Raw genomic sequence first — 57,671 nt, 5'->3', positions numbered from 1 at the left:
GATGATATCGTAATTCATCATATCCGGCAGTTCTTTGACTGACGTGTGCCAAGTTTGCGTCAGCCGTCCGCCGGGATTTTCATCTCCAAAAAGAATGCCCGCCAATGCGCTTCCCGCCTCCTGGCCTCCGTGAGCGGAGTATATGATCGCAGGAATGTGCGCTTTAGCCCAGGTGAGAGCGAACGGATAGCTTTGAGAGCGGCCCCTCATAATACCGGTCAGCCTGCCCCCATTGCTCGACTTTCTCCGTCAAATCTTCGAGCACGCCCATGGCGGCGAATGAGGCATTGTCGACATTGTCAAGGAAAACGGCGTCAGGCATGGCATTGCCGGCTGCTCCGACAGACAATTGCTTTTTCACTTCATTAAAAGAAATGTACTCTGTTACAACTTTGTACCGGTCCTGAGACCGATTGTACTGTTCGACAAGTTCATGATAAAGCTCCTGCTGCTTACCGGTGAAGTAATCCCAGACTTTGATTTTTTCCGTATGCTTTGCGCCAGCATCGGTGCCGCTTTTGCAGCCTGCGGAAAAAACGAGAAGAAAGGCGAGACAGAGGACCATCAGACACGATTTTTTCAAAAACGTTCACTCCTTATGAAAAAAAGCTTGTTAGTTTAATAGCTAAACTAAGTATATTTTGGCATCGCTTCTAATATGCCAGCAGAGTTTCACAGGCGCGAAAGCAGGGTAAACGCGGAAACAGTCCGGTGCGTATGATAACAAAGATCGATTGACACATTTTTCGGATGAAGCATATAATAAGGGTAAATAATATATGCGTATATGCTCATATATAAAATAAAGCCCGGCGCTGAAAAAGAAAGGTGAGAGAGATGGAAAAGGTGAAGCAGGAATACATGTTAAACGGTCTCGACTGCGGCAATTGCGCACAAAAAATTGAGCATGAGATAGCCGGTATGAAAGGGATTGAAGCGTGTTCAGTCAATTTCGCAACAAGCACGCTGACTGTCAAAGTCGACCAAAACAGCGGTGAAGACATTCCTTCAAAAATAAAGAAAAAAGTAACCGAGATCGAACCGCACGTCAACGTCATGTTGAAGGAAGGGACAAAACAGGCTCCATCCGAAGGTGATGGCCGGTTTAAAAAAACGGTTGCAAGACTGGCTGCAGGCACCGTTCTCGGCGCGGCGGGCTTTCTGCTTCCCGGCGGTACCGCAGCTGAGTGGATTCTCTTTTTCCTTGCTTACCTCATCATCGGCGGTGATGTCGTATTAAGGGCCGTCAAAAACATCTTTCGCGGCCGGGTTTTTGATGAGCACTTTTTAATGACGATCGCCACTCTGGGTGCATTTATCATTCAGCAGTATCCCGAGGGTGTGGCGGTTATGCTGTTCTATCAAGTAGGCGAGCTGTTCCAGGGAGCCGCGGTCAGCCGCTCCAGGAAATCGATCAGCGATTTGATGGACATCCGCCCCGATTATGCCAATCTTCAAACGGAAGGCGGTACGGTCAAAGTATCTCCTGATGAGGTTAAAGCGGGCGATGTCATCATTGTCAAGCCAGGAGAGAAAGTCCCGCTTGACGGCAAAGTACGAGCGGGCAAATCGCTTGTCGATACGTCCGCATTAACCGGGGAATCCGTTCCGCGAGAAGCCGCGCCGGGCGAAGAGGTGCTGAGCGGATTTGTCAACAAAAACGGCGTGCTTGAAGTGAAAGTGGACAAAGAATACAGTGAATCAACCGTTTCAAAGATTCTTGACCTCGTCCAGAATGCCAGCAGCAGAAAAGCGAAAACAGAGAACTTTATCACCAAATTCGCCAAGTACTACACGCCTTTTGTTGTCATAGTCGCGCTTCTTCTCGCTTTTGTCCCGCCGCTGATCATTTCCGGAGCCGCGCTGTCGGATTGGGTGTACCGGGCCCTCGTCTTTTTGGTCATTTCTTGTCCGTGCGCCCTCGTCGTTTCCATTCCGCTCGGCTTTTTCGGCGGCATCGGAGCGGCGTCAAAAGCGGGTATACTTGTAAAAGGCGGCAATTATTTAGAAGCGCTCAATGATGTCAAATACGCCGTTTTTGACAAAACAGGCACTTTAACAAAAGGCAAATTTGCCGTTGTTAAGCTGTCGCCGGCAGGCCGTGTCAAAGAAGATGAACTGCTTGAATATGCGGCGCTTGCCGAACATTTCTCAGGCCATCCGATCGCCGAGTCGATCCGGGAAGCATACGGGAAGGAAGTCCAAGCGGATCGCATCAAGGATTACAGCGAGACGGCCGGCTTCGGCGTCAGAGCGGTTGTAGATGGAGCCGTCATGTTGGCCGGCAATGCCAAGCTCATGAAGAAATTCGGCATACAGTATCAAGAGGAAAGCGAAATCGGTACCGTTGTTTATGTAGCCGCCGGCGATACGTTTATCGGCTCGATTGTTATCGCAGACGAAATCAAAGAGGATGCCAAGCGTGCGATCTCTGCTTTGAAAAAAGCGGGGATTAAAAAAACGGTGATGCTGACGGGCGACGCGAAAGAAACCGGCGAGGCGGTCGGCGCGGAACTGTCCATTGATGAAGTGCATGCGGAGCTTCTTCCACAGCACAAGGTGGACCGCATTGAAGCATTTGACAAGCAAAAGCTTCCAAAAGAAAAGCTGCTTTTCGCAGGAGACGGCATCAACGATACGCCGGTCTTGGCGAGAGCGGATATCGGTGTTGCCATGGGAGGCCTCGGCTCTGATGCGGCAGTCGAAGCGGCTGATATTGTGATCATGACAGACCAGCCTTCAAAAATTGCGGAAGCCATCAGCATTGCCAAGCGGACGAGGGCGATAGTCTGGCAGAATATTATCTTTGCACTCGGCGTTAAAAGTGTTTTTCTCATCTTGGGTGCTTTTGGCATCGCGACGATGTGGGAAGCCGTCTTTTCAGACGTCGGTGTTACCCTTTTAGCGGTTTTAAATGCGATGAGGGTTTTAAAAGTGAAAGAAATGTAACTTTTTTACCACTTAATCAACTGGAAATTCCTTTTTTAGCATCTTCACGAATGCGGCTTGTCTTGTTAAAATGAAAGAGGTTATCAAACTGGCATACTAAAAAATAAAAATAATGAGGTGTCTAAGTGAAGAAGAAACAGCAGTCACCGATGAAATTTGCAGTGATTATGACAGTCGTGGTCGTTTTTCTGATCGGCGCACTTGTCGTACTCAACAATCAAACCCAAAATGCTTCGCAAACCTTTGATGACAAGCCTTCAACTGAAGGACAGCCGCTTCTTGGCAACAAAGATGCGACTGTAACGATCACAGAATTCGGGGATTACAAATGTCCAAGCTGCAAACAGTGGACTGAGACCGTCTTTCCGGATTTGAAAAAGGATTACATCGATAAAGATCAAGTTAATTTTTCATATATTAACTTCGTCAATGAACAGCACGGCAGAGGCTCTGAATTGAGCGCCCTCGCTTCCGAGCAAGTATGGAAGGAAGATCCGGCTTCATTCTGGAAATTCCATGAAGCACTGTACAAAGCGCAGCCTGACAATGACACGATGGAAAACGAGTGGGCGACACCGGCAAAATTGGCGGACATCACGGAAACGAATACGAAAATCAAACGCGATAAGCTCGTCAGCAGCTTAAATGACAAAACGTTCTCTGAGCAATTAAAAACGGACAATTCGCTCATCAGCAAATACAGTGTAGACTCGACGCCGACGATCTTTGTCAACGGCGTAAAAATCGATAAACCGTTTGATTATGACAAAATCAAAGAAACGATCGACAAAGAGCTGAAAGGCCAGTCTGATGAAAAATAAACTGCTCTTTCTGTACGGTGCCTGGATCGTCTCATTAACAGCGACGATAGGCAGCCTGTACTTCAGCGAAATCCGTAAATTCATTCCTTGCGAACTGTGCTGGTATCAGCGGATTATGATGTATCCGCTCGTGCTGATCCTTGGAATTGCAACATTCCAGGGCGATGCCCGGGTGAAAAAATACGTGCTGCCGATGGCGGTGATCGGCGCAGGCATTTCCCTGATGCATTACATGGAACAAAAAATTCCCGGATTCAACGGCATTAAACCGTGTGTCACAGGCGTGCCTTGCTCAGGGCAGTATATCAATTGGTTCGGTTTCATCACGATTCCGTTTCTCGCCCTTATCGCATTTATTTTGATTATCATTTTTATGTGCTTTCTCAAGGGGAAAGACGAGTAAAAGAGCATTGTCTGACAATGCTCTTTTTTTTACATGTTCAACAAAATGAATGCTATAATATTTGGAAATTATCAAATGGATAAGGAGGATGAGGATGGAATTTAAGATTCGTAAAATGAAAAAGAAAGACATCCGTCAAGTGCAGCAGATTGCCAAAACAAGCTGGAATCATACGTATGAAGGGATCATCCCTTTCGATATTCAAGAGAAATTCTTGCAGAAAGCGTACAATGATGAGAGAATGCAGCAGCGTTTGGAACACTCGTTAATGCTCGTTTCAGAAGCGGACGGAAAAATTGTCGGCTTTGCTAACTACTCCTTTGTCAGAGAAGGAGGAGAGGCTTATCTCGCTGCCATTTATTTAGCCCCGGAATACCAAGGAAAAGGCATCGGAACCGCATTATTGGAAGAGGGGATAAAACATTTGGATGGAGTAAAAAAGATCTTTGTAGAGGTTGAAACAGAAAACCGCACCGGAAAAAACTTTTACAAGGCGAAGGGTTTTGAGGATGTCTCCGAATATGATGAAGACTTTGAAGGGCATATCCTCAAAACGGTCCGAATGGCCTTGCGCGTATAATGCCCGCTTTCACTTCGTGAATTGGACATAGTAGTATAACAAAACCGCCATAATGAAGGCGATGGCTATTGTAAACAATTTATGTTTTGTCTTTTTCAGCATGCCGGGCCGCTCCTTTCCAAATGTTTTTCTTTCTCAATCACGGCTTTGATGAACGCCTCTTTTCCCTTTGTGTAGGAGGTGCGGTCATATGGAAAGCGCCGCGCCAAGGTTTTTTTCAATGTTTCATATTCTTGCCGCTCGGCGGAGTGCTTTCTTAAATAATTTCGGAATCTCAGCTGGTTTTTCCATTCTTCGCTTTGAAAAACGTATATGTGCAGATGGTGTGTGCCCGCCCTCCACATTCCTTTTCGAAAAAAGCGCCTGGCCGGGAAGGCTTCGTGAAATACGTGCTCATAACCGAGCTGTTCAAGCGGTTCGATCCACGCTGAAGCTTCGCTGAGACTGTTGACGCCGGCCATCAGATCGAGCACCGGTTTTGCCGCAAGGCCGGGAACAGAGGTGCTGCCGATATGTTCGATAGCGAGAACTTTTTTTCCGAGGACATCCGTGAGCCGCTGTTTTTCAGCTTCAAATTCCTGGGTCCACCCGGCTTTCGCTTTTTCGATGATGATCTCCTGTTCCATGTTTCCACCCCTTTTAAAATGTCTTTTTATATTATAAGATATTTTGATTCAGAGAGGGTTGATTTAAAGGTTGGAGAAGTTATAAAATCAAAAAGATTGAAGTTTAGTATGGAGGACACCTTAGATGGCTTGGGAAGTGTTGAGCATCATCGGCACCGTCGCTTTTGCGATCAGCGGAGCGATCGTTGCAATGGAAGAAGAGTATGATATTTTAGGAGTTTATATATTGGGGATTGTGACGGCGTTCGGCGGAGGGGCGATCAGAAACCTGCTCATCGGAGTTCCGGTGTCCGCCTTGTGGGAGCAGGGGAGCCTGTTTCTAATCGCTCTTGTTTCGATCACGATCGTTTTTTTGTTTCCGAAGCTCCTGTTAAAGCACTGGAGCATCTGGGGGAGCTTTTCAGATGCGATCGGTCTTGCCGCATTTGCGATACAGGGAGCGCTTTATGCCGTTCACATGAACCATCCGGTCAGCGCGGTGATCGTTGCGGCTGTCTTAACAGGAAGCGGCGGCGGAATGATTCGGGACCTTTTGGCCGGAAGAAAGCCGCTCGTGCTGAAAACCGAGATCTACGCCGTTTGGGCCGCTTTGGGCGGATTCATTATCGGCATGGGCTGGGCGGAGAAGCCGCTCACGCTGTATATCCTGTTTGCTATGCTGGTCGCATGCCGCGTATGTTCGTACATGTTTAACTGGAAGCTGCCGAATCGTTCGCTGCGGTCCCACAGCTGAATAGAAAAAAAGCCGATTTTTCGTTGATTGAAAAATCGGCTTTTCATATTGATTTGACCAAAGGTAATATGATAAGATGAAGTGTATTTCAACACAAAATTTAAAACATTATAGTATTATCCAATTTTATTTTATCATGAATCTTTTTTGATGTCAAATCTTTTTAGGGAGTGGTCAGCGTGCAGGAAAACGGTCAGGAATGGCTGGAAGAGGAAAAACGAATCCGGCTTGTTTTAAAGGAATTGGATCAGAAGCTTCATTCTCTAAAGGGAAAGACCGGCGGATTGAAGGAGGATATCATTGATTTACGGAAACACTTCTGGAGCGATGTCACTGTAAACTTAGCCGATGAAAATGAAGCGGTTGAAACATTTTTTAGCATTAAACAGCAGGCTGAGTTTTTGGCTGAAAGGGAAAGGAGCCATAAGCAGTTTTACAATGAGTTGAAAAACTTGTTAAAAGTGAAAGAATCGCCTTATTTCGGCCGCGTAGATTTTTTGGAGGATGGCGAAGAAAACGCTGAATCCGTCTACATCGGACTCGCCTCTTTAATGGACGAAAAAGAAGAGCGGTTTTTGATTTATGATTGGAGAGCGCCGATTTCCAGTCTGTTTTACAACTACGGTCCCGGTGCGGCTCAATACGAAGTTCCGGACGAGACAGTCAAGGGAACGATTGAGCTGAAAAGGCAATTTCTCTTCAAAAACGGCCGGCTGAAAGCGATGTTTAATACGGATATGGCAATTGGAGATGAAGTCCTTCAGGAAGTCCTGGGGCAGCAGGCAGATATTCAGATGAAAAGCATCGTCGCCACGATTCAAAAAGAACAGAATCAGATTATTCGCAACGAAAGGAGCCGCTTTTTAATTGTTCGGGGAGCGGCTGGCAGCGGAAAAACGTCGGCAGCATTGCAGCGGGCTGCGTATTTGCTGTACCGCGGCCGCGGGCAGATCGAGTCGAGCCAGATGCTGCTATTCTCTCCAAACCTGCTTTTTAACAGCTATGTCGCCCATGTTCTGCCTGAGCTCGGAGAGGAAAACATCCAGCAGACGACATTCCAGGAATTTGTGGCGCGCCGCCTTGGAAGGCAGGTTTCGTGCGAGACTCCGTTCGATCAGCTCGAATACTGTTTAACCGCTTCAGACGATGAGGAGCAGCGCATCCGGATGAAATCGATCGAATTGAAATCCAGTCTGGCCTTCAAAGGCATTATCGATGATTACGTCAAATGTTTAGCAAAAGGGCACCTGGATCTGGTGTTTAAACATATCGCCTTTCGCGGAAAAAGGATCATTACAAGCGATCAGGTGCGGGAATTTTTCGCGGCCCTTGATCATGCAGATACGCTGTCCAACCGGATTGAACAAACGGGAAAATGGCTGTTACAGCTGCTGAACAAATACGAACGCCAAGAAAGAAAAAAAGACTGGGTCATCGAGGAAAGCGAGCTGCTGGATAAAGAGGAATATTTAAAGGCCTACAAACGTCTTCAGGAAGAACAGCGCTTTACGGAGAATACGTTTGACGATTATGAAAGGGAACAAAACCTCCTTGCCGCTATCATTGCCGAAAGGGAGTTCAAGCCGCTCAAGCAAGCGGTAAAAGCGTTCGGCTTTATTGATTTTAAAGGAACGTACCTTCAGCTTTTTTCCGGGCGCTATACTCCGCAAACCCGCCCTGATGACTGGCAAAGCATTTGCACATTCACCCAGAAAAGCTTTCGTTTTGAGAAGCTGCCGTATGAAGATGCCGTCCCTTTTTTATATATGAAAAACCAGCTGACAGGCGGGAGAAAAAACACGGCAATCCGCCATTTATTCATTGATGAAGCCCAGGATTACACGCCTTTTCAGTTTGCTTTTTTGAAGAGCCTGTTTCCCGCGTGCAGCATCACAATGCTGGGAGACTTAAACCAGGCGATTCTTGCCCATGCCTATCACGATAAGACGCTCCTGTCGGGAGGCGTGTTTGAAGGCGAAAAAACGGAGATCATCACCTTGAAGCGCAGCTACAGGTCGACGAAAGAAATTGTTGAATTGACAAAACGCATCATTGAGGGAGGCGAAGAGATCGAAGCCTTTAACAGGAACGGCAAAAAACCGACTTTGACAATATCGGACGACCTTCATGCACACCATAAAAAGATGGCTTCCCTTATGAGCGCTCTTCAAAAAGAAGGACTTGAGACGATTGCAGTCATCTGTAAAACAGTCCGGGAATGCAGGGATGCGTACCGGCATCTTCTGCAGCATACAGAGCTTAAACTGATCGATAAAGAAACGAGAACGTTTCAAAAAGGCGTGATCGTCATTCCCGTCTATTTGGCGAAAGGGATCGAATTTGATGCCGTCGTCATTTATGACGCTTCTGAAAAACAATACAAAAAAGAAAGAGAGCGGACTCTGTTTTATACGGCGTGCACGAGGGCGATGCATGAGCTCCATCTCTTTTCCCTTGGAAAGGAAACGCATTTTTTAAACGGTGTTTCAAATGATATGTACACGAAAAGAGAGTGACGCTGTCACTCTCTTCAGCGTGTCGACAAACCCTCGCATTCGTTGTCAGGCCTGCGCGTCGGTGCTCACGAAAATAGGAGAAGGGTCGGCGGCTAATCGCCCAGGCGTCCTGCCTGAACGCCGCCGTCATCACCTCCTGTGAAAGTCCGCTCCGATGCTCGACCTTCCTAGACTGCAAGGGTTTTCAATCACGCTGAAGGGATGACAAAATCCCAAAACTAAGAGCCGTTTTGGGATTTTGTCAACAATCTGAAGAGAGTGACGCTGTCACTCTCTTCTTCCATCATATATATCAGTTCTGACATCCAGCACATTGTTGTTGATGGACACATGGTATTTGTCCTGCCATTCGATATTGGCATGTTCTTCTTCGTATCCCCAATAGATGTTTTTTCGTTCACCGGTGGCAACCGTTGTCAATTCCCCTCTGACGGAAGGGGAGTTCGTTCCCCCGCCTTTATTCACGCTATACAAATTCAGGTTGTATGCTTGATTCGGCGAAGCAGAAGACTGAATCCAATTTCCTTTCGGCAGATGATTCATCGAGTAAAAATGCGTATACACGATATATCCGATCGTAATGCCTGACGCAAGCAAAACAGCCAAAATGGCAAACAAGACGCTTCGGCACGGGGACTTCTTCTGCTCTTCTATTTCTCCGTCAATATAAAGCTCCAATTTGTCTCATTCCTTGATGAAAATTGTTTTTTTATAGTTTAAGGAAAAAATCGCATTCTGTCTATTTTGAAGCAGGGTTAGCCAAGAGCGCCGCCATTTCATCCATCACAAACCCGATTTCCTCCTTTGTATTGTAAAAATGCGGGGCTATTCTGATGACGTTGTTTCGCGCTGAGACGATGATATGCTTTTCACGCAAGAGAGCTTCCAGACGGCCCGCCTCTTCGGCATACACCGAGATCAGGCTTGTTCTGTTATGTACGGTCTCGGGGCCTGCAATCTTCAGGCCTTTTTCCGCCCCGTATTGCAAAGAGAATGCCGCGAGCTGCCGCAGGTAGGGCTCGATCCTGTCGGGCTCTGCTTCAAGCAGCAGCTTCAGTGCCGCGTCTGCCGCGTAAATGCTGATAAATGACGGTGTCCCCGACTCGAAGCGTGTCGCACCTTCCGCAAAGCATGAATCTAAGGCAAATGGTTTGTTCCTGCCGAACCAGCCGGCCGTCTTCGGCACAAATTGTCCGCAAAGTTCGCGTTTCATATACAAAAAAGCCGTTCCGGGAATGCCGAGCATGTACTTGCGCGTTCCCGCCGCAAGGATGTCGATATCCATGTCTTTGACATGAATCGGAATGTGTCCGGCGGTTTGATAGGCGTCGACAAATAAAAGCGACCCTTTTTGATGAACAATCTCGGCAATCTGTTTTACATCTTGTTTAAACCCGTTCCGATAGCCGGCATGGGGTACACAAGTCAAGAGCGTCTGATCGGTAACGTCTTTTTCGTATTGTTCCAAGTCAATCATCCCGTCTTCGCTTTGAATGATGATGAGGTGATCTTTGAAGCGGTCTTGCGCAAGCCAAATTTGGCCGACGGCAGGAAAATCGATATCCGTGAAGGCGATCTGCCTTCGGTGTGGTGGCTGCGGCAATGAAGCAGCGACAGCCGCCACTGCGTCAGATACTGACGGCAAAATGGCTATCTCTTCTTTTTCGGCGCCGATCAGCCGGGCAAATTTTTCCTTGGCTTCATCCATCTTGTCGAGATGCGCTTTCCAGTCTGCACCGGCTGTTAAAAGGCCGTTCTGATACTCATCAACCGCTTTGGCAACAGGCAGAGCCAACGCGCTGCCGGAGCATGCGGCAAGGTGAACATGACCAGACAATATCGGAAATAACGAACGGTAAGTGTGGAATGGATGCTTCATGATATCCCTCCTCATTAAAGCTTCGAGCGGGCCTGAAAAAATCCTCTTTTTCACAGTTGAAATTAAGCGGGCAGAAGCCTCTTTAAGCGAAAGAACAACCGCTGCAGCTGTTTGAAAACTGTCACATTTTCGGGAAGCTTTCTTCCGTCAGCATCAAAAGCTCCCATGCTCTGGTGAATCATTGTTCAGTGCGATTGCTTTCTTTCATCGTCTGATTTATGATTCAATTAAAGCAATTCAAACAGATGAAAAGGAGCCGAGAGGATGAAACATTACGGTGCAATAGAAGCAGGAGGCACAAAGTTTGTTTGTGCAGTTGGAACAGAAAAAGGAGAAATCATTGACAGGCTGACGATCCCGACGGAGACTCCTGAAGAGACTATTGGAAAACTGACTGATTTCTTCAGCAAGTATCAGCTCACATCAATGGGAGTGGGCTCTTTTGGACCTATATCCGTTGCAAAAGATAAAGAGGATTACGGATACATAACCAATACGCCGAAATTAGCCTGGAAGGGGTACCCGTTTATTCCCGAGTTGAAAAAAAGGCTCGGCATACCGGTTTCGTTTACGACTGATGTAAACGCTGCCGCGCTTGGCGAACTGACAAAAGGAGCGGCGCAAGGCTTGGAAAGCTGCTTGTATATTACAGTCGGTACAGGAATCGGAGCAGGAGCGATTGTCGGCGGCCGGCTCGTGCAGAGCACGCTCCATCCTGAAATGGGTCACCTTCTCATTAGACGGCATCCGCACGATACGTTTGAAGGAATCTGTCCGTATCACAAGGACTGCCTTGAAGGAATGGCATCGGGTCCGGCGCTTGAAAAGCGCTGGGGGAAAAAGGGCAATGATTTGGCTGAAAACGAGGAAGTTTGGGAGATTGAAGCCGACTACTTAGCGCAGGCTCTCATGCAATATATCTTGATCCTGTGCCCTGAAAAAATCATCATGGGCGGCGGTGTCATGAAGCAGCAGCAGCTGTTCCCGCTGATTCGCAAAAAGCTTGCCGAATATATGAACGGATATGTTGACCTGCCTGATCTTGAAGGATACATCGTGCCGCCGGGTCTCGGCGACGATCAGGGAATCACCGGTGCGCTCGCTTTGGCTTATGAAGCCGGTTGAGCAAGTTGTTTTGTAAAATCCACCCAGTGTGAGATAATAACAGCGGTGCGTTTAAAAGCATGAAAAAAAGAAAGGTGGTCGTTCAAAATGGTAAGCAGTTTAAAGGATACTGTGACATTACATAACGGTGTGAAAATGCCATGGTTCGGACTTGGAGTTTTCAAAGTGGAAGAAGGCAGCCAAGTTGTAGAATCTGTGAAAGCAGCCATTAAAAACGGATACCGGAGCATTGACACAGCCGCTATCTATCAAAACGAAGAAGGCGTCGGCAAAGGGATTAAAGAAGCAGGCGTTCCCCGCGAAGAGCTTTTCATCACGTCAAAGGTTTGGAACAGCGATCAGGGATATGAAAAAACATTGGCGGCTTTTGATGAAACCCTTCGAAAACTCGGCCTTGACTACCTTGATTTATATTTGATTCATTGGCCTGGAAAAGACAAATATAAAGATACGTGGCGCGCGCTTGAAAAGCTGTACAAAGACGGCAGAGTAAAAGCGATCGGCGTCAGCAACTTCAATGTGCACCATTTGGAAAGCTTATTGGAAGATGCGGAAATTAAACCGATGGTCAATCAGGTTGAGTTCCATCCGCGGCTGACTCAGGCTGAGCTCAGGGACTACTGCAAAAAGCAGGGCATTCAGGTGGAAGCATGGTCTCCGCTCATGCAGGGAAAACTCCTCGATGATCAAGTGCTGACTGACATCGCTAAAAAATACAACAAATCCGTCGCTCAAGTCATCCTGCGCTGGGATTTGCAAAATGAAGTCATTACCATTCCGAAGTCAATCAAAGAACACCGCATTATTGAAAATGCCGACATATTTGACTTTGAATTAACAGCGGAAGATATCGAAAAAATCAACGCTCTTAACAAAGATGAGCGCGTCGGTCCCGATCCTGACACAATGGTTCACGGATTCGAATAAGCATAAGAAAATCCCGGGTTCATAAAAACCCGGGATTTATTATTTTTCATGAATGGCCAAGCGGCCTTTCGCTTGTTTCCTTCTGCTGCCGTCGAGCCGTCCGCGGCGGTGCTGCTTAATAAAGAATGAGAGAATCAATCCGATTCCCGACAATGCGGCCGCGGTCATAAACGCCAGATTGACGCCGTGAATCATCGCTGTATCCGAAGACGGACCGGCAGGATCGGCCAGCGCACGCTGTGTCATGATGGTGATGAGAACAGCCGTCCCGATCGATCCGGACATCTGTCTCATCGTATTGTTCATGGCCGTTCCGTGAGGAATCAAATGGCGCGGGAGCTGGTTCAAGCCGGCTGTTGTAACAGGCATGAGCACCATCCCCATGCCGACCATCCGAATCGCATAGACGACAGACAAATACGCAAAAGGCGTCGTCTTTGTCAGATGGGTCAAGAGCAATGTGGTCACGAAGATCGCCGTCAAACCGGTGATGCTCAAGATCCGCGCGCCGATTTTGTCAAAAATTCTTCCGGTAATCGGAGACATCAGCCCCATCACGACAGCTCCCGGAAACAGCATCATTCCCGATTCCATCGCCGTGAAATGGCGCATATCCTGCATATACATCGGCACGATCGTCGCCGCTCCGATCATCGACATAAAGACGACCATCCCGATAATCGTCGCAAGTGTAAACATCGGATATTTAAATACCCTGAATTCCAAAATCGGTTCTTCCAAATGGAGCTGCCTCCAAATGAACCAAAACAGCGTAACGCTGCCGACCGCGAAGCCAGCCAGCACGTCCGCACCCGTCCAGCCCGCAACACCGGCGCTGCTGAAGGCGTACAAAATGCCGCCGAAGCCAAGTGAAGACAAGATGATGGAAGTAACATCCATCTTAGGTGACGTCTGTTCGGTGACATTTTTTAAAATAAAGTGTGCGGCAATCATGTCGATAACGGCAAACGGAAGCAACAGATAAAACAATACTTCCCAAGGGTAGCGGTCGACGATCCAGCCTGACAGGGTCGGTCCGACAGCGGGAGCGAAGGCAATCACAAGCCCGACCATTCCCATCGCTGATCCACGCTTTTCTTTTGGGAAAATCAATAAAAGCACTGTCTGCATCAATGGCATCATGATGCCCGCGCCGGCCGCCTGGACGACGCGTCCTGCAATCAGCGCCGGAAAGCTGAATGACAAGGCGCAGATCAGAGTCCCAGCCGTAAATAAAGACATTGCCGCCATGAACAGCTTTCTCGTCGTGAATTTTTCAATTAAAAAAGCCGTAACTGGAATCATGATCCCATTCACGAGCATAAAAACGGTCGTCAGCCATTGGGCAAGCCCCGGCGTAATGTTTAAGTCCCTCATGATCGGAGGCAAAGCCGTCGTCAATAGCGTCTGATTCAAAATGGCGATAAAAGTCCCCATAATCAAGACGGCAACAATCGGCAATTGATTTGTCTTATGCTGTGTTTCACTCATATTAAAACCTTCTTATTTATCATTTTTTATAACACTTTATGAAATAATCGGTACTCGAAATAACTTCTCTTTTTATTTAGGGTAACGAAGGAACTGCAAAACCGCAAGTTCATTTTTAACATTCGGTATATAATACCCAGCTGTCCCTCAATTTAAACAGCCCCTTTAAGCCGGGGGAATCCGGCTTAAAGGGGACGGATTATTTTTTATAAAATCTCAGCAAATCACCGTTAATAATCTTATCGGAAAGGGAAAGCTCTTGATTCGCCTTCTCTATGAGCGGACCGCATTTGTCCTCACTGTCGTTGATCATGTCCCCGGTTTTTTTGCTGTAGCACGTATTTTTCGTGTAGATATAATTATCTGTTATAAAGCTGCCGTTTCTTAACACAGCGAAAGGCATTCTTTCTTTCGAAAACAGGTCATTACCGAATTGAATCATGCCTTTTGTATCAATTCCGAGCAAATGGAGCAATGTCGGTTTGACATCAATCTGTCCGCCTGTTTCAGATATCGTTTTCGGGTCTTGATCCGTTACCCCCGGAATGTGGATAATCAGCGGCACACGCTGCAGCTGAACGGTATCGTAAGGGGTGATTTCGTCTTTGCCCAAAAATTGAGCCAGCGCATCGTTGTGCGCTTCTGATATGCCGTAGTGATCTCCCATGAAAACGATCACGGAATTGTCGTAAAGGCCGTTTTTCTTCAGTTTTGCAATGAAATGCTTCAATGATTCGTCTTCATAGCGTACAGTCGTGACATACCGGTTTAAAATCTCACTGTCCGAGTCGTATTCATCGATCAGCTTATCCTTATCATCAATTTGGAACGGAAAGTGGTTCGTCAATGTGATCAGGTTGCTGTAAAAGGGCTGCGGCAAGTCTTTCATCAAGTCGGCCGATTGCGTTAAAAACTCCTTATCCTTCAGTCCCCAGCCCGTTGAATTTTCAGGTGTCACATGAAAATAGGAGACGTCATAAAAGCTGTCGATGCCAAGGGCTTTGTACATGACGTCCCTGTTCCAGAATTTTTTATGGTTGGCGTGGAATACCGATGTTCTGTAATCGTGGTTCGCCAGTGTTTTATACATCGAATTATACGCATTTTCACTCTTCGTAAAAAACACGGAACCGCTCAGAGACGGATAGAGCGAATTGGCGACAATGAATTCCGAATCGGACGTTTTTCCCTGTTCGGTCTGCTGATAAAAATGGTCGAAATAATAGCTTTTTTGAATGAATTTGTTCAGGAACGGCGTGATTTCCTGGCCGTTCACCTTTTCATTGATGACAAATGTCTGAGTGGATTCAAGCGTTACAAAGATGACGTTTCGTCCTTCGGCTATCCCGAACTTATCCTGGTTCGGTTTGCTGTAGTCGGCGTTTGTGTAGTTCTCGATCGTTGCCAGGCTGTTTTCATCAGCGACCGCTTTCTGTGTCAAATTAAAGGTCTGTGAAATGCCGTCCAACAGATGAAACTGATATAAGCCGATGTTTTTTACAAGCACTTCCCTGTCGTAGGAGTAGCTTAAAAACTTCGGCTGATCCAGCTCCGACAGGGCGAGATTAAACAGCACCGTTCCGGCGGCTGCCGCGTAGTAGATCTTAACGGCTTTAGCGGAAAGCTTTTTGCCGGTTCTTGCGCGCGTTTTTGCCAGCCAGACCAAAAGAGCCAAATCCAGAAAAAGCGCGATGAAAATCGGATTGAACAGCTCCTGAAAACTGCTCCCAAGCCCCCCGAGGTTTTTTGCCTGGAACAGGACGGGAACGGTGATGAAATCGATGTAGAAACCATAGAAAATGCTGTTTGCAATCAAGATGCCCGTCAGGACGACATTAGCCCCGATTAAATAGAGGCGCTGCGTTTTTTCGCGAAAAAAGAGGCTGATGCCGAGTACAGGGATGAGAAAGCTAAGCGGGTTGATAAACAGGATCAATTCCTGAAGTGCGTTGTCGATTTGTAAATTAAAGCCCAGCTTGTAGATGAAATACGTCTTCATCCACATGAAAAATATGGATAGGCATAAAAACCACTGCTTTTTAAAAAAATGTTCTTTCATATAAATAGCTCCTCACATATAATCCCAGCAGGTAAAGAACACCAAAATAAAACGACTGAACAAAGCATAATACAGCAATCGGTCAAACCGTCCCTTTCGTCAGGCGATCAAGTTCGCAATAAAATAGCACGAAACAACGGTGAGCACAGCCAGAACGCCTTGTTCCGCCTTCCCGCCGGTTTTAATATAAAGGGGCAGCCGAACCTTAATGGCGGATGGAAAGAAAAGTTTGATGCCGTTTACAGTCCCGGCATCAAGGAGCAGATGGCTCGCCATTCCGGCCATCAATCCGACAAGTATGCTCTGATCTGTAAAATATAAATGTGCCGCAAATGCCGTGATGAGTAAAAAGAGAAGGCTGTGTGTAAACGTCCTGTGCCCGAAGACAGAACTGACCACTGCTGATAAAACCGGAAGCCTTCTGCCGATCTTGCTCTTTGTATGGCAAATATCCGGAATCAATGCTCCGATAACGCCCGAAGCTGTCATGAACACTGGATCATATCCGTAAAAATAAGCAGCAGCCGTGCAAGAAGCGACCCCTCCCATGATGTGTGTTTTTCCTGTCATATCGCTTCTCCTTTAAGACCTATAACAATTTCCTAATGAAAACTATATCAAGAGTTCTGGCGGCCTTCAAGACAGATGGTGGCAACTTGTCAGCCAAAAAAACGCATTTTCCTGAGGCAATCAGCATGTTTACATCTAGAATATGGTGTTTTCAGTTAAAAAACACATTCAAGGTTCTGCATAATTTTAAAGTGATAAGCCAAATTAAAATTGTACCACATTTTTAAAGAGGTGATTCATTTGGGTATTTTCTTCAATAAAGATAGAGGAAATAAGGAAAAGGACCAACACGCCGTTCGGGGGGCGCTTGAAGACGCAGGACAAGCGCTGAAAGGAGACCCTTTGCAAGAGGCGGTCAACAAAAAGAAAAACAACCGATAAATGCCAGATGGAAGCGCCGCCTTCCATTCTGCAGAAGGCTGCCAAAACAGGCGGCCTTTTGGCGCGGCTGTCCGTTTTTTCCATCACTTCCCTTTGACAGATTAAAATTTCTCTGGTAACCTCTTTTCAGAATATGTGATAAATCCTCACTCTTAACTCTTAGTGAGGTAGAGGTTGCGTGGATGATGAGTCGCATGTGTGAGGCTGATGGGGCCGATGATCATATGCAAAAGGCATCAGCGCCGAAGCATAAGGAAGCCATTCATTCTTTATGCTGGGTCTGCATTGAATAAGTGCAGGACTGCCGCGGGTTTTCCCGCGGAGGGCTATCCGGAGATCAAGAGTGTATGTTTAACCAAAGCATGGACTTTTGTTCATGCTTTTTTTATTTTGAATGATCTCACGGTCTGGTCCGGCATATTTTTTATAAAATGCTCGGAGGTTATATCTTATGGAACAGACAAAAAAATGGGGCTTCTGGCTTCTTACCGCTTTTGTTGTCGGCAATATGGTCGGCTCAGGGATTTTTATGCTCCCCAGCACACTCGCTCAGACGGCAAGCCCGTTCGGCGTAACGGCGGCATGGCTGGTGACGGGTGCGGGGGTGCTGATGATCGCCCTTGTATTCGGTCATTTATCCATTCGCCGCCCGGATCTTAAAGCAGGTCCGCAAAGCTATGCAAGAGCTTTATTCTCAGACACTAAAAAAGGGAATGCGGCAGGTTTTACAATGGTATGGGGGTATTGGGTGGCAAGCTGGATCAGCAACGTGGCCATCATTACAAGCCTTGCAGGCTATTTGACGACTTTCCTGCCGATCTTAACTGACGGACGCGAAGTGATTGAACTCGGCGGCCACCCCGTTACACTCGGCCAGCTCTTGACATTTATCGTGTGTACAATTTTGTTATGGGGGACGCATTTCATCTTAGTCTCCAGCATAAATGGAGCGGGCAAACTGAACTTTTTAGCGACTTTTTCCAAAGTGGTTGGGTTTGTCCTGTTTATTGTTGCAGGTTTGTTCGTTTTTCAAACGGCTTTATTCGAATCATTTTATTTTCCAATCGAATCAGAAGGCAAAAGTATTGGGCTGGGCGGACAGGTTCACAATGCGGCGATTTCAACGCTGTGGGCGTTTGTCGGCATCGAGTCTGCGGTGATCTTATCAGGGCGCGCATCATCCCAGCGCGATGTCAAACGCGCGACGATTACCGGACTGTTAATTGCGCTCGGCATTTATATGATCATCACTTTAATAACGATGGGCGTCATCCCGCACGATCAGCTCCAGGCATCAGATAAACCGTTCGTTGATGTGCTGCACGTGATCATCGGCAGCTTTGGCAGCGTGATTATGGCAGTCTTGGCAATCGTTTCTTTGTTCGGATCGATGCTCGGCTGGATTTTAATCGGTGCAGAGGTTCCTTATCAGGCGGCAAAGGCCGGTGATTTTCCTGCTTTCTTTGCGAAAACGAACAAAAAGGGAAGCCCTGTCAATTCATTGATCGTCACAAACGTGATGTCGCAGATCTTTATTTTCTCAACGGTTTCGGGAACGATCAGCGAGGCCTTTACGTTTTTAACAACGTCGGCGACGCTCGCTTACCTTGTGCCTTATCTCGTGGCGGCTGTTTTCAGCTTGAAGCTCATCCTCAAAGGGGAGACATACGGCGAACTGAAAGGTTCAAGAACAGGGGACGGCATAATCGCCTTGGCTGCTCTGGCGTATTCTTTATGGGTCATCGTTTCAGGCACGTCTGACTTGACCACCTTTATCTTGGGAATCGGGCTGTTTTTCGTCGGTCTTGCGATCTACCCGTTCGTCTACAAAAAGTTCAAAAATAATCAAGTGTGATAAAGTTCTTTGCCAGCCGGGTCTTTTAGCAGAAGATCGGCTGGCTTTTTGATTCCCGCCGAAATTTTTGATTAAAATTTCCGCTTAGGCCTGTTATACTTTAAAATGAAAATGATAATCGTTATCGGTTAAAAAGATCGAAAGGAATGGCATCGAGTGAGTTCTTACAAAAACATACATCGTATCAACAGCGCGGATGGCCCTGATGAAGAACAGAGACCGATCAGCCGTCCGCTCGGAGCTGTTTTTGTCCTGGCCGGCGGAATCATGCTGCTGCTGTTTGGCGCCGCATTATCGATTGCGCTCGGTGCGGCTGATATAAAGCTTGGAACGGTTTGGGACGCCATTTTTCATTTTGATGCGAAAAATACGGCCCATCAAATTATTCAGGAACTCAGACTGCCAAGGACGGTAAGTGCGGCTCTTGTGGGCGCCTGCCTGGCGGTTTCCGGAGCCGTGATGCAGGGGATGACGAGAAACCCTCTCGCATCGCCGGAAATTATGAGCGTCACGCACGGATCAGCTTTTGCAATTGCTGTCGCGTTTGCTTTTTTTCCGGGTACCTCATCGGTCGGGCTGATGATCTGGTCGTTTGCCGGCGCGGGTCTTGGAGCGGGGCTCGTTTTTGCGATCGGAATGTTTTCAAAAGGCGGTCTTACGCCTGTAAAGCTGGCTTTGGCCGGTACGGCTGTCGGCACGTTTCTGAGCGCTCTTTCTACGAGCATCGCGATCCATTTTGATGTGGCGCGCGACGTCAGTTTTTGGTATGCCGGAGGTGTTGCCGGCACGAAATGGCTCAGCATTCAGTTGTTGGTTCCGGCGGCAGCGCTCGGTTTGGCCGTCGTTTTTGTCATCGCCCGTTCCATTACGGTTCTAAGCTTGGGAGAGGAGCTGGCGAAAGGGCTCGGTCAATATACGAAGACGGTTAAAGCGATCGGAATCGTGTCGGTTGTTCTGCTGACGGGTGCCGCTGTGTCCGTTGCCGGGGCGATCGGTTTTATCGGATTGATCATTCCGCATATTACCCGCTTTCTGGTCGGGGTTGATTACCGCTGGATCATTCCATGCTCAGCGGTGCTTGGCGCCGTCCTGCTGATCTATGCGGATATTGCGGCAAGGCTGGTCAACCCGCCGTTCGAAACACCTGTCGGAGCAGTCACGGCGCTTGTCGGCGTACCATTCTTTCTCTATCTGGCCCGCAGGGAAAGGAGTGGACTGTAATGCTCAAGAAAAACAACAGACGGGCGGCTGCGGTGATGCTCGTCATGGCCGTGCTGACGGTCGCCGTGTTTTTACTAAGCATGAACATGGGAGAAATCCGCATCGCCCCGCTTGATACATTGAAAACACTGTTCGGCTTCGGAACACCGCAGGATGAACTTGTATTATTTGAATTCCGTTTGCCGCGCATGATCCTCGCCATGCTGATCGGTGCGGGAGTTGCTGTCTCCGGAGCCGTCTGGCAGGGGATATCGCGGAATGACCTGGCCGATCCGGGGATATTGGGCATCAATACGGGAGCAGGTTTTGCCGTTGTGCTGTTCATCTTCTATTTTCAGGGGGATGTTGGCAATCTGCAAAAAGGATTCGTTTTTTCCCTGCCGATTTTCGCATTTTTGGGAGCCTGCTTTGCAGTCGTTTCCATCTATTTGCTGGCGTGGAAAAAAGGTTTGAATCCCATTCGCCTCGTTCTGGTCGGCATCGGAGTGAATGCGGCGTTTTCGGCGGCCATCTTAATGCTGCAGCTGAAAATGGACCCGAATGACTTTATGCAGGCGGCTGTTTGGCTGTCAGGAAATATATGGAGTTCGAACTGGAGCTTTGTCTCGGCCGTGCTGCCCTGGATTGTCGTGCTGCTTCCTTTTATCCTCTACAAAGCGCGCTATTTAAACGTGCTGAATCTAGGCGATCAGCTCGCAACAGGGCTTGGAACGGCAGTTGAAAAGGAGCGGCGCACACTGCTTCTGTCGGCAGCCGCGCTGAGCGGCGCGTGTGTAGCGGCTGGAGGGAATATTACGTTTCTCGGTCTCGTGGCTCCGCATATTGCCAGAAGGCTTGTCGGGCCGAAGCATCAGCTTTTAATCCCGGCTTCCGCGTTGACAGGAGCATTGCTCTTTTTGCTGGCGGACTTAATCGGAAGAATGATACTGGCGCCTTCGGAAATTCCCGTCGGGTTAGTCATTGCCGCTTTAGGCGCGCCGTACTTTATCTATTTGCTCATGAAAACAAATTAAAGAAGGGAAGGGTGCAAGGTGTCTCTTTCAACAAACAACCTGGGGATCGGCTACGGCGAACAGATGATAGTCGAAAACTTAAACCTCCACATACCAAAAGGAAAAGTGACGACCATGATCGGTCCGAACGGGTGCGGCAAGTCAACCATATTAAAAACGATGGCGCGCATACAGCGTTCGAGAACGGGCGCCGTTTATTTAAATGGCAAAGCGATCCACCAAATGTCGACGAAAGATATAGCCAAACAGATGGCGATTCTTCCGCAGACCCCTGAGGCGCCAGGCGGTCTGACCGTATATGAGCTCGTTTCTTACGGCCGTTTTCCTCATCAAAAGGGAATGGGCAGGCTCTCGGCCGATGACCGCCGCATGGTTGAATGGTCTCTCGAAGTAACAGGAATGCTGCCTTTTTATGACCGGCCGATCGAAGCCCTTTCCGGGGGACAGCGCCAGCGCGTCTGGATTGCGATGGCTCTTGCCCAGGAAACGGAGCTCTTGCTGCTCGACGAACCGACAACCTATTTGGACTTGGCGCACCAGCTTGAAATTCTGCAACTGCTGGAAAAGCTCAACAAAGAAGAAGGCCGGACGATTTTGATGGTTATTCACGACCTCAACCATGCCGCCCGCTTTGCCCATCACATGGTGGCGCTGAACTCCGGTGTGATTGTCAAAGAGGGCGCTCCTCATGAAGTCATGACATCAGATGTATTGAAAAAGGTGTTTCAGATTGATGCTGAAATTATTTTAGACCCGCGAACAGGAAAACCGGTTTGCCTGACTTATGATCTATTGAAAAAAGAAGAGGATCAGAGGCTGGCAACCGGCTGACAGACATCAGACGATGTCTGTTCAGCGTGTCGACAAACCCTCGCATTCGTTGTCAGGCCAGCGCGTCGGTGCTCACGAATTCCAACATTCGCTCCGCTCCGATGCTCGGCCTTCCTAGACTGCAAGGGTTTTCAATCACGCTGAAGGAATGACAAAATCCCAAAACAAAAAGCCGTTTTGGGATTTTGTCAACAATCTGGACAGACATCAGACGATGTCTGTTTTTTTATTCCATGATTTCGAAAAGTAAAAAATCATTTCTAAAAAAGTTTATTTTTACTTTAAAATCAGAAAACGGGTGCCGATAAAGATATAATAGATGGTAAGATGAGGATATCAAAACACGATATAGACAGAAAGGAAAGAAGGATTTTGGAAAATGCGACAATTTTGATTGTGGATGACGAAGACGCCATTGTTCAAATGGTCAAGCGAGTCCTCAAGAAGGAAGGATTTTCAGAAGTGCTGACCGCGAGCAGCGCAGAAGAAGCGCTCGACATCGTGAAAAAGGATACCGTGCACTTAATACTTCTCGATGTCATGATGCCGGGACAGACAGGATTTGACGTATCCCCTGAAATCAGGCGGCATACCAACGCTCCGATCTTCTTTTTAACGGCGAAGACATCCGACCTCGATAAACTGTCAGGTTTTGCCTACGGGGCCGATGATTATATTACAAAACCTTTTAATCCTCTGGAATTAATCGCCAGGATTAAAGCGCATTTAAAAAGAACGTATATACATAAAGAAGTCGCGGCTGCTTCGGTATCTTCAGCCTACGAATATGAACGGTTTATATTTCATCCCGATTTTGCGGAGCTGATCGTGGACGGAGAAACAGTCAGCTGCTCCGCACAGCTTCTCCAGCTTCTGCAATATTTTTGCGATCATCCGAACAGAGTGCTTTCCAAGGACCAAATTTATGAAAAAGTGTGGGGCGTTCCATCTTACGGAGACAGCAACACTGTTATGGTACATATCAGAAAACTGAGGGAGAAAATCGAAAAAGACCCGAGCAGCCCCGAATATATCGTCACGATTCGCGGTCTTGGCTATAAGTTCGTTCCCAATCCTGCAAGAAAAGAGAGCGAAGGATGAAGCTGAGAGGAAAGCTCGTTCTCCATTTTGTCAGCCAGATTTTCCTGATTCTCGGTCTTGTCCTCGCCACTCTGCTGTTATCCTTCATCTTTTTCGCTCTCCGGTTAAGCGAGAGCGAGGCGGATACAGGCTTGGCAAAAGCCACATCAGACACGTTTGAAAGCTGGGTCAGTGTGGATGACAATAACAATTGGCAGATTGAAGATATCTTGAAATCGGCGATCGACAAACAGGGAGGCTGGCTTCAAATATTAGACGGCAAGGAGAAAACCGTTTATTCCTACCGTCTTCCTCCGGAAATTCAGAGGCAGTACCACAAGGAAGACCTCGTATCAGTCTTTGACAAAAAAAGAATCAAAAAATATCAAGTCAATTTCTGGTCTGCCAATTTCAATGATGAAGACTACGTGATTTTATTCGGCTGGGAGTCGAAAAGCGATACGATCCTGTCCTATTTGGAAAAAGAAGAAAAGAATATGGCGGATCTTTCTTCCTATAAAAAAAGTACGCTTGATTTCATCAAGAAAAACAAAGGATCGGTTTATCTGTTCAGCGAAAAAGGAAAAATGTTGGACTCGGTCTATCAGGACATAGATTACAGCCAGGGAATCACTGAGCTGGAGCTTTTAAAATACGGATCAAAGCCGTGGAACTACGAGCACGAGTTTTCATACAGGCGCTTAAGCGCGACAGAATGGCTGATCGCCGCTACCCCGAACCCGATTTATAATCCGGACCACGAGTTCAATAGGACGATGATCGGGCTCGCTTTAAAAATCGTTCTGCTCGTGATCGGCGTTCTGATCGTATTGATGTCTTCCATGACGATTTGGTATTCTTTCAGGTTCGGCATGCCGATCATCCATACGATTAAATGGATCGTCAACCTTTCAAAAGGGCGATTTGAAGAGCCGAGAAATCGGAAAGGCCGCCCGCAAAGCCGGAACAAAAAAGGGAAGCGAAAACAGCCGTACCGGTTGTTCACAGAAGTGTTTGAATCGATGGAGCAGCTGACGGAAACGCTGAAAAAAGACGAGCAAAACCGCAAGAAAATCCAAACGACCCGGGAGGAATGGATCGCGGGGCTCTCCCATGATTTAAAAACGCCGCTCAGCACGATTTACGGCTACAGTATGATGCTGGAGTCTCCAAACTATGAGTGGTCAAAAGAAGAAATCCGTGAAATCGGCCAGGCGATGAAAGAAAAATCGGACTACATGTCACAGCTCATCGAAGACCTGAATTTGACGTACAGGCTGAAGAACGACGCCTTGCCGATTAAACGCCAGACAGTGAGGCTTGTGCCGTTTTTAAAAAGCTTCGTTGAAGAGTTTAAGCGCCATTCGTTTTCGGAAGGGTACAACGTTTCTTTTGAATATACGCAAGAAGATACCGAGTTTGCGATAGACAGAGGCTGGTTCAGAAGAGTCCTGGAAAACCTTCTCGCCAACGCCGTCAAGCATAACAAAAAAGGCACTGATATCAAGGTGATCCTTGAAGAAACCAAGCAATATATTATTCTTAAAATTCAAGACAACGGAAGAGGCATGGACTCGGAAACCGTCTCAAATTTATTTAACCGCTACTACAGAGGAACGCATACAAAAGATGCGACAGAAGGAAGCGGTCTCGGCCTTGCGATTTCTTTGGAACTTGTCCACCTTCACGACGGCTGTATCGCAGTTGACAGCCGGACAGGCAGCGGGACGGAAATTACGATGGAATTTAAGAAAAACCCTAAAGCCACCAAATAAGCGGTATGAAAAAGAAGAAGCCAAAGGTTATTGCCTTTAGGCTTCTTTTATGTTGAGAAAATAATGGAAAAGAAGGCGAGGTTAGTATAAAATAAGATTAAATGTTAACGTTCACATTGTGAAAAATGTTAACGTTAACATTAACAAAGAAAGGTGGGGATTTTATGAAGCCGTTTTTAAATGACGATTTTCTTTTAACGAATGAAACGTCGAAAGTGTTGTACCACCAGTATGCTAAAGGGATGCCGATCATCGACTACCACTGCCACTTGAGCCCAAAGGAAATTTATGAAAACAAAACATTTAAAAACCTGACCGAAGTGTGGCTGTACGGGGATCATTACAAGTGGAGAGCAATGCGGGCCAATGGAATATCCGAAGAGTTTATTACAGGAGATGCATCAGACGAAGAGAAATTCAGCGCCTGGGCAAGAACGGTTCCGATGACGATCGGAAACCCGCTTTATCATTGGACCCATTTGGAACTGAGAAGGTTTTTCGGCATCGATGAACGGCTTGACGAAAAGAGCGCGCCGCATATTTGGGAGCGGGTGAACGAACAGCTGACCGGAGAAGGATTCGGCGCCAGAGACTTGATTGAAAAATCAAACGTTGAAACGGTTGTCACGACAGATGATCCGGCAGACAGTCTTGAATATCATGTGAAGCTGAAAGATGAAGACTTTGATGTAAGCATTTTACCCGGATTTAGGCCAGACAAGGCGCTGGAAATCAATCAAGAAGGCTTTGCCGCCTGGGTGAGCAAACTTGAAGCAACAAGCGCTATGAAGATAGGAAATTATGACGATTTTTTGAAAGCGCTTAAAAACAGAATTGACTTTTTCCATGAAGCAGGCGGTCGTATATCGGATCATGCCATCAATCAAATGATGTACACGGAAACAGATGAAAGCGAAGTGCGCCCGATTTTTGCAAAGGTGATGAACGGAGAAGCCGCCTCGCCTGAGGAAGAGTGCAAATTTAAATCCTTTACCCTGCACTATTTGGGAACATGCTATGCGGAGAAGGGCTGGGCGATGCAGCTTCATATTAACGCCCTCCGCAACAACAGCAGCAAAATGTACCGGAAGCTCGGGCCTGATACGGGATATGATGCGATTAATGATCAGGACATCGCAAAGCCTTTGTGCAGCTTTCTCGATTCTCTTGACCGAAAAGACGCGCTGCCAAAAACGATCTTGTATTCTTTAAATCCGCGAGATAACGTCGTGATTTCAAGCCTTTGCGGAAGCTTCCAGGACGGCCGGATACCGGGGAAAATTCAGCATGGCACCGCCTGGTGGTTCAACGATACGAAAGACGGCATGCTCGAACAAATGAAATCGCTCGCCAACATCGGACTATTGAGCCGTTTTATCGGTATGCTGACTGATTCGCGCAGCTTTCTTTCCTACACAAGACATGAATATTTCAGGCGCCTGCTCTGCGATGTCATCGGCACATGGGTTGAAAAAGGAGAAGCGCCGGATGATATCGAGCTTCTGGGACGGATCGTCAAAGGGATCTGCTACGAAAATGCAAAACACTATTTCCAGTTTGAAGTGAAAGATCGTTTGAAAGCTTAGAATCACAAAATGGCTAGCAGAGGAGCTGCTTTTTCATGGAAATATCGACGAACAAACAAACCGAAACAGTCGCCGCTACTCAAGAGAAATTAAGTTTAAAAGAAAAGATTTCTTACGGTTTTGGAGATTTTGGGAACGGATTTATGTTTGACCTTGGACAGCTCTATCTTCTGAAGTTTTTTACGGATGTTGCCGGTATTCCGGCGGCGGCAGCCGGAGGCATTTTTCTTGTAAGCAAACTTTTTGCCGCTTTTGTCGACCCGATTGTGGGAACATCGATCGACTACAGGAAGAATATCGGCCCGAAAGGCAAATTCAGGCCGTATCTGCTATACGGAAGCTTTGTGCTCGCGATTTTGACGATATTAACCTTCATCTCGCCGAATTTGTCACCGACGGGCAAACTCATATACGCTTATGCGTCATACATGCTTTGGGGTCTCGGCTATTCCTTTGTCAACATCCCTTACGGCTCGCTCGGGGCGGCCATGACGCAAAACTCGGTGGAACGAACTTCACTTGCTTCCTTTCGACAGGCCGGCTCACTGGGCGCCCTGTTTGTGACGAGCATCGTTGTCATCCCGATGATCGTCAGGTTTGATAACCCTGCGGTTGCCTATCCGGTCGTCATGGGACTGATGTCTTTTCTCGGTGTGTTGTTTTTCTACATTTGCTATAGAAACTGCCAGGAACGGATTGTCGTAAAAGATGAGAAGTACAAACAGGAAAAAGTGACATTCAAAGCAATATCAAAGACGTTTTTTACGAATAAACCGCTCCTTACGCTTATATTCATGACCATTTTTACGATTTCAGCCTATAACCTTAAATCCGCGATGCTGATTTATTTCGCACAGTATAACCTCGGCAATGCCGAACTGATGGCCTACATGAACTTTATCATCATCGGCTCATCCTTTATCGGCGTCATCATGCTGCCGAAGCTCGTGAAGCTGTTCGGGAAAAAGCATACCGCTATTTTGGGGCTCGCGGTTTCCGTCTGTGCGGATCTGATCAATTTTTTCGTACCCGGCAATGTCTTTGTTTTTACGATTCTCGCAAGCATCGCCTTCATCGGCATCAGCATACCGAACGGTATCACCTGGGCATTCGTATCAGACGCGATCGATTACGGCGAGTGGAGAACAGGGGAACGGAAAGAAGGAACGGTATATTCGCTGTTTAACTTTTCGAGAAAGCTGGCTCAGTCGCTCTCCGGCTTCCTGTCAGGGATCGGTCTCAGCATTATCGGCTATGTGCCGAATGCGACCCAAAAAGCGGGGACGCTGCTCGGCATTAAAGCGATACTCCTTTTGTATCCGGCAGCTGCGCTGACGGCGGCCATTCTAATTCTCGGCTACCTGTACCGTCTGACAGATCAGAAGCACGCCGAAATGATCGCGGAAATCGAAGCGAGACCATAGCGGAATTTCACTTTCTAAAAAGCGCTTTTGATATGGTAAACTGATGGTAACAACAGCAGGAAAAGGCGGGTAAAAAACAATGTCAGTAACGATTAAAGATATCGCCAGGCTGGCGAATGTATCGCACACCACAGTATCCAGAGCGCTGAACAACAGTCCGCTGATAAAAGAGAACACGAAAAAGAAAATACTCGACATCGCAGCCGAAATGAATTATAAACCGAATTTTAATGCGAAAAGCCTTGTCACGCAAAAGTCTTTTACGATCGGCCTGTTTTTAACAAGCCTGACAGACGGGACGTCTTCAAGTTTCTTTGCAGACATCCTGCGCGGCGTCAACAAGGTGATCGATGAAAACTATAATATGGTTGTCAGGGGGATTGACGATTATCATGATTTGTCATCCATTCACCGCAACCGCTATGACGGCATGATTTTAATCAGCCAAAGCGAACAGGACCAGGCTTTTATTGAGCATGTCCTCAAACAGAATATTCCGGTCGTCGTGCTGAACAGAAAAATCGAAGGGCACTCCGTCGTCAATATTTTGGCGAATGAACACGAGGGCGCTTTCTTCGCTGCTTCATACTTGATCAAAAACGGCCACAGACGGATCGCCATGGTGCAGGGGAAAGAAGGTTTTAAATCGTCTCAAGAAAGAAAGGGAGGCTTTCTTCGCGCGCTTCGCGACTCAAATCTTGACATGCCCGACGAATACCTCGTTCAAGGTGATTATACGATGCAAAGCGGCTTTCGCGCGGCTGAAACGCTGCTGAAGCTGAAGAACCCTCCGACAGCCCTGTTTTGCGCCAATGATGATATGGCAATCGGCGCGATGAACGCCCTTTATGCAAACGGGAAACGCTGTCCTGACGATATGTCGATCATCGGCTTTGACGATAGCGGATTTTCGGCGTATACGACACCGTCGTTGACGACGGTAAAAAAACCGACGGAAAAAATCAGCATGCTTGGTGCGGAAAGTCTGTTGTCACTGATCGAAAATCCGCAGGCAGAAGGCAGGCAGACGCTCATCGGCACGGAGCTGATCATTCGCAATTCAGTTAAGCATCTATAGCATCAGTTTTGATGCGCTGTAAAATGTGAACGTGTGCAAAAATGAGGAGGGAATTGAAATGGAGAGGCTGTCCAAACGGATAAGGTCTAAGCCGAGCCGTCCCGAACGGATTTTGCAAATCGGGGAAGGTAACTTTATGAGGGGGTTTATTGACTGGCAGATTCATAGATTGAATGAAGAAACCGATTTTAACGGCAGCGTCGTCGTCGTGCCTCCGCGCCGCGGTTCAGTAACGGCCTTTCAAGAGCAGGATGGGCTTTACACGCTTTATCTTGAAGGTTTCCGGGAAGGACGGGAGGTTCGCGATTCTGCTGTCATTACAACAATCAGCAGAGTCGTCAGCAGCTATGAACACTATGATGAATTTATGGAGCTGGCCGATCTGCCGGATTTGCGCTTTGTCTTTTCAAATACGACAGAGGCCGGCATCATTTATATCGAGGAAGACCGGCTGTCCGACCGTCTGCAGAAAAGCTATCCGGGGAAGCTGACTGCACTGTTATACAGACGATACCTGACTTTTCAGGGAAGCAGGGAAAAAGGTCTGGTCATCCTCCCGTGTGAGCTGCTTGAAGATAACGGGAAAAAATTGAGAGACATTGTGCTGCGCTATACGAACGAATGGGCGCTTGAACAAGGGTTCATCGATTGGCTTGAGGAGGCAAATGTGTTTTGCAATACGCTTGTGGACAGGATCGTACCGGGATTCCCGCAAGAAAATGCACATCGGCTTGAAGAGGCGGCCGGCTATCGCGATTCCCTAATGGTGACGGCGGAGCCGTATCATTTGTTCGTGATTGAAGGGCCGAAATGGCTTCCAGACGAGCTTCCGCTTCATGAGGCCGGTCTGAATGTCGAGTTTGTCAAAGATGTGACACCGTACAGGGTGAGAAAAGTGAGAATCTTAAACGGCGCCCATACCGCGATGACGCCGGTCGCTTATTTGGCAGGCCTTGAGACGGTTCGTGAAGCGGCTGAAGACGAGCTTATCGGATCATTTGTGAAAGAGCTGATTCAGCGGGAAGTGCTTGAGACGATCGATATGCCCGGCAGTGAGCTTGAGGCCTATGCGGAAGAGATTCTCGACCGCTTTAAAAACCCGTTTATCCGTCACAAGCTGATCGATATTTCCTTAAATTCCTTTGCAAAATTCAAAGTCAGAAATTTGCCCGTCTTAATTGAATATGCGGAACGAACTGGCAAACTTCCCGCTCGAACCGTATTTGCTTTAAGCGCTTTAATTTATTTTTACCAAGGAAAACGGGAAGATGAGGCCATTCCGCTGTCTGACGACGATGAGGTGCTGGCTTTTCTCAAACGGCTCTGGACAGAAGAGACAGACGTTTCAAACATCGCGTTCCATGTTCTCGGGCTTGAAAAAGTATGGGGGCAAAACCTGAACGACATTTCCGGGTTGACGGACAAGACGGCTGAATATTTAAGGGACATGAAACAAACGGGAATGAGAAAGGCGCTGAAAAAAATGATGATCAGCCAAATGGCTGAGCTGGGGGACATGTGATGAAAGACTGCTTGATGATCAATCCTCAAGATAATGTCGGCATTGCGTTAAGAGAATTGCAGACCGGGGAAACGGTCACTGCAGGAGAACGGACCATCGTGATCAAGGAAACGATTTTGAAAGGCCATAAGTTTGCTTTAAAAGACATCGCTGAAAATGAAGACGTCATCAAATACGGCTTTCCGATCGGGCACGCCACTGACATGATTCAGACGGGGGAGTGGGTGCATACAAAAAATGTGAAAACGAATTTGGGCGGTGTCGAAGAATACAGCTACAAGCCGAAATTTACGGAAAACCGCTATCAAAAAGAACCGCTCACATTTAAAGGCTTTAAACGAAAAGACGGAAAAACGGGAATCAGAAACGAGCTATGGATCGTGCCGACCGTCGGCTGTGTGAATGGCATTGCAGAGCTGATCATCAAAGAATTTAAAGCTGAGGTCGGCTCTATCGCCCCTTTTGAAAGCGTTCACGTATTAAAGCACCAGTACGGCTGTTCACAGCTTGGCGATGATCATATCAACACGAGAACGATTTTGGCGAATGCCGTCAAACACCCAAATGCAGGCGGTGTCCTTGTGCTGGGACTCGGCTGTGAAAACAACAGCATCCATGAATTCCGCGAAGCGCTCGGCGATTATGATCACAGCCGGGTTAAGTTCCTGCTTTCCCAAGAAGTATCAGACGAAGTCACGGAAGGCGTCAAACTGTTAAAGGAAATTTATGAGCATGCAAAAGGTGACCGGCGTGAAGATGTACCGCTTTCTGAACTGAAAATCGGTTTGAAGTGCGGCGGATCTGATGGATTTTCCGGCATTACCGCGAATCCGCTGCTCGGCCGGCTCTCCGATTTTCTGATCGCCCAAGGGGGAACGGCGGTTTTGACAGAAGTGCCTGAAATGTTTGGAGCGGAAACACTTTTGATGGAACGGGCTGAAAATGAGGAAGTGTTTCATAAAATCGTCCGCTTAATCAACGATTTTAAACAGTACTTTATCGATCACAGGCAGCCCGTCTATGAAAACCCGTCTCCGGGCAACAAAGCGGGCGGCATTACAACATTGGAAGATAAGTCGCTCGGTTGCACGCAAAAAGCCGGCACTTCAAAGGTGACGGATGTTCTGGGGTACGGGGACGTTTTGAAAAAGAACGGGTTGAACCTGCTGAGCGCTCCGGGAAATGACCTTGTTGCTTCATCCGCACTGGCCGCTGCAGGGTGTCAAATCGTTTTATTTACGACAGGGCGGGGCACGCCTTTTGGTACGTTTGTGCCGACGATGAAAATTTCGACAAATACAGCGATTTATGAGGCGAAACGCCATTGGATCGATTTTAATGCGGGAAAGGTGCTCGAAGACCGGTCAGAAGATGACGTTTTGAAGGAGCTGACAGCATATTTGATCGAAGTCGCGGGCGGCAGGCAGCTGAACAATGAAATAAACGATTTCAGGGAGCTTGCGATATTTAAAACAGGCGTCACATTGTAAAGGGGGGCGGTAACGTGAGTCTGCAGAAAATAAAAGACGAGATTATAAAGAAGATGAAGGTTCCGGTATTTCCTAATCGCTCATTTAATGTTACAGCGTTTGGGGCTGACGAAAGCGGAAAAAAGGATGCGACGGGAGCGATACAGAAGGCGATTGATCAAGCCAGCCAAGCCGGCGGCGGAAGAGTAGCAGTTCCTGAAGGCGTGTTTCTTTCCGGTGCACTCAGACTGAAAAGCAATGTGGAGCTTCATCTTGCACAAGGAGCGGTGATCAAATTCAGTCAGAACCCGGAAGATTATCTTCCCGTTGTGCTGACGAGGTTCGAAGGCGTCGAGCTCTATAATTATTCACCGCTCATCTACGCTTACGAAGCCGAAAATATTGCGATAACCGGAAAGGGCACACTTGACGGCCAAGGAGATGACGAGCATTGGTGGCCGTGGAAAAGGGGAACGAACGGCCAGCCTTCACAGGAAAAAGACCGGAATGCTTTGTTTGAAATGGCTGAGCGCGGTGTCCCGGTCACTGAGCGGCAGTTTGGAAAAGGGCATTATTTGCGGCCGAATTTTATTCAGCCGTATTGCTGCAAAGATATTTTGATTCAAGGTGTCACCGTGCTGAATTCGCCGATGTGGCAAGTTCATCCCGTGCTTTGCGAGAATGTGACAGTGGACGGCATCAAGGTCATCGGACACGGTCCGAATACCGACGGAGTCAACCCGGAATCGTGCAAAAACGTGGTGATCAAGGGCTGCCATTTTGATAATGGAGACGACTGTATCGCCGTCAAATCGGGAAGAAACGCCGACGGCCGAAGGATCAACATGCCATCGGAGAACATTGTCATTGAACATAACGAAATGAAAGACGGGCATGGAGGGGTCACGATCGGAAGCGAAATTTCCGGCGGCGTGAAGAATGTCATCGCCGAGGGAAACGTCATGGACAGCCCGAACTTGGACAGAGCCCTCCGCATTAAAACGAATTCGGTGCGCGGCGGCGTTCTTGAAAACATCTACTTTCACAAAAATACGGTCAAAAGCTTGAAGCGCGAGGTGATTGCCATCGATATGGAATATGAAGAAGGGGACGCCGGAGATTTCAAGCCCGTCGTCCGCAACGTTGATGTTAAGCAGCTGAAAAGCATGGGCGGACAATACGGGATCAGGGTGCTGGCGTACGATCATTCTCCAGTTACCGGTCTGAAAGTGGCCGATTCCGAGATCGACGGCGTCGATATTCCGCTGGAACTGAAACATGTGAAAGACCCTGTTCTTTCGAATCTGTATATTAACGGAAAACGCTATGATTCACACAAAGTCTAAACAGAAATCCTCTGCAGACATGCAGAGGATCTTTCTTTTAACGCGGCGGCGCTTCAGCAGTTTCGTTTTTGACCGAGGAAATTAGCAGTTCCATAAACACCCGGCTTGCAGCGCACATATGCTTGTTTTTGCGGTAAACGATGCTGATCTCCGTCGTCAAATCCGGCATTTGAATCGGAATCGCCTGAATGGATTTATTTCCAATATCATCAAGATAGCCTTTCGGCAAAATGGTGGCGCCAATGCCTTTACCAACCATGTTCATGATCGATTCCATCGTTGTCATTTCCATGACCGGCCGAGGCTCGAATCCAAACGTGCTGCACTTTTCGTTGATCAGCTGCCGCAAAAAATACGTCTCAGGCAGCAAAATAGATGGAATCTCCCTTAACACGTCAAGCGTGACAAATTGCCGTTTTGCAACCGGATTGTCGACAGGCACTGCGAGGGCGAGCTGCTGGGTAAGGAATGGAACGGTTTCCAGATCACTGTGTTCCAACCGCTGGGCTACAATGCCCAAGTCGAGCTCATTTTGCAGCAGCCGATCGTAAATATCCCCGGTTCTCAGCCCTAAAACAGACAATTCAATATTGGGGTAGCTGCGGTGAAATTCGATCACGGTCCGGGGAAGCAAATAATTAACCACGGTCAAAAGCGCCCCGATTTTTAGCGTTCCCCTCTTTAAACCTTGGAGCTCGCTGATTGCGTCTTGCGCCTGTGACAGTTCATGAAAGATATTGTAACAGTGCTGAAGCAGAATCTTTCCCGCTTCCGTCATCACGGTGCGTTTGCCTGAACGGTTAAACAAAGGCGTTCCGATTTCGTGTTCAAGCAAACGGATTTGCTGGCTCAGCGAGGGCTGAGCAATATTCAGTTTTTCGGCAGCACGGGTAAAATGAAGTTCCCGGCACAATACCATGAAGTATTCCAATTGCTTTAGCTCCAATGCTCTTCCTCCTCTCCATCATAAAAAAACAGACGAATTTCAATGATAGGTTTACCCTATTGTTTTTATAATAACGATTGAATGGTTTTATGATAAGAGGTCGATTATACTTAAATCTCAAAAGGGATGTGCAGCCCTGCTGTTCGGCCGCTGCCGTCTGCAGGACATTTGAATGTAAGAGGTGATATGAATGGAATATGCCGATATCCTTTCGATCAATGTGGGGAAGCCAGAGGCAATTCAGTTTCAAAATAAAGCTGTATCTACCGGAATATACAAGAAGCCGGCAAGCGGCCCTATCTTCCTGTCATCTACTAATTTCGCGGGGGACGGACAGGGGGATCTCGTTCATCATGGTGGCGCGGAAAAAGCAGTGTGCGTCTATCCGTATGAACATTATCTCTTTTGGGAAAAGGAACTGCAAAGAAAGCTGGAATACGGAGCATTTGGCGAAAATTTAACGATCAAGGGTCTGCTGGAAGATGACGTTCATATCGGCGACATCTTTCAGCTGGGTGAAGCTGTTGTACAGGTGAGCCAGCCGAGGCAGCCTTGCTATAAACTAACCGTAAGGTACGGTGTACCCGAGATGATACTGAAGGTACAGGACACCGGATTTACGGGTTTTTATTTTCGCGTACTGAAAGAAGGGTTCGTCTGTAAGGATCGTGGTCTGAAACGAATCTCACGCCACCCTAAAGGCATCACGATTTCTTACGCAAATCGCATCAAGCATCATGAAAAGAACAATATTGAGGGGATCAAAAAACTTCTCGAGGTGGAGGAACTGTCGGCAAATTGGCGGGCATCATGTTTAAAACGGCTGAACGGTTTTGAGCCGGATGACCGCGAAAGGCTGACGGGAGGTCTGAAGCAGAGACCTTAATCCAAAAGGAAAAAAATCCTCTGCCGATCGGCAGAGGATACCTGTTAAATGGAGCGGATAATTCCGCCTTCCACTCTTTGAGCGGCACCGTTGATGGCCGCAGCTTTTTCGGAAGAGAGATAGACGATCGTACTCGCCACTTCTTCCGGTTTTGCATAGCGCTGAATCAAAGAAGTCGGCTCATTCACTTTGAAATAGTCTTTGACAAAAGTGTCTAAATCGGTTTTCTCCTGAGCGGCGGCTCCCTCCATATAATTGGCGACGCCTTCCGTCCATGTAGGTCCGGGAAGGACGGAGTTGACCGTCACATTTGTCCCTTTCGTCATTTCGGCCAAACCTCTTGATAAACTGATCAGAGCGGTTTTCGTCACCGAATAAGGGATCATCTGCGGAAGCGGTTTGATGCCGGCTTCGCTTGCCAAATTGAGAATCCTCCCCTTATTCCGCTTCAGCATGGCCGGCAGAAACGCGCGGCAAAGCCTGACTGCGCTTAAAACGTTTACTTCAAAATAGTTGAGCCACTCTTCGTCTGTCACCTCTGTGAAATCCTTCACTTCAAAGAAGCCCATATTATTGACGAGGACATCAAGCTCCCCGATTTTAGCGGTTTTTTCGACCAGTGCCCTGCTTTCTTCAGGATCGGATAAATCAGCGGCAATGCCGTGAACGTTTCCGTGCCGGGAAAGTTCTTCAACGACTGACTGGACTTTTTCTTCTGTCCGTCCGTTCACGATGACTTCAGACCCTTCCGCCAAAAAGGCTTCCGCCGTTGCTTTTCCAATACCTGCAGTAGAACCTGTCACGAGTACGAGTTTGTCTTTCAGCTGTAAATCCATATGCCATCAATCCTTGTTTTAAGAGTTAAGATGAAAAAAACATCTAATGAACAGTATATCGCAGCTGGATACCTCGGTCGAAAATCGTGCTTGACGTTTTATTGTTTCTTGTCTTTTAAAATCTTATGAATATCTTCCATCGGACGGAGCCAATTCTTTTTCATCACTTCAGCCGCCAATTTCGGATCGTTTTTTTCAAAAGCGGCGATGATTTCCCAATGCTCGGCGGCAGACTGCAGTTTCGGAGCAGACGGCCGATTGAAAAACACATACTTCATCCGTCTGACATGAAGCTGCAGAACGGCGGAAAACTGAAGAACATACGGGTTTTTAGCCGCTTCTGTAATCAAATGGTGGAACTGTTCGTCCAGTTCGGCTGCATCGTGGTTCCGCTCCTCTTTAAAAGCGGCTTCGTATTGAGCCGCGAGTTTTTTGAGCTCGGCGATCTCTTCTTCAGTCAAAAGCGGAGCGGCCAGTTCTGCCGCCAGAGCCTGAAGATGTGCGAGCGGAGGATAGACGGCCAGCGCATCATCGGGATGAATGAGCGTGATCTTTGTTTCTTTTCCCGGCTTCATTTCCACAAAACCTTGAGATTCCAGAAGCTGGAGCGCTTCTCTGACCGGTGTGCGGCTGACGCCGAGCGCTTCGGCCAGATCGGCGTCAGTGACTTTTTCACCAGGTTCAAGAGTTCCGTCAACAATCCAGCGCTGCAATTGATGAAACGCTTTTTCCTTTGCTGAAAGTCTGACCTGCGGCGTATAGTTTTTCGGTATCGGCATAAAATCACCCTTTCTCTATATGCAATATATCGTAAATACTTTAGCAAAAACAACGTTTTTTCAGTTGAAAATCTCCTTTTCAGAATCTCATATACAGACCTGTGTCGATTATAGTATAATAATTCCGAAATTAGGACACGAATGAGTCAGAAAGGCGCTGCCCGGAAGCAGCTAAGAGGAGAGCCGGCGAGAGAGCCTCCCGCGAGCAGTTCGGCTGGCCGGGAGCGATCAACCGAAAGCCGGAATAACAGCCTGGATGATGACCGCGTTATCTGCGAAGACAGATGCGGTATAAGCGATGTGCTCTTTTTTTGTACGTTCCTGGTTTGCTGCATCTTTACTGAGTAGAGATGTTTTTATTTTATCCCGAGGAGGAAGCAGAATGAAGAAGTTAGGGCTTTTATTGCTGTCACTGCTGTTGGCCGCCGGTGTTCTTAGCGGCTGCGGTCAAGCGCAAAAACCGGCAGAACAGCAAAAACAGGAGAAGGCGGCTGAAGCGTTTCCTGTCACCATAAAAGATGCTTCAGGACAAGAGGTCAAAATTGAAAAAGAACCGAAGAAAATCGTCTCTCTGATGCCGAGCAATACCGAAATTACATACGCCCTCGGCCTGGGGAAGAAAGTCGTCGGCGTGACGGATTTTGATACATATCCAAAAGAAGTGAAAAAAGTTGAAAAAATCGGGGGCATGGAATTCAACACAGAAAAAATCATTTCGTTAAATCCCGACTTGGTCTTGGCCCACGCTTCCAGCATGCAGAGTGCCAAAGAAGGGCTGAAGCAGCTGGAGGATGCAGGAATTACGGTGGTGACCGTGAATGATGCGGCCTCTTTTAAAGAGGCGTACCGTTCCATCGAAATGATCGGAAAAGCTGCCGGCGCAGAGGATCGAGCGGCAAGCCTGATCAAAGGCATGAAATCTGACCTGGCTGACATAAAAGAAAAAGCCGTCGGCATATCTAAAGACGATCAAAAGAAAGTATTTGTCGAAGTATCTCCGGCTCCTGACATTTATACGACCGGAAAAGGCACCTTTATGGATGAAATGCTTGAAGCGATCCATGCGGAAAATGCCGCTTCCGCGCAGAAAGGCTGGACCAAAATAACGGAAGAAGCGATCGTCAAGCTGAATCCCGATGCGATCGTGACGACAAACGGTGAATCCGCTGTCAACGACATTAAAAAACGAAGCGGCTGGAGCGGTGTAAAAGCCGTCAAAAATAACGAAGTATACGACGTGGACCCTGACCTCGTGACCCGTCCGGGACCGCGATTGATCAAAGGGGTCGAAGAGCTTGCTGAACATATTTACCCTGACGTTTTTAAGAAATAACCGCTTCGCGGCATATGCCTTCAGCCTGATGTTTCTGTCGGCATCTGTTCTTATGGGAATCTCTATCGGATCTTTGGAGATTCCCATTCCTTCTATAATCAAGGTTTTTTTGGACGAATGGTTTGGCATTCAAGGGCTAAATCCCGATCCGACAGAGGCGAGCATCATCATGAAAATCAGACTGCCGAGGGTGGTGCTGGCCGCTCTTGTCGGCGCGGGGCTTGCTGCTGCGGGTGCCGGATTTCAGGGGCTCTTGAAAAACCCGCTCGCAGATCCGTATACGCTCGGCATTTCGTCAGGCGCGGCCGTCGGTGCAGTGGTCACGCTGTTTTTTGGGATTCAGCTGCCGGTGATCGGAAGTTTTACACTGCCGTTTTTAAGCGTTGCCGCGGCCGTTGTCGTGATTTTTTTAGTTTTGTTCTTTGCGCGGCTCGTACACCCTTCATTGACCCTGTCTGCTTTGATTTTGACAGGAATCATCTTCAGTTCCTTTTTGGGAGCGCTTATTTCTCTCATGATCGCATTGACCGGCGATGATTTAAAACCGATCGTCCACTGGCTGCTCGGCAGCGTATCGATGAGAGGCTGGGGCTATGTCGCGCTGTTTCTGCCCTTTTTTGCCGCGGGTGCTGCCGCACTTCTGATCAGCGGGAGAGAACTGAATGTGATGACTTATGGCGAGGAAAAAGCGAGGCTCCTCGGTGTGAATGTGAAGCGAAGTAAGTATGTCGTTCTGTTGGCGGGAGCTATTTTAACTGGCAGTGCGGTTGCTGTGTCTGGAACCATTGGCTTTGTCGGCCTCGTCATTCCGCATTTTATCCGGCTTTTCTCTATTACGGATCACCGTCATCTTCTGCCGCTCTCGATGCTGAACGGCGCTTCGTTCCTTGTGCTGTCAGATCTTTTGTCGAGAACCATCATTGAGCCGTCCGAGCTGCCGATCGGCGTTATTACCGCACTGATAGGAGCGCCTGTTTTCGGGTTTATTTTGATTCGGCGCTACCGGGGAGGGCGAATTCATGATTGATGTCATCCGTGTGTCCGGCGGCTACGGAAAAACGGATGTCTTACAGGACATCAGCTTTGCTGTAAAGCCGGGTGAATTTTTAGGAATTCTTGGTCCGAACGGCAGCGGAAAAACGACTTTGCTGAACATGTTGTCGGGAACAATCGCGCCTCGAAGCGGCGAGGTGCTGCTTGAATGCCGTTCAGTCAAAGCGTACCAAACGAAGGAGCTCGCTCGCAAAATGGCGGTCCTTCCTCAAAAAACGGAGCAGGCTTTTTCCTTTACGGTGGAGGAAACGGTACAGTTTGGCCGCTACGCGTATCAATCAGGCCTTTTTCGGCAGCTGACAGCGGAAGACCATGATATCGTGAAGAGGGTGATGAAGCAGACAGACACGCTTCGTTTCGCTCAAAAATCCATTCATGAGCTGAGCGGCGGAGAGCAGCAGCGGGTGTATTTAGCGCAGGCACTTGCCCAGGAACCCGAATATTTGCTGCTTGATGAACCGACGAGTTTTCTCGATTTGTCATTTCAAAAGAGTCTGCTTGATTTAATGAAACAAGAAACGGCTGCATCCAAACTTGCAGTGGTCGGGGTGTTTCATGATGTGAATATTGCGAGTTTATACTGTGACCGCCTGCTGTTGTTGAAAGATGGAAAAGCGGAAGTTCTTGACCGCCCGGAAGCTGCCCTTTCTGCCGAGGGTATCGGAAGAGTGTATGATACAGGCATCACAGCGCTGGACCATCCTCAGCGTGCAAATCCGCAGTTTACGATCAAGGCGAAAACCATCCCGGAGAAAACCGAGCCCCTCTTTTCAAAAGAGCGAATTGAACAATATTTGCCGCATGGCATCGCATTTTCGGCAGACTGCCCGCTGCGTCTTCTCTCCTCTGAAGCAGGCTTTGCGTGGAGGCGAAAGCTTGTCTTCGCAAGCGGAAACAACTCTGGATGGCCGCATGACATGTCAGCCTATGAACAGGAAACGCTGTTAATCCAACATGATGTTGAATTGGCTGACTGTCAGATTGTGTCGGAAAACGGTGATCTTTGCATCGTCGGTATGAAAGATACGGCGGGGCGTTTGATCATGTGGGTGTTAGTTGACGGCTGTTTGCAAGATGGTCAATTTGTGACGGCGATAAGCGTTGCAGCAAATGCCGCAGCCCAGCACCATGTTCCGTGCAGCGATGTGCTTGTAGCGGCCACTCAATCCGGCCGGTCAGCGGATCAAACCGCTTTTTTTACAGCAATTCAAAATAAAACAGCGGCTTGTGTGAAAGCTTTAAAAGGTTAATTTGGGCCTGTCTTTTGATATGTTTCTCTATGCAGCTGTTATAAACAACAAGGATACTATAGAAACAAGTAATAAAGAGGGGAGAATGACATGAAACTATACACAAAAACGGGCGATCAGGGAAAAACGAGTTTAATTGGCGGAAAGGCTGATAAAGATCATCTTAGAGTGGAAGCGTACGGCACACTGGATGAAGCAAACAGTTTCATCGGGCTGGCTCAGTCTTATTTAAAAGCGGAAAAAGCGCTGTTTCAAGATGTTCTGTCAGAGTTGACCGTCATCCAGCATGAGCTGTTCGACTGCGGCACTGATTTGGCGCATGTCAATGTTCAGGAAGAAGGCAAGCTCAAGGCTGAATCAATCACCATGCTTGAAGAACGAATTGATGCCTATGTCGAGGAAGCGCCGCGGCTGACCAAGTTTATTCTTCCGGGCGGAACAGAAGCGGCTTCATTTTTGCATGCGGCGAGAACGGTCATCAGAAGAGCTGAACGAAAGATTGTCGCTTTGGCCAAAGAAGAAGACATTCCGCCGCTTGCGCTGCCATACGTCAACCGACTGTCCGATTATTTATTCGCGGCGGCGCGCATTGTCAACCACCGGCTCGGGGAAGTGGATATCGAATATAAACGAAGCGCTGATGTATTCCGGACAAAGAAAAAATCATGAATGAGCCATCCGCCAATCGTCATCGAACAGAAAAGGGGCCGATTGATCAATTCAAGCCGTTTTCCGGCAGGGGAAAACGGCTTTTTGTCGTAAACTTTAAGTAAGCGTTTTCAAAGAGAGGAAGTGTTCAAGTGGTTAATCGGGAGGCAGCTGCTATACGGCTGACGGTTTCGAAGGATGGAGACGGCGAATTTCAAACCGTTCAAGAGGCGATCGATGCTTTGCCTGAGTACAGTCGGGAACAGAAAGTGATATTCATTAAAAAAGGAGTTTACAAAGAAGTCGTTCATATTCCGGCTACAAAGCCGTTTGTGAAGCTGCTCGGCGAAAATCGTTACGAGACTGTGATTACGTATGACAACTATGCCGGAAAAGAAAAGGAAGGAGGAGGGAAATACGGCACGACCGGAAGTTCAAGCGTATTTATTTATGCGGATCATGTTGAAGCCGAAAATTTGACGTTTGAAAACTCGTTCGACCGCACGAAAGTCGACACGACCGATACGCAAGCGGTGGCGGTTTATGCGAAAGGAAACAGAATGACGTTCAAGCATGTCAGATTTATAGGCAGACAAGATACACTGTTTGTCAATGATGGTACACAATATTTTTATCAATGCTATATAGAAGGCGATGTCGATTTCATTTTCGGAGGAGCAAGAGCCGTGTTTGAAGAGTGCCAGATCCATAGCGCTGACCGCGGGTCCGCTACAAACAACGGTTATGTGACAGCTGCGAGCACGCATATCGCAAAGCCGTTCGGTTTATTGATGACAAACTGCCGACTGACAAGCGATGCCGCAGATGGAACGGTATACCTCGGGCGCCCTTGGCATCCGGGAGGAGACCCCGACGCCATCGCCAGTGTACTATATCACCGCTGCGATTTAGGCGCACACATCAAGCCTGAAGGATGGACGGATATGTCGGGCTTTTCGGCAGCCGATGCCAGATTGTATGAATACGGGAATACGGGTCCGGGTGCGATATCACATGAGGATCGAAGGCAGCTTGCCGATCATGAGGCTGAGAACTGGACAGTTGAAAACGTATTGGACGGCTGGAATCCTAAAGTTGAATCATAGCAAGGCAATATGCAGAAAGACCGCTCTCTGGCTGAGATGAGCGGTCTTTTTATGCAAGCAGGTCCGATGTGCCGTACGACCAGGGTCGTACGGCAAAATCAATCTGTGACTCGTTTTGTCGAAGTCTGAAATTGACTATAGTAAAGACATGAACGAGAAAGGAGGAGCAAATATGAATATAAATGGAAAGTCCATCATCGGCTTTTTTCTAATCCTTTTTGGCGTCTCCCTGTTCTTCGGCGGATTGGTTACAGGTGCTATTGGAGCATTGCTTCTATTCTATTCCGTGAAAAAATGGAAGGAAGGACGCCAGTTTGCCGCGGTACTGGCCGCGATCTTCGGCATCATGTTTCTGGGAGGGTCATTGCCGTTTCTGATCGGCATTGCGGTTGCTGCAGCGATGGTGTATTTCGGATGGAAAATGATGAAGCAGGATGACAAACAGGATGACATCCTTTATTCAGAGAAAACGGAGCCTTCCGCAGCTTCATATGACACAGGCTTTGATGCAGAGTGGGAAGACTTTTTGAAAAAGAATAAATAATATTTTAGGAGGACGAAATCATGGCTTTAAAAAGAATCAGAGACATGTTTGTCGCATCAGTAAATGAAGGATTGGATAAGCTTGAGAACCCCCGGGTGATGCTGAATCAATACGTACGCGACATGGAAAGCGATATCGCCAAGGCGAAGCATACCATCGTCAAGCAGCAGACAATTGAACATAGTTTTAAAGGAAAAGTGGAAGAAGCCGAAAAGCTTGCTGTCAAGCGAAGAAACCAGGCTCAGCTCGCTTTTGATGCGGGTGAAGAAGAACTTGCTAAAAAGGCGCTCTCAGAAATGAAGTATTTTGAAGAAAAAGCTGCTGAATATAAGGATGCTCACCAGCACGCGAAAAAGCAGCTTGCCGAATTAAAGGAACAGCTTGAGACACTCGAAATGAAACTGCGTGATGTCAAAGACCGCAAGCATGCGCTGATCGCCAGGGCAAACGCGGTGAAAGCGAAAGAACATATGAATGCATCATTTAATAAAATCGACAGCGAAAGCGCCTACCGGGAATTTATGAGAATGGAAAACCGCATTGAAGAGATGGAAACAAAGGCGAACAGCTATGCTGAATTATCCGCTTCACCAAGCAGCCCATTCGGCCGCCTTGAATATGCAAAAGAGGTGGAAGAAGAGCTGGAAAAAATGAGGGCTAAAAAGACAGGCTTGGAAAAGCAGACGCCTGCGGGAAATGCATAAACGAATAGGGGCTCTCACAGGCCCCTTATGCAATTTTTGATTTCTTTCATAGATCATTTTCCTTATAATAAGGAGCATACACTTACTAGCCGAAAGGGTAATCCAAATGAAAAAAACGGTTGGAAAACTGCTGATCATCGCCGGCATTCTCATCCTTGCCGGCATGATGCTGAATGGGCGCGAAGGTTTTTCTTTTTTCGGCTTCGATGACGAGTCAGCCCGCACATATCATGCACAGGCAAAAGACATCGATAAAATTGATATTGATGCAAAGAGCATAACAGTCAACATTCAAGCTGAAAACCGCGATGATATAAAAGCCGAGATTTCGGGAAAAAACGTCCGGCTTGATTCGTCTGAACAGGGGCGTACACTCCGGTTTTCCGCTGATTCGAAGGGCTTTTGGCCGTTTTTCTGGAATAAAAAAGAGCTGATTGTCAAGATCCCTTCTGAATATAAAGGAGATCTGTCGATTTCTTCGGGAAGCGGAAATGTCAAACTGTCCGGCGGCGGTCTGCATTTGCGAAATGTAGCCTTGAAGTCTGGAAGCGGCAGCCTCAAGGCCGATGATCTTCAGGTGGTAAACCTTTCTGTAAAAGGGACCTCGGGGTCGGTCAGGCTGGAAAACATTCAAACCACAGATGGTGACATCCGCTCCACATCCGGTAATACAAAACTTGAAAATGTCACCGGCAGACTGAGCATCAAACAGACTTCTGGCAATTTGCGCGCTTCATTTACAGAGATCAATGATCCTCTGAGCATCAAACAAACATCCGGAAACACCAAGCTTAAACTTCCCGATGATGCCGACATCAGTCTAAAAGCCGAGTCGACAAGCGGAAACATCAGTCATTCCTATTCATTTGACCAAGTCACCAATGAGAAACGGACGCTGACTGGAAAAAAAGGAAATGGAAAAAATAAAATCGACATCTCTATCACGAGCGGGAATGTCTCTATTGAGTAATCAACAAAAAGAAAGGGGGCTCGGGTCAGCATGCGTCTTACTAAAAACCAGCTGATCGGACTGATCATCGTACTCTTCGGAATCAGCATATTTTTGCAAAACAGCGGGCTTGGAGACGCGTTATTCTGGCCGCTCGCTTTTCTTTTTGCCGGTTATTTTCTCCATAAATATTCCCGCCGCTGGCTCGGCTCTGTCATGTATATCTTTGCGGGCTTTCTGCTGCTGAAGGACATCTTCAGCATTACATTTAGCCTGTTCGGCTTCTTCTTTGCCGCTTTCTTAATTTATGCGGGGTACCGGCTGGTGACAAATCAGCCGGTATTTGACCGCCATAAGCCGAAAGGCAGGGAGAAGGAAAAGACGGATTCCAAGCCGCTTCAGGAGAAGAACAGCCCGGGACAGCGCAGCTTTTTTTTCGGCGATGTAAAATTGATGAAAACACCTTTTGACTTAAATGACTTGAATATCTCCGGATTTATCGGTGACGTGAAAATCGATTTGTCAAAAGCGATTATTTCTGAGGGAGAAAACACCATCGTCATCACGGGGTTGATCGGAGATGTCGATATTTACATCCCGTCCGACCTTGAAGTGTCCATCAGTTCTTCTGCGTTCATTGGAGACATTGACGTTATCGGCGGCCGAAAAAGCGGCATCGGCAATCAAATCTATACCGAGACAGAGAATTACGAGCAGTCGGCACGACGGGTCAAAATTTCGATTTCGCTGTTTATCGGCGATGTGGATGTGCGGTTCATATGAGAACGAACAGGCTTGCAAACATTCAATGGCGCGCCGTCCGCTTATCCCTTGGTGTCAGCTTTACGATTTTTCTTGCTGTATTGGGCTTTATGCTGTTTTACTACCAGTTGGATCCGAGGGTGCTTATCGTTTCCAGGTGGTTCGGGATTCCGTTTATCGCGCTTCTCGCATTGATCAGCGCAGCTGTCGGATTCGGATCAGGTTATATGTTCGGCAATCAGCTGAAAAAACGGCTTGAAAAGCTGATCGAATCCATTCTAAAGTACGAAAACGGCAACTTTGCCTACCGGATTCCGTCGCTTGGAGACGATGAGATCGGACTGGCCGCTGACCAGCTCAATGAGATGGCCAAACGGATCGAAAGACAGGTTGCCTCTTTGCAAAAGCTCTCCAACGAGAGAGCGGAATGGCAGGATCAAATGAAAAAATCGGTGATCTCTGAAGAGCGGCAGCGTCTTGCTCGCGAATTGCATGATGCGGTGAGCCAGCAGCTGTTTGCGATTTCCATGATGACTTCGGCGGTATTGGAGGGAATCGATGCTGCCGCTGACGAAAAGCTCGCTCAAAGGCTGAAAATGGTCGAAAAAATGGCGGCCGACGCCCAGAATGAAATGAGGGCGCTGCTTTTGCATTTACGACCTGTTACCCTTGAAGGGAAGGGGCTAAAAGAAGGGCTTGCAGACCTTTTGAAAGAATTTAAAGCAAAACAGTCGGTCGACATCGATTGGGAGATCGAGGATGCAGGCAAACTTCCGAAAGGTGTGGAAGACCACCTGTTCAGGATCGTTCAAGAAGCGCTCTCAAACGTGTTCCGGCATTCAAAAGCGACAAAAGTCACCGTCAGACTGCTGCTCAGGAACAAACAGCTCCAGTTGAAAGTCATTGACAACGGTGAAGGATTTATGATGGACGCCGTCAAAACATCTTCGTACGGGCTGAACTCGATCAAGGAAAGGGCCAGCGAAGTCGGCGGAGTGGCCGAAATCATTTCATTTACGGGAAAAGGAACACAGGTTGATGTGAAGGTCCCGATTTTTGAACAACAAAAAGGAGAGGCTTAAAAGGTGATTCGAGTATTGTTAATTGATGATCATGAAATGGTGAGAATGGGGCTGGCCGCTTTCCTGGAATCCCAGCCTGATATTGAAGTGATTGGAGAGGCTTCAGACGGGAAGCGCGGTGTTGAATTGGCGCTTGAAACCAAACCCGACGTGATTTTGATGGATCTTGTGATGGAAGGGATGGACGGAATTGAGGCCACGAAAGAAATCTGCCGGCAGCTTGCCGATCCGAAAATTATCGTTCTGACAAGCTTCGTTGATGATGACAAGGTCTATCCGGTCATCGAAGCCGGAGCGCTCAGCTATTTGCTGAAAACGTCGAAAGCGAGTGAAATCGCCGATGCGATCAGGGCTGCGAGCGTTGGAGAACCAAAGCTTGAAGCCAAAGTTGCAGGAAAAGTGTTGTCCAGGCTGAGACATTCAGCCGGCGAACAGCCCCTTCATCAATCGCTGACAGCGAGAGAATTGGAAATTCTCAAGCTTGTAGCAGAAGGCAAAACGAACAAAGATATTGCAGAAGAATTATTTATCACCATTAAAACAGTTAAAACGCATGTGACAAACATCCTTTCCAAGCTTGAAGTCGACGACCGGACACAAGCCGCAGTCTACGCCCACCGAAACAAACTTGTCGACTGACAAAACAAAAAAACAGCTTTCTCAAGAAAGCCGTTTTTCACCCGTTCCAATATTTTCGGTCCTCATCTGCAGGAAGAGTGAATGAATCTGTTTCAACTGTGCTGGCGGTAAGTTGGGCGGTCTCGTTTTCCTCGCGTGCATGTTCGCCCGCTGTGCCGTTTTGGCAAATGATGCCGAGCCGCTCGGCCACTATGGCATTGTGCTTCTCCTGCAAGTCGATCAGTTTGCCGATGCCTAGCAAAATGAATCCGCCGATGAAGCAAAAAAACGGAGTGGTGAGGTATGTGCCGATCGTAAAGAAAAGCATCGACTGCGAATCCTCCATAAACGGATCATAAGCGACATCACTGATAATGAATCCGGACAGAATGACTCCCGCTGCAATCAAAAAAATGCCTGTCATGTGCAATATCCGCTTCAAGCTCATCACCCTTTCACACACATTTTAACAGAAAAACAGGCCGCTATCTGCTTTTTGTCGAACCTTTTGTCCCAAAGTCCTGAATCGTCGCTTTAATGTGAAAATCGATATCGGCTTCGCTGAAGTGCTTATCCCAATTGGATCTGTCTCTTTCCCATTCCTTCGGAAAATTGATCCGCGCATTGTCGGAAAGATCGGTGACGTCCGTTTTAATATCGTGCTGCAGGACATGGATCAGCTGCTCAACCCGCTTTTCGATGTCTCTTTGAACCGATTTCTCTATGTTTTTAATATATTGATCATTAAAAGAATCCTCTCCCAGATACCAGTCCTCTGACAGCCTTCCTTTAATATTGGCATTGATGACAAATTTGTATTTTCCGTTCTGCCTCATCGCCCGCACGCGGTGTGTCATCGAAAACACTTCATACGAGAACAAATGTCCATCATGCTTTGAGTCGATCACCCCTCCGTTTACATGGCCCGTTAATAAATTCAGCGCTTCAATCTGAGGGGGCGAAAGATTTGCATGATATTTGCTGTTTTTGATCACGGCGCCTCCTTCAAGCTGAAGCTGTCCCTTTTCGACGACAACCTTTGGCATGATAAAAGACAAATCAGACTGCATTTTGATTGAAATGTCGCCCAATGTGACAGGCTTGAGCAGCTTGATCGTTGAGGCTCTGTTTTCAGAGATGTTGTGGATCACGTCAGACGCGGGATCTCCGGCATCGTCAATCTTCAAAATGCTGCCGGCCGCCCGGGGCGTCATATAGACCTCACTGCTCCTTCTGATGCTGTTGTCCCGGATAAACTGATTGATCAACGCTTCCAGAGAAATATCGGACACAAGTTCCTCCGAGAAAATCAGGACTTGCAGATGCTGCGAGAATACCGGAAAATTTTTTAAAGCGGTGGAACGAATGGTTTGATGAACCGTATTTCCAGAGGTGGACACCACTTTGGTCGGATCCTGGGCGCTGCCGTCTTGTCCGATCTTTTTAGGAACGAGAAACTGGTACGTCAATTTCACCTTTTTATCATCCTCACCTTTATCGAGGGCAAGGCCGATGGCGATGCTGAGCTTTTCGATCTGTCTGCTGTCCCAGCAGCCTGTTAAAAGAAGAAGCAGGGACAAGACGGCTAACAATCCCTTTTTTTTCACGATGACGTAAACCTCCTTTTGACGGACACGAGCAAAAAGATCAGAAGCGGGAGCACGCAGAAGACAACGATAAAGATATACCCAAGGTAATCGCTGAAGGCGCCGACCTGGTTGGCGTCCCGCGGTACAAGAGATGCCAGATAAACGATGGCGCCGATGAAGAGGACGTTTTTTTTTACAGGCCAACCGAATACGTTTTCAAGTCCTGAGGCGGCAAAGTACGTATAGACGACAAATGTTGTGAAAAACTGGATCGTCCAAATGACGAGCAAAAAAGATTCGAACCTTTCGATGAAAATTCCTCTTATCTCAAAAGACTGAAATAAAGAGATCGTCGGCCATGTCATTGTCATAACCTCAGTCGCTGTCAGCGCCCCGACAACGACTGTGAAGGTGAGAATGTATAAGAAGAGCGGGATCCCAAATCCGATCGCGGATGCCTTAAAAAGCTTGTCTTTGTTTTTGACGTATTTCGGCAGAAACATCATCAGCTCCACCCCTAAAAATGATATGGAAACCACCGTCAAAGCTCTGCTGACCGGCTCCAATCCAAGGCCGAGGACAGGGCGTAAATGGTTCAGCTGAAACATATTCATGCTCAGTCCGTAAACGACGAGAAGAACGACGATCGTAATGGACAGAAAGAACGGAAATAACTTTGACATATCGCTGAGACCGCCGATCACCAAATAAATTGCACAAACGATAAAAGCAAAAATTGTCACGCTCATCGGTGTGAACTGAAGCAGGAAAAACTTTGCCATTTCGGCCATTGCCCTCGCTTCAAAGCTGGCCACGCCCATGAAGTATAAAACGATTAAAAGGTTGAGAATATTCCCGATCATAAAGCCGCAGCCTTCTCTTGTGTAATCAAAAAAAGACAGGACGTTGTGCTTTTTAACGATTTTGGCATTGATGTAGATAATGAGAAAAAAGACGAGCCCCTCTACGATCAATACGATCCATCCGTCGGGCGACAGCGTCTTTTGCGTCAGCGCCCTCGGCAGCGTCAGCAGGCCTGCCCCGAGCATTGTGCTCGTAATGATCGAAGCGGCTTCATACGTGCTAATCCGATCGTGCTGATTTCTTGGATCCATTTTCAGGGTTCACCTCCCGGTCTTTTGTTGGCAGACGAATGATGGCTTCATCGGTATGTTTTAAGCTGAAAAAATGGTTCGGGTTAAAATACGGGATGCCGAAGCTTCTTTGCCTGACTAAATGGGTGAAGATGACGAGCATGCATAATATGATCCCGTAAAGCCCGAACACGGCTGCAGCTACCATGGAAATAAACCGCAGCACGCGAAACGACAGGCCCATGCCGTATTGCGGCACAGTAAATGACGCAAGAGCGATAATGCTGACGATGATGACCATCACGGAGCTGACGATATTGGCTTCGACCGCCGCCTGTCCGATGACGACGCCTCCCACGAGGCCGATCGTCTGGCCGAGCGGATTGGGAAGCCGCAGTCCCGCTTCCCTTAAGAGCTCGATCGTTACTTCCATAATCAGCGCTTCAAGGAGCGGCGGAAACGGCACATTTTCGCGCGTGCTTGCAATCGTAACAGCGAGTGCTGTCGGCAGCATGCCTTGATGAAAAGACACAAGCGAAATATAAAACGCCGACAGGAACAGGGTGATGAAAATTGAGCTGAACCTGAGAAATCTGATTAAGGTCGCGGCGATCCACCTTTCGTAAAAATCGTCCGGGGACTGCATCACCATGCCGAAAGAAACGGGAACGATCAGGGCAAACGGCGAGTAATCGACAAAGATGGCGATCCGTCCATTAAACAGCGCGGAAGATACCTTGTCAGGCCTTTCGGTGTTCTGAATTTGCGGGAACGGAGAGTACTTATTATCCTCGATTAATTCTTCAAGAACGCCCGAATCTTGAATATCATCCAGCCGAATCTTTTTGAGGCGTTTTTTAAGATCTTTAATGATCGAATCGTCCGCTTTGCCCTGGATATAGAGAATGGTCGCGTCTTTAAACTTACTCTTGCCGAGCGGGATTTTTTCCACGGTCAGTTCTTGATCCGGGACACGCTGTCTGACCAGGGCCACATTTGTATCGACATCCTCGATAAAACCGATTTTCGGGCCTCTGACGACGTTTTCCGTATTCACTTCTCCAAGGCTTCTTTTCTTTTTCTCGGCTGTCGGCAGCGCAAAAATAACATTCATGCCATTGATCAAGAGCAGGCACTTTCCTTTGAAAATCGCGTTGATGGCGTCTTTCTCTTTTGTGACGGGTTCCGCATTCAGCTCATTTAAACGGAGCCGGACATCCTCCAGTGAATAAGAGCTGTCATCGGAGACCAGCAATTTTGCGGCTTTTTGGATTTTCTTGTCGTCATTCAAATCTTTAAAGTACAAAAAGTAAAAAATGATTCCGTTTTTCAGCATTTTTTTGTTTTGAACCAGATCATCGTTGTGCTCAAGATGGGGAAGGAGAATTGCGAGATTCTCATGGATGTGTTCCTTGAATTCCGATTGAGTCATGATCGTCACCTGCCCTGGTGTTTCTGGAATTTGATATAGGTTATCTTTTCCTGTTAAAAAAACAATATACTGTGTTACAGTAGTGTTTGGTGAAATTTTCATTGAACAGAGACGGAGTGAGAAAAGTTGGCGCAGATCAGGCTTACGGGGAAACCGGAAGAGATTGAACGCATTATCCAATCTTTTTCTAAGCATTATGAGGTTTCATATGTATCGAAAGAATACGGCAAGACAAACCCGAAATATAAATATGCAAAAGATTCCCGAGTTTATATTGAGCTAAAATTAAAATAAAGATAAAATTTAAATGGAAGGGTTTTATCGATTTTTATCGAAATATAGATTATTGCAGATTTAGAGAAGGAAGGGATTCGAAAGTGGATTACAGAATTGAAAAAGATACGATGGGTGAAGTTAAGGTTCCCGCCGATAAGTTTTGGGGAGCCCAAACCCAAAGAAGCAAAGAGAACTTTAAAATCGGTTCAGAGAAAATGCCGCAGGAAATTGTGTATGCGTTTGCAATTTTAAAAAGAAGCGCCGCGATTGCCAATGAAAAGCTTGGCAATCTTGAAGCGGAAAAAAAGGAAGCGATTGTTTCCGTATGCGATGATATTTTAGAAGGACAGTATGACAGCCATTTTCCGCTGGTCGTCTGGCAGACCGGGAGCGGAACACAGAGCAACATGAATATGAATGAAGTCGTGGCAAACAGGGGAACGGCTTATTTGCAGGAAAAAGGCTCAAGCCTGAAGATTCATCCGAATGATGACGTCAACCGCAGCCAAAGCTCTAACGACACATTCCCGACAGCGATGCATGTGGCTGCTGTCCTCGCGATTCACGATAAACTGATCCCGGCGATTGACCGCTTGAGAGGCACGCTGCATGAAAAAGCTGAAGCGTTCAAAGACATTGTCAAAATCGGCCGCACTCATTTGCAGGACGCGACACCGCTGACATTGGGACAGGAAATCAGCGGCTGGGTATACATGCTGGACCGTTCTAAAGAGATGATCCTTGAAGCGGCTGACAAAATCCGCGACCTTGCCATCGGCGGAACTGCCGTGGGAACAGGCATTAATGCTCACCCTGAATTCGGAAACACTGTTGCCGGAGAGATCAGCGCCTTGACAGGACAGACATTCAAAAGCTCGCCTAATAAGTTTCATGCGCTGACAAGCCATGATGAACTGACACACGTGCATGGCGCACTTAAAGCGCTTGCAGCAGATCTCATGAAAATCGCCAATGATGTCAGATGGCTTGCAAGCGGACCGCGCTGCGGAATCGGCGAATTGATTATTCCGGAAAATGAGCCGGGAAGCTCGATCATGCCTGGAAAAGTAAACCCTACGCAAAGCGAAGCGCTGACAATGGTCGCATCCCAGATCATGGGGAATGACGCAACGATCGGCTTTGCCGCGAGCCAGGGGAACTTTGAGCTGAACGTCTTTAAACCGGTGATTATTTACAACTTCCTGCAATCCGTTCAGCTTCTTGCCGACGGCATGAATTCATTCCATGACAAGTGTGCCGTGGGAATCGAGCCTAATCGGGAAACAATTGAAAAGAACCTGACCAATTCTCTCATGCTGGTTACGGCTTTAAACCCGCACATCGGATACGAAAATGCGGCGAAAATCGCGAAGCTGGCCCACAAAGAGGGGCTGACGCTGAAAGAAGCGGCGCTCAAGCTGAACCTTTTAACAGAGGAGCAGTTCGACGAAGTTGTAAAACCTGAAGAAATGGTAAAACCGAAAGCATAATCAACAACCGGCTGCATGTATTGCAGCCGGTTTTGTTTTGCGGATCATCCGTGCGGATGGTGCATGTCTTTTTTGATCAATTCCGCGAGTTTGTCCGTTTCTTTTCGAATCGCGTCATATTCCTTCAAGTTGAATATCATGCCTTTGATGATGGCGTTTTTGCGCTTTTCTTTTCTAAGCTCTTTTTCCAGAATATCGAGGCTTTCGGCAAGGTCGGCAGGAGGAGCGCCGTTGTACTGCTTGTTCGCTTTGACCCGCATTTCATTGAGGAGGGCGTCTTTCAGCGGATCAAATGTGTAAAAGGGGCCGAACCACTTGTCTGCTTTTTCGAATGAGATCAGCGGCTGATCATTGCGCTTGATCATCCCCTTTGCCAAATCGTCGAGGCGGTTCAGCATGTGGTCGGCGAGAGACTGCAGGTCGAACGAATGGTGCAGCAAAATCATCAGCTCAAGATAAACATCGCTCATTCCGTTGATCATAAAGCACAGTTCGGCGCTGTACGGTTCAATGTCTTTGCCGTAAATGTTCTGGATGTTTTCGATGTGCAGCCTGAGCGTGGTTCTCCGCATTTTTTTCGCGAACGCTTCAATCTCTTCATTGATCGGCATTGACCGCTCATTAAACTGCATCGTGATAAACTCTTTGTGCTCCAAAATGTTTTCGAAAAAAACGACGAGCTGCATCCGGTACACATCGCGCGGGTGGTCATGCTCCGTTTTGATTTTCTGAATTCGGGTAAAGATTCTTTCATAGTAGTAGTGAAGGACTGAAAGGAGGAGCGCTTCCTTTGATTTAAAATAAATGTAAAAAGCGCCTTTTGACATTTGGCACTCTTTTGCAATCTCCTGAACTGAAGTAGAGCTGTATCCTTTTTTGGCGAAAAGTTTGATGGCTGTTTCAATAATGACTTTCTCTTTTTGTTTCATGGCTTTCACCTTCCTGAAAGATCGAACCCGAAAGCGGCTTTCGGCGGACCGTGGTGACTGGCGGGTCACTTTTTCTGCTCCGTTATATTTTTAACTTGATTGTAACTTGTTTTTTTGTTTGATATTATTTATATTATAAAGTAAGGTGACCGAGTGGTCAAAATTTGTGGAGAAAGGGTGAAGGTTGATGAAAGAAATCGATGATATGATCAGGCGTCTGCGCAGCAGGGGAATTAAGGTGGACAAAGTCAAATATCCAAAGCATGTCCTGTGCGAAAAGAAATGGATGAAAAAACCGAAAAACACGATGAAGCCTAGCTACCGGGATTTCAACGGCTATTCGTTTATATGAAAAAAGACTGCAGCGTCTACAGTCTAATTTCGCGGAACGGATATTGAGTAGCACACACCGGTTTGATCATTCCGAATGGTCATGTCAGCATGGTGGAGCGTCAAGATTCGTTTAACGATGCTGAGTCCAATGCCGAATTCGCCTTTCTTCCCTTTATTAAAAGGCTCATACAGGCTGGAAAGCATCTCTTCTTCAATGTGTGGTCCGTCATTTTTAATGGTGATCAACGTATGTTTTTTCGTCGACCTGACGCTGATTTCAATGCATGTCTCCGCATAGCGGATCTGGTTTTCAAGAACGTTTTCCAACAGCTTGCTCCATTGTTCTTGATCGCCCGTCAACATTGTTTCCTCTTCAAGATCAATCTTCCAGTTCAATTCTTTTTTGGACCATTTCAAGCGTTCAACAACTTCTTTAATGACCTCTTGTATATCAAAAGTTCCGTACTGTCTTTCTTGTCTCAGCAAATAATCAAGCTTTGTCAGATAAAGAAGATCCTTGATTTTCTTTTCAAGTTTTTCAGCTTCGCCTTCAATGACTTCAATCGTATTTTCCAAATCCCCTTTAGGGTAGATGCCGTCTTTGATCGACTGGGTGTACCCGCGGATGACCATGACCGGCGTTTTCAGATCGTGTGAGATGTTTTGCAGGAGCGTGCGTTCTGTCTCATCTTTCTGGATGAGTTTTTGCCGCATGTCCTCAATGGTGTGTCCGAGCTTGCCGATTTCGTCTTTCCTGTCGACAATCACGGGATCATCCCAATCCTGTTTAGAGATTTGTTTGACGTGTTTTTCAAGCGTGACGAGCGGTCTTGATAAATATTTGGCCAGCCAGATGGAAGGAATCCAGCTCAGCAAAATGACGACAATCAAAATAAACAGCAGCTGCTTAAACAGCGTCTGGGACAAATCGTCCCTGTATGAATCAAGCGCATAGGACAACAGCAGAAACGTCTGGTCCTGGGTCTGGATTTTTTTGAGCACAAAGAAAATGTGTTCTCCGTTGACATTCTCCGAATACCTTTTTGAGGACTCGTCCTGTCTTTTGCCGAGCTTCTGAACCTTCTCGATAAATGAATCGGGGAGAATCTGCGGGCTTTGATAGACGGTTCCTCTCTCAGGCAGCAGGACGTGCTGAACGTGGCGGTTAGTGCTTCGCGAGCCGCTGCTTCCGCCGAAGCCTCTTTCCGGTGAATCGGAAAATCCGTATTCTGTCAGAACATGCTGCTCATTTTCAATATTTGTATAAATTTCGTCAGTAAAAAAGTTCTGCAATGTCGTCGAGAATAAAAACGTCAGCAAAATCGAGACCGTTAACAGGATGCCGCAAATGACACTCCAAATTTGAAAGGCGAGCGACCTGTTCTTCATGATTTCAACATCCTGTAGCCGAACCCGTAGATGGTTTCCACTTTCAGTTCGGGCATTTTCTTGCGCAGCCTTCTGACAAGATCGTCGACGACGCGGTCGGTTCCGAAGTAATCGTCTCCCCAGACGCTGACGAGGATATCCTCCCTTGAAAAGGCGCGGCCTTTGTTGTTTATAAATAGAAGCAGAAGATCAAATTCCTTTGACGTCAAATTGATCATGCTGCCATTTTCATAGACTTCTCTCAAGTCTTCATAGACTTCATAGCTGGAAACAGGCGTTCCTTTTTTTATTTCTCCCGGTTCTTCTTTATATATCAGTTTGAGCAGCTTTTGCACGCGGATGATCAGTTCCCTGGGGAGAAACGGCTTAGATATATAGTCACTGCTGCCCAGTTCGAGCCCCAGCACTCTGTCAATATCGGCATCGCGCGCAGAAATAAAAATGACGGGGACTTCCGGATCATGATTTTTTATTTCTTTTATTAGCGTATACCCGTCGATATCTGGTAACATGATATCGAGAATCCATAAATGAGGTGACTGGCCTATTTTTTGCCTGGCACTTTCACCGTTTAGAAAAGAAGTGACGTGCCAGCCTTCACTCTCTAAGTATTTTGTCAGCAATTCATTTAAATTCTCTTCATCTTCAACTAGATAAATGGAGTATGACAAGGGCGGTTCACATCCTTTCTACGTCATTATACTAGTTTTAACATAAGTCTGGTCAATTTTCATAATTTCACATATTCTTTTCATTTTTATCCCACAATGTTTTCGTAACATACTCATCAGGGAAGAAAGGGAATGAACACAGAGTGAACGACGGCCGGGTCTCTTTTTTTGTGGATGTTAAAGCTTTTATGCCATTTGCGATAGTTGAAGACAAGAAAAATAAAGGAAGTGTACGCTTATGGATTTTAGACGCGATGACGAACAAAAACATGCAAATGAAGAGCAGCTTCAAGAAGAAGCGCAGACGCCGCAAACGGCAGGTTCTGAGGAGCAGCAGTCAGAACTGCCGGCAAAGGAGCCCGAGCTGATTTTAAAGAAGGATACAGACGATCAGTCAGATCTTACGAATAAAGAAACCGCTGCAGCCTTAGAAGATGCCAAGGAAACGAGAGCGGCAAAAGAAAAGCGGCGTAAGGCTTCGTGGCTGAGCCCGATTTTGGGCGGCATCATCGGAGGCGGCTTAGTGCTTGGAATCTCTCCGTATCTTCCGGGCGATCATCCGAGCGAAACCGCCGGAACCGGACAGACAGAGCCAAAGCAGTCGCAGAATTTTACCACAAAACCTGTCACAAACGCAGATAACGTGCCTGATATGGTGGAAGATTTAGAGCCTGCTATCGTCGGCGTTTCCAATATTCAAACGAGCTTCGGCTTCTCTGAGGACGATGTGGAGGAAAGCGGCACGGGATCAGGCGTCGTCTTTAAGAAAGACGGCGGCAAGGCCTACATTATTACAAACAACCATGTCGTTGAAGGCGCTTCGAAGGTGACCATCTCCTTATACAACGGTAAGACAGCGGATGCCAAGATTATCGGCAGTGACGCTTTGACTGATCTGGCTGTTTTAGAGATCAGCAGCAAAGGCGTTGATAAGGTTGCTAGTTTCGGAGATTCCGCAAAACTTCGCGCCGGTGAAAAAGTAATCGCGATCGGGAACCCTCTCGGCCTTCAATTTTCAAGAACGGTTACAGAAGGCATCATCAGCGGTGTCAACCGGACAATTGAAGTCTCCACATCTGAAGGGAATTGGGATATGAACGTCCTTCAGACAGATGCGGCGATAAACCCTGGAAACAGCGGCGGGCCTCTGATTAACAGCAGCGGGCAGGTCATCGGCATCAACAGTCTGAAGATCAGCCAAAGCGGTGTTGAATCGCTTGGTTTCGCGATTCCGAGCAACGATGTTCAGCCGATCGTTGACGAGCTTTTGGAAAAAGGAAAAGTGGAACGGCCTTTCCTGGGTGTGCAGATGATCGATATGCAGCAGGTGCCGGAACAGTATCAGCAAAATACGCTTGGCCTTTTCGGAGACCAGCTCAATAAAGGCGTGTACGTCGATAAAGTATCGCCGAAATCGCCTGCGGCTGATGCGGGCATGAAAGCCGGCGACGTCATCACCAAAATGAACGGCAAAAACGTCGAAACCACTTCAGACCTCAGAAAAATTCTTTATACTGAAGCAAAAGCAGGAGATACCGTCACATTTGAGGTGCTGAGAAACGGAAAGCAAACAACAATGAAAGCAAAGCTTGCGAAAAGTAAATCATAAATAAAAGCCATGGCAGACGCCATGGCTTCAGATTGTCGACAAAGCCATAAAAAGTGGCTTGATCGACAAGCTTTTTTTGTTAAAATGTGAGTGAAATCTAGTT

At 47.3% G+C, this 57,671-nt stretch carries 55 protein-coding genes and 1 riboswitch (1 of these 56 running past the window's edge); of the genes, 37 read left to right on the top strand and 18 right to left on the bottom strand.

Features of this window, described 5'->3' with window-relative positions:
• Together QMZ64_RS14040 and QMZ64_RS14035 are read right to left on the bottom strand one after the other, a co-directional pair.
• Positions 1–210: the beginning of a glycoside hydrolase family 3 protein gene (locus tag QMZ64_RS14040; protein WP_301441388.1), read on the bottom strand. 825 nt of this gene lie to the left of the window's left edge; the window shows 210 of its 1,035 coding nt (coding positions 1–210); its start codon is at positions 208–210; the stop codon falls past the left edge of the window.
• Positions 164–583, bottom strand: coding sequence for an ABC transporter substrate-binding protein (locus QMZ64_RS14035; protein WP_301441387.1), 420 nt, complete (start codon positions 581–583; stop codon positions 164–166). The genes QMZ64_RS14040 and QMZ64_RS14035 overlap by 47 nt, the downstream gene beginning before the upstream one ends.
• Before the next feature lie 254 nt (positions 584–837).
• Here QMZ64_RS14035 and QMZ64_RS14030 point away from each other — a divergent pair, with 254 nt between their 5' ends.
• From QMZ64_RS14030 to QMZ64_RS14015, 4 genes are all read left to right on the top strand, one after another.
• Positions 838–2,949: a heavy metal translocating P-type ATPase gene (locus QMZ64_RS14030; RefSeq protein ID WP_301441386.1), complete on the top strand. Its 2,112-nt coding sequence runs from the start codon at positions 838–840 to the stop codon at positions 2,947–2,949.
• A gap of 125 nt (positions 2,950–3,074) precedes the next feature.
• The gene (locus QMZ64_RS14025) at positions 3,075–3,770 is read left to right on the top strand and encodes a DsbA family protein (RefSeq protein ID WP_265625671.1); all 696 of its coding nucleotides are present in this window, start codon (positions 3,075–3,077) and stop codon (positions 3,768–3,770) included.
• Positions 3,760–4,173 carry a disulfide oxidoreductase gene (locus tag QMZ64_RS14020; RefSeq protein ID WP_265625672.1) on the top strand — a complete coding sequence of 138 codons (414 nt, stop codon included), beginning with the start codon at positions 3,760–3,762 and terminating at the stop codon, positions 4,171–4,173. The genes QMZ64_RS14025 and QMZ64_RS14020 overlap by 11 nt, the downstream gene beginning before the upstream one ends.
• Positions 4,174–4,267: 94 nt before the next feature.
• Positions 4,268–4,753 (top strand): GNAT family N-acetyltransferase, encoded by a 486-nt coding sequence (locus QMZ64_RS14015; protein ID WP_265625673.1) that lies wholly within the window; start codon positions 4,268–4,270, stop codon positions 4,751–4,753.
• A gap of 95 nt (positions 4,754–4,848) precedes the next feature.
• Here the strand turns inward: QMZ64_RS14015 and QMZ64_RS14010 are convergent, their stop codons facing one another.
• On the bottom strand, positions 4,849–5,379 hold the full coding sequence (locus QMZ64_RS14010) for a GrpB family protein (RefSeq protein ID WP_265625674.1): 531 nt from the start codon (positions 5,377–5,379) through the stop codon (positions 4,849–4,851).
• Between the two features lie 124 nt (positions 5,380–5,503).
• Between QMZ64_RS14010 and QMZ64_RS14005 the strand changes: the two genes are divergently transcribed.
• Positions 5,504–6,112 carry a trimeric intracellular cation channel family protein gene (locus tag QMZ64_RS14005; protein ID WP_243942172.1) on the top strand — a complete coding sequence of 203 codons (609 nt, stop codon included), beginning with the start codon at positions 5,504–5,506 and terminating at the stop codon, positions 6,110–6,112.
• 179 nt (positions 6,113–6,291) lie between these two features.
• Positions 6,292–8,628, top strand: coding sequence for an RNA polymerase recycling motor HelD (gene helD / locus QMZ64_RS14000; protein WP_265625675.1), 2,337 nt, complete (start codon positions 6,292–6,294; stop codon positions 8,626–8,628).
• Positions 8,629–8,895: 267 nt separating this feature from the next.
• Here helD and QMZ64_RS13995 read toward each other — a convergent pair whose 3' ends face one another.
• A complete protein-coding gene (locus QMZ64_RS13995) occupies positions 8,896–9,306 on the bottom strand; it encodes a DUF5412 domain-containing protein (protein ID WP_265625676.1) in 411 nt (136 codons plus the stop codon).
• A 61-nt stretch (positions 9,307–9,367) separates the two neighbouring features.
• The gene (locus tag QMZ64_RS13990) at positions 9,368–10,507 is read right to left on the bottom strand and encodes an aminotransferase class V-fold PLP-dependent enzyme (RefSeq protein WP_265625677.1); all 1,140 of its coding nucleotides are present in this window, start codon (positions 10,505–10,507) and stop codon (positions 9,368–9,370) included.
• A 264-nt stretch (positions 10,508–10,771) separates the two neighbouring features.
• On the opposite strand from QMZ64_RS13990, the gene QMZ64_RS13985 reads away from it, so the two are divergent.
• Together QMZ64_RS13985 and QMZ64_RS13980 are read left to right on the top strand one after the other, a co-directional pair.
• Entirely contained in the window at positions 10,772–11,632 is an 861-nt protein-coding gene (locus QMZ64_RS13985) for an ROK family protein (RefSeq protein WP_020452932.1), read from the top strand.
• An 87-nt stretch (positions 11,633–11,719) separates the two neighbouring features.
• Positions 11,720–12,559, top strand: a complete 840-nt coding sequence (locus QMZ64_RS13980) for an aldo/keto reductase (protein ID WP_020452931.1) — start codon at positions 11,720–11,722, stop codon at positions 12,557–12,559.
• Positions 12,560–12,598: 39 nt separating this feature from the next.
• On the opposite strand, the gene QMZ64_RS13975 is transcribed toward QMZ64_RS13980, so the two are convergent.
• The 3 genes from QMZ64_RS13975 to QMZ64_RS13965 all read right to left on the bottom strand — a co-directional run bounded on the left by QMZ64_RS13975 (position 12,599) and on the right by QMZ64_RS13965 (position 16,679).
• Positions 12,599–14,050: an MDR family MFS transporter gene (locus QMZ64_RS13975; protein WP_265625678.1), complete on the bottom strand. Its 1,452-nt coding sequence runs from the start codon at positions 14,048–14,050 to the stop codon at positions 12,599–12,601.
• 199 nt (positions 14,051–14,249) lie between these two features.
• Positions 14,250–16,109 (bottom strand): LTA synthase family protein, encoded by a 1,860-nt coding sequence (locus QMZ64_RS13970; RefSeq protein WP_265625679.1) that lies wholly within the window; start codon positions 16,107–16,109, stop codon positions 14,250–14,252.
• A 99-nt stretch (positions 16,110–16,208) separates the two neighbouring features.
• A complete protein-coding gene (locus QMZ64_RS13965) occupies positions 16,209–16,679 on the bottom strand; it encodes a metal-dependent hydrolase (RefSeq protein ID WP_165428054.1) in 471 nt (156 codons plus the stop codon).
• 240 nt (positions 16,680–16,919) lie between these two features.
• On the opposite strand from QMZ64_RS13965, the gene sspJ reads away from it, so the two are divergent.
• From sspJ to QMZ64_RS13900, 13 genes are all read left to right on the top strand, one after another.
• Entirely contained in the window at positions 16,920–17,060 is a 141-nt protein-coding gene (gene sspJ / locus QMZ64_RS13960) for a small acid-soluble spore protein SspJ (protein WP_165428053.1), read from the top strand.
• A 160-nt stretch (positions 17,061–17,220) separates the two neighbouring features.
• Positions 17,221–17,397: riboswitch (Lysine riboswitch) on the top strand.
• A 114-nt stretch (positions 17,398–17,511) separates the two neighbouring features.
• The gene (locus QMZ64_RS13955) at positions 17,512–18,915 is read left to right on the top strand and encodes an amino acid permease (protein WP_265625681.1); all 1,404 of its coding nucleotides are present in this window, start codon (positions 17,512–17,514) and stop codon (positions 18,913–18,915) included.
• Between the two features lie 156 nt (positions 18,916–19,071).
• Positions 19,072–20,136, top strand: a complete 1,065-nt coding sequence (locus QMZ64_RS13950; protein WP_265625682.1) for a FecCD family ABC transporter permease — start codon at positions 19,072–19,074, stop codon at positions 20,134–20,136.
• The gene (locus tag QMZ64_RS13945) at positions 20,136–21,149 is read left to right on the top strand and encodes a FecCD family ABC transporter permease (RefSeq protein ID WP_243942188.1); all 1,014 of its coding nucleotides are present in this window, start codon (positions 20,136–20,138) and stop codon (positions 21,147–21,149) included. The genes QMZ64_RS13950 and QMZ64_RS13945 overlap by 1 nt, the downstream gene beginning before the upstream one ends.
• A 63-nt stretch (positions 21,150–21,212) precedes the next feature.
• Positions 21,213–21,980 carry an ABC transporter ATP-binding protein gene (locus QMZ64_RS13940; protein ID WP_265627902.1) on the top strand — a complete coding sequence of 256 codons (768 nt, stop codon included), beginning with the start codon at positions 21,213–21,215 and terminating at the stop codon, positions 21,978–21,980.
• Positions 21,981–22,352: 372 nt separating this feature from the next.
• Entirely contained in the window at positions 22,353–23,081 is a 729-nt protein-coding gene (locus tag QMZ64_RS13935) for a response regulator transcription factor (RefSeq protein WP_265625683.1), read from the top strand.
• Complete coding sequence (locus tag QMZ64_RS13930) at positions 23,078–24,835, top strand: sensor histidine kinase (protein ID WP_265625684.1); 1,758 nt, start codon at positions 23,078–23,080, stop codon at positions 24,833–24,835. The genes QMZ64_RS13935 and QMZ64_RS13930 overlap by 4 nt, the downstream gene beginning before the upstream one ends.
• A gap of 164 nt (positions 24,836–24,999) precedes the next feature.
• Positions 25,000–26,421, top strand: coding sequence for a glucuronate isomerase (uxaC, locus tag QMZ64_RS13925; protein ID WP_265625685.1), 1,422 nt, complete (start codon positions 25,000–25,002; stop codon positions 26,419–26,421).
• A 35-nt stretch (positions 26,422–26,456) separates the two neighbouring features.
• Positions 26,457–27,845 (top strand): glycoside-pentoside-hexuronide (GPH):cation symporter, encoded by a 1,389-nt coding sequence (locus tag QMZ64_RS13920; protein WP_265625686.1) that lies wholly within the window; start codon positions 26,457–26,459, stop codon positions 27,843–27,845.
• 79 nt (positions 27,846–27,924) lie between these two features.
• Positions 27,925–28,923: a LacI family DNA-binding transcriptional regulator gene (locus QMZ64_RS13915; RefSeq protein ID WP_265625687.1), complete on the top strand. Its 999-nt coding sequence runs from the start codon at positions 27,925–27,927 to the stop codon at positions 28,921–28,923.
• Positions 28,924–28,981: 58 nt separating this feature from the next.
• A complete protein-coding gene (locus tag QMZ64_RS13910; protein ID WP_265625688.1) occupies positions 28,982–30,445 on the top strand; it encodes a tagaturonate reductase in 1,464 nt (487 codons plus the stop codon).
• Positions 30,445–31,935 carry a UxaA family hydrolase gene (locus QMZ64_RS13905; RefSeq protein ID WP_265625689.1) on the top strand — a complete coding sequence of 497 codons (1,491 nt, stop codon included), beginning with the start codon at positions 30,445–30,447 and terminating at the stop codon, positions 31,933–31,935. Before QMZ64_RS13910 ends, QMZ64_RS13905 begins: the two co-directional genes overlap by 1 nt.
• Before the next feature lie 14 nt (positions 31,936–31,949).
• Positions 31,950–33,260: a glycoside hydrolase family 28 protein gene (locus tag QMZ64_RS13900; protein ID WP_265625690.1), complete on the top strand. Its 1,311-nt coding sequence runs from the start codon at positions 31,950–31,952 to the stop codon at positions 33,258–33,260.
• A 37-nt stretch (positions 33,261–33,297) separates the two neighbouring features.
• On the opposite strand, the gene QMZ64_RS13895 is transcribed toward QMZ64_RS13900, so the two are convergent.
• Positions 33,298–34,206: a LysR family transcriptional regulator gene (locus QMZ64_RS13895; protein WP_265625691.1), complete on the bottom strand. Its 909-nt coding sequence runs from the start codon at positions 34,204–34,206 to the stop codon at positions 33,298–33,300.
• 190 nt (positions 34,207–34,396) lie between these two features.
• Between QMZ64_RS13895 and QMZ64_RS13890 the strand changes: the two genes are divergently transcribed.
• Positions 34,397–35,092 (top strand): MOSC domain-containing protein, encoded by a 696-nt coding sequence (locus QMZ64_RS13890; RefSeq protein ID WP_265625692.1) that lies wholly within the window; start codon positions 34,397–34,399, stop codon positions 35,090–35,092.
• Between the two features lie 44 nt (positions 35,093–35,136).
• Here QMZ64_RS13890 and QMZ64_RS13885 read toward each other — a convergent pair whose 3' ends face one another.
• Together QMZ64_RS13885 and QMZ64_RS13880 are read right to left on the bottom strand one after the other, a co-directional pair.
• Positions 35,137–35,928, bottom strand: coding sequence for an SDR family NAD(P)-dependent oxidoreductase (locus QMZ64_RS13885; protein ID WP_243942202.1), 792 nt, complete (start codon positions 35,926–35,928; stop codon positions 35,137–35,139).
• Between the two features lie 98 nt (positions 35,929–36,026).
• The gene (locus QMZ64_RS13880; RefSeq protein WP_265625693.1) at positions 36,027–36,707 is read right to left on the bottom strand and encodes a GntR family transcriptional regulator; all 681 of its coding nucleotides are present in this window, start codon (positions 36,705–36,707) and stop codon (positions 36,027–36,029) included.
• Positions 36,708–37,089: 382 nt separating this feature from the next.
• On the opposite strand from QMZ64_RS13880, the gene QMZ64_RS13875 reads away from it, so the two are divergent.
• The 11 genes from QMZ64_RS13875 (at position 37,090) to liaR (ending at position 46,777) form a co-directional block, all read left to right on the top strand.
• Positions 37,090–38,040 carry an ABC transporter substrate-binding protein gene (locus tag QMZ64_RS13875; protein ID WP_265625694.1) on the top strand — a complete coding sequence of 317 codons (951 nt, stop codon included), beginning with the start codon at positions 37,090–37,092 and terminating at the stop codon, positions 38,038–38,040.
• Positions 38,003–39,067, top strand: a complete 1,065-nt coding sequence (locus tag QMZ64_RS13870; RefSeq protein WP_265625695.1) for a FecCD family ABC transporter permease — start codon at positions 38,003–38,005, stop codon at positions 39,065–39,067. The genes QMZ64_RS13875 and QMZ64_RS13870 overlap by 38 nt, the downstream gene beginning before the upstream one ends.
• Positions 39,060–40,343: an ABC transporter ATP-binding protein gene (locus QMZ64_RS13865; protein ID WP_265625696.1), complete on the top strand. Its 1,284-nt coding sequence runs from the start codon at positions 39,060–39,062 to the stop codon at positions 40,341–40,343. The genes QMZ64_RS13870 and QMZ64_RS13865 overlap by 8 nt, the downstream gene beginning before the upstream one ends.
• A gap of 90 nt (positions 40,344–40,433) precedes the next feature.
• Complete coding sequence (locus QMZ64_RS13860; protein WP_265625697.1) at positions 40,434–41,012, top strand: cob(I)yrinic acid a,c-diamide adenosyltransferase; 579 nt, start codon at positions 40,434–40,436, stop codon at positions 41,010–41,012.
• Between the two features lie 131 nt (positions 41,013–41,143).
• Positions 41,144–42,097 carry a pectinesterase family protein gene (locus QMZ64_RS13855; protein ID WP_243942214.1) on the top strand — a complete coding sequence of 318 codons (954 nt, stop codon included), beginning with the start codon at positions 41,144–41,146 and terminating at the stop codon, positions 42,095–42,097.
• Between the two features lie 172 nt (positions 42,098–42,269).
• The gene (locus tag QMZ64_RS13850) at positions 42,270–42,641 is read left to right on the top strand and encodes a protein liaI (protein WP_301441385.1); all 372 of its coding nucleotides are present in this window, start codon (positions 42,270–42,272) and stop codon (positions 42,639–42,641) included.
• Between the two features lie 20 nt (positions 42,642–42,661).
• Positions 42,662–43,345 carry a stress responsive protein LiaH gene (gene liaH, locus QMZ64_RS13845; RefSeq protein WP_265625698.1) on the top strand — a complete coding sequence of 228 codons (684 nt, stop codon included), beginning with the start codon at positions 42,662–42,664 and terminating at the stop codon, positions 43,343–43,345.
• 106 nt (positions 43,346–43,451) lie between these two features.
• The gene (liaG, locus tag QMZ64_RS13840; RefSeq protein WP_265625699.1) at positions 43,452–44,315 is read left to right on the top strand and encodes a LiaG family protein; all 864 of its coding nucleotides are present in this window, start codon (positions 43,452–43,454) and stop codon (positions 44,313–44,315) included.
• A gap of 30 nt (positions 44,316–44,345) precedes the next feature.
• Complete coding sequence (liaF, locus tag QMZ64_RS13835; RefSeq protein WP_130569246.1) at positions 44,346–45,077, top strand: cell wall-active antibiotics response protein LiaF; 732 nt, start codon at positions 44,346–44,348, stop codon at positions 45,075–45,077.
• Positions 45,074–46,138, top strand: a complete 1,065-nt coding sequence (gene liaS / locus QMZ64_RS13830; protein WP_023856232.1) for a two-component system sensor histidine kinase LiaS — start codon at positions 45,074–45,076, stop codon at positions 46,136–46,138. Before liaF ends, liaS begins: the two co-directional genes overlap by 4 nt.
• Before the next feature lie 3 nt (positions 46,139–46,141).
• A complete protein-coding gene (liaR, locus tag QMZ64_RS13825; protein WP_243942222.1) occupies positions 46,142–46,777 on the top strand; it encodes a two-component system response regulator LiaR in 636 nt (211 codons plus the stop codon).
• A 37-nt stretch (positions 46,778–46,814) separates the two neighbouring features.
• Here the strand turns inward: liaR and QMZ64_RS13820 are convergent, their stop codons facing one another.
• From QMZ64_RS13820 to QMZ64_RS13805, 4 genes are read right to left on the bottom strand one after another with little or no spacing between them, the layout of a single operon-like run.
• Positions 46,815–47,198, bottom strand: a complete 384-nt coding sequence (locus QMZ64_RS13820) for a hypothetical protein (protein WP_165428026.1) — start codon at positions 47,196–47,198, stop codon at positions 46,815–46,817.
• A gap of 43 nt (positions 47,199–47,241) precedes the next feature.
• Complete coding sequence (locus QMZ64_RS13815; protein ID WP_301441384.1) at positions 47,242–48,363, bottom strand: Ger(x)C family spore germination protein; 1,122 nt, start codon at positions 48,361–48,363, stop codon at positions 47,242–47,244.
• The gene (locus tag QMZ64_RS13810) at positions 48,360–49,460 is read right to left on the bottom strand and encodes an endospore germination permease (protein ID WP_265625701.1); all 1,101 of its coding nucleotides are present in this window, start codon (positions 49,458–49,460) and stop codon (positions 48,360–48,362) included. The genes QMZ64_RS13815 and QMZ64_RS13810 overlap by 4 nt, the downstream gene beginning before the upstream one ends.
• Positions 49,429–50,871, bottom strand: coding sequence for a spore germination protein (locus QMZ64_RS13805; RefSeq protein WP_265625702.1), 1,443 nt, complete (start codon positions 50,869–50,871; stop codon positions 49,429–49,431). Before QMZ64_RS13805 ends, QMZ64_RS13810 begins: the two co-directional genes overlap by 32 nt.
• A 126-nt stretch (positions 50,872–50,997) precedes the next feature.
• On the opposite strand from QMZ64_RS13805, the gene QMZ64_RS13800 reads away from it, so the two are divergent.
• Positions 50,998–51,165, top strand: coding sequence for a YvzF family protein (locus QMZ64_RS13800; RefSeq protein ID WP_020452898.1), 168 nt, complete (start codon positions 50,998–51,000; stop codon positions 51,163–51,165).
• A gap of 83 nt (positions 51,166–51,248) precedes the next feature.
• Entirely contained in the window at positions 51,249–52,637 is a 1,389-nt protein-coding gene (fumC, locus tag QMZ64_RS13795) for a class II fumarate hydratase (protein WP_265625703.1), read from the top strand.
• Between the two features lie 44 nt (positions 52,638–52,681).
• On the opposite strand, the gene QMZ64_RS13790 is transcribed toward fumC, so the two are convergent.
• Positions 52,682–53,566 carry a TetR/AcrR family transcriptional regulator gene (locus tag QMZ64_RS13790; RefSeq protein WP_165428022.1) on the bottom strand — a complete coding sequence of 295 codons (885 nt, stop codon included), beginning with the start codon at positions 53,564–53,566 and terminating at the stop codon, positions 52,682–52,684.
• Positions 53,567–53,753: 187 nt separating this feature from the next.
• Here QMZ64_RS13790 and spxO point away from each other — a divergent pair, with 187 nt between their 5' ends.
• Positions 53,754–53,918 carry an anti-adapter protein SpxO gene (gene spxO, locus QMZ64_RS13785; protein WP_023856228.1) on the top strand — a complete coding sequence of 55 codons (165 nt, stop codon included), beginning with the start codon at positions 53,754–53,756 and terminating at the stop codon, positions 53,916–53,918.
• Between the two features lie 23 nt (positions 53,919–53,941).
• Here spxO and cssS read toward each other — a convergent pair whose 3' ends face one another.
• Both cssS and cssR read right to left on the bottom strand, forming a co-directional pair.
• Positions 53,942–55,288, bottom strand: a complete 1,347-nt coding sequence (gene cssS, locus QMZ64_RS13780) for a two-component system sensor histidine kinase CssS (protein WP_301441383.1) — start codon at positions 55,286–55,288, stop codon at positions 53,942–53,944.
• A complete protein-coding gene (gene cssR / locus QMZ64_RS13775) occupies positions 55,285–55,959 on the bottom strand; it encodes a two-component system response regulator CssR (protein WP_243942232.1) in 675 nt (224 codons plus the stop codon). The genes cssS and cssR overlap by 4 nt, the downstream gene beginning before the upstream one ends.
• A gap of 238 nt (positions 55,960–56,197) precedes the next feature.
• On the opposite strand from cssR, the gene QMZ64_RS13770 reads away from it, so the two are divergent.
• On the top strand, positions 56,198–57,568 hold the full coding sequence (locus tag QMZ64_RS13770; protein ID WP_265625705.1) for a S1C family serine protease: 1,371 nt from the start codon (positions 56,198–56,200) through the stop codon (positions 57,566–57,568).
• Positions 57,569–57,671: the final 103 nt, after the last annotated feature.

It is taken from the genome of Bacillus sp. LB7, from assembly GCF_030449715.1.
In the GTDB taxonomy this organism is placed as follows: domain Bacteria; phylum Bacillota; class Bacilli; order Bacillales; family Bacillaceae; genus Bacillus; species Bacillus paralicheniformis.
This window is presented reverse-complemented; position numbering and strand designations above follow the sequence as displayed.

Excerpts from the sequence above, each read along its gene's own strand:
- QMZ64_RS14030 (WP_301441386.1), top strand. The coding sequence starts at position 838 with ATGGAAAAGGTGAAGCAGGAATACATGTTAAACGGTCTCGACTGCGGC.
- QMZ64_RS14020 (WP_265625672.1), top strand. The coding sequence starts at position 3,760 with ATGAAAAATAAACTGCTCTTTCTGTACGGTGCCTGGATCGTCTCATTA.
- QMZ64_RS14015 (WP_265625673.1), top strand. The coding sequence starts at position 4,268 with ATGGAATTTAAGATTCGTAAAATGAAAAAGAAAGACATCCGTCAAGTG.
- QMZ64_RS14010 (WP_265625674.1), bottom strand. The coding sequence starts at position 5,379 with ATGGAACAGGAGATCATCATCGAAAAAGCGAAAGCCGGGTGGACCCAG.
- QMZ64_RS14005 (WP_243942172.1), top strand. The coding sequence starts at position 5,504 with ATGGCTTGGGAAGTGTTGAGCATCATCGGCACCGTCGCTTTTGCGATC.
- QMZ64_RS13990 (WP_265625677.1), bottom strand. The coding sequence starts at position 10,507 with ATGAAGCATCCATTCCACACTTACCGTTCGTTATTTCCGATATTGTCT.
- QMZ64_RS13985 (WP_020452932.1), top strand. The coding sequence starts at position 10,772 with ATGAAACATTACGGTGCAATAGAAGCAGGAGGCACAAAGTTTGTTTGT.
- QMZ64_RS13980 (WP_020452931.1), top strand. The coding sequence starts at position 11,720 with ATGGTAAGCAGTTTAAAGGATACTGTGACATTACATAACGGTGTGAAA.
- QMZ64_RS13975 (WP_265625678.1), bottom strand. The coding sequence starts at position 14,050 with ATGAGTGAAACACAGCATAAGACAAATCAATTGCCGATTGTTGCCGTC.
- QMZ64_RS13970 (WP_265625679.1), bottom strand. The coding sequence starts at position 16,109 with ATGAAAGAACATTTTTTTAAAAAGCAGTGGTTTTTATGCCTATCCATA.
- QMZ64_RS13965 (WP_165428054.1), bottom strand. The coding sequence starts at position 16,679 with ATGACAGGAAAAACACACATCATGGGAGGGGTCGCTTCTTGCACGGCT.
- QMZ64_RS13955 (WP_265625681.1), top strand. The coding sequence starts at position 17,512 with ATGGAACAGACAAAAAAATGGGGCTTCTGGCTTCTTACCGCTTTTGTT.
- QMZ64_RS13945 (WP_243942188.1), top strand. The coding sequence starts at position 20,136 with ATGCTCAAGAAAAACAACAGACGGGCGGCTGCGGTGATGCTCGTCATG.
- QMZ64_RS13940 (WP_265627902.1), top strand. The coding sequence starts at position 21,213 with ATGATAGTCGAAAACTTAAACCTCCACATACCAAAAGGAAAAGTGACG.
- QMZ64_RS13930 (WP_265625684.1), top strand. The coding sequence starts at position 23,078 with ATGAAGCTGAGAGGAAAGCTCGTTCTCCATTTTGTCAGCCAGATTTTC.
- uxaC (WP_265625685.1), top strand. The coding sequence starts at position 25,000 with ATGAAGCCGTTTTTAAATGACGATTTTCTTTTAACGAATGAAACGTCG.
- QMZ64_RS13920 (WP_265625686.1), top strand. The coding sequence starts at position 26,457 with ATGGAAATATCGACGAACAAACAAACCGAAACAGTCGCCGCTACTCAA.
- QMZ64_RS13915 (WP_265625687.1), top strand. The coding sequence starts at position 27,925 with ATGTCAGTAACGATTAAAGATATCGCCAGGCTGGCGAATGTATCGCAC.
- QMZ64_RS13910 (WP_265625688.1), top strand. The coding sequence starts at position 28,982 with ATGGAGAGGCTGTCCAAACGGATAAGGTCTAAGCCGAGCCGTCCCGAA.
- QMZ64_RS13905 (WP_265625689.1), top strand. The coding sequence starts at position 30,445 with ATGAAAGACTGCTTGATGATCAATCCTCAAGATAATGTCGGCATTGCG.
- QMZ64_RS13890 (WP_265625692.1), top strand. The coding sequence starts at position 34,397 with ATGGAATATGCCGATATCCTTTCGATCAATGTGGGGAAGCCAGAGGCA.
- QMZ64_RS13885 (WP_243942202.1), bottom strand. The coding sequence starts at position 35,928 with ATGGATTTACAGCTGAAAGACAAACTCGTACTCGTGACAGGTTCTACT.
- QMZ64_RS13880 (WP_265625693.1), bottom strand. The coding sequence starts at position 36,707 with ATGCCGATACCGAAAAACTATACGCCGCAGGTCAGACTTTCAGCAAAG.
- QMZ64_RS13875 (WP_265625694.1), top strand. The coding sequence starts at position 37,090 with ATGAAGAAGTTAGGGCTTTTATTGCTGTCACTGCTGTTGGCCGCCGGT.
- QMZ64_RS13865 (WP_265625696.1), top strand. The coding sequence starts at position 39,060 with ATGATTGATGTCATCCGTGTGTCCGGCGGCTACGGAAAAACGGATGTC.
- QMZ64_RS13860 (WP_265625697.1), top strand. The coding sequence starts at position 40,434 with ATGAAACTATACACAAAAACGGGCGATCAGGGAAAAACGAGTTTAATT.
- QMZ64_RS13850 (WP_301441385.1), top strand. The coding sequence starts at position 42,270 with ATGAATATAAATGGAAAGTCCATCATCGGCTTTTTTCTAATCCTTTTT.
- liaH (WP_265625698.1), top strand. The coding sequence starts at position 42,662 with ATGGCTTTAAAAAGAATCAGAGACATGTTTGTCGCATCAGTAAATGAA.
- liaG (WP_265625699.1), top strand. The coding sequence starts at position 43,452 with ATGAAAAAAACGGTTGGAAAACTGCTGATCATCGCCGGCATTCTCATC.
- liaF (WP_130569246.1), top strand. The coding sequence starts at position 44,346 with ATGCGTCTTACTAAAAACCAGCTGATCGGACTGATCATCGTACTCTTC.
- liaS (WP_023856232.1), top strand. The coding sequence starts at position 45,074 with ATGAGAACGAACAGGCTTGCAAACATTCAATGGCGCGCCGTCCGCTTA.
- QMZ64_RS13810 (WP_265625701.1), bottom strand. The coding sequence starts at position 49,460 with ATGGATCCAAGAAATCAGCACGATCGGATTAGCACGTATGAAGCCGCT.
- QMZ64_RS13805 (WP_265625702.1), bottom strand. The coding sequence starts at position 50,871 with ATGACTCAATCGGAATTCAAGGAACACATCCATGAGAATCTCGCAATT.
- QMZ64_RS13790 (WP_165428022.1), bottom strand. The coding sequence starts at position 53,566 with ATGAAACAAAAAGAGAAAGTCATTATTGAAACAGCCATCAAACTTTTC.
- spxO (WP_023856228.1), top strand. The coding sequence starts at position 53,754 with ATGAAAGAAATCGATGATATGATCAGGCGTCTGCGCAGCAGGGGAATT.
- cssS (WP_301441383.1), bottom strand. The coding sequence starts at position 55,288 with ATGAAGAACAGGTCGCTCGCCTTTCAAATTTGGAGTGTCATTTGCGGC.
- QMZ64_RS13770 (WP_265625705.1), top strand. The coding sequence starts at position 56,198 with ATGGATTTTAGACGCGATGACGAACAAAAACATGCAAATGAAGAGCAG.